Source organism: Pseudobacter sp., from assembly GCF_051955275.1.
Taxonomy (GTDB): domain Bacteria; phylum Bacteroidota; class Bacteroidia; order Chitinophagales; family Chitinophagaceae; genus Pseudobacter.
The window spans coordinates 1-57671 of record NZ_JBQCGW010000171.1; the positions used below are offsets into that span (position 1 = coordinate 1).

The following is a 57671-nucleotide window of genomic DNA, read 5'->3' on the forward strand; positions in this document are numbered from 1 at the left end:
TCGGCCGGGTACCGGGTTTGAACGTGCAGCAAACATCAGGTAATTCTGCTGCGCCCATGCGGGTTACTATCAGGGGGATAAATACCATCAATCCCAATGCCATTACTGATCCCTTGTATGTGATAGATGGCATTCCCTTTACTACCCTCAATGCTTCACCTACAACAGGAACGCTGCCCATCTCAATGGGAGCTGTACAGGGGGGATTACCCAATGTACGTGGAGAAAATCCTTTGTTAAGCATAAACCCGAGGGATGTTGAAAGTATCAGCGTACTGAAAGATGCAGATGCCACAGCTATCTACGGTTCAAGAGGCGCCAACGGCGTGATATTGATCACCACTAAAAGACCCAAATCCGGTCCAACCAGCTTCAATTTCTCGATCAGCCAGGGTACTACGATGAACACCAGGTATCCAAAATTACTGAACACCCAGGAGTACCTGGCAATGAGGAGAGAAGCATTCCGTAACGACGGGATCATTCCGGACCAGGGAAATGCACCTGACCTGATGCGCTGGGATACCACAAAATATACTGACTGGCAACGATTGTTCGTTGGCACCGGATCTGAGACTACCGTGAATGCCCGGGTTACCGGCGGCATCAATCAAACCAATTATTCCATTTCAGCCAGTTATACCACCATTAAAGAACTCATGAACAATGGTGCAAAAAATCACCGGGGCACTTTATTTTCCAGTTTCAATCATGCCAGCAGTAATCAGAAATTCGGATTCAGTCTCGGCAACAGTATCTCATTTACCGAAGTGAACGCCGCCCTACTGGGAGACCTTGGCGATACCGAACCCAATGCACCGGATATTTACAATGAAAAAGGCGAATTCAATTTTGAACCATATAGAACTCAGAATGGAAGCACTTACCCATTCTCGAACCTGAAAAAGCCCAGCGAAAGCAACACGTTTGTCCTCAACAATAATATGAACGTAAGATACGAGATCATAAGAGGATTGACCATTTCAACAAATGCCGGCTACTCATTCACTCACAATACGAATGCAAATTATTCACCCGAAGCCGCCAATGACCCGGTTTTTGTTGGCTTCTCATCGGCAGTATTTGGAGAGTCTGCCAGCAAGAGCTGGACGGTTGAACCTCAGCTCAGGTACAATACTCTGATCGGCAAAGGAAACCTTACCCTTCAACTGATCGGCAATATGCAATACATAAATACAAGGGGTGAAACTATCCAGTCTCAGCGCTTCCCCAATGATGCATTGATGAAAAGCTATAACAATGCCTTACAGAATATATTCACGGAAGGGGTCCGCGAGCGTAAAACCGTTTCAGGAGTTGCCATCATCAGGTATGCATGGGACAATAAATATGTGCTCAACATCAACGCAAGAAGAGATGGATCTTCTCAGTTTGGACCTGGCAAGCAATTCGGGAACTTTGCATCAGCGGGGCTTGCATGGATCGCTTCTGATGAAAAATGGCTCCGGAAAATTATGCCAGGCTGGTTCAGTTTTCTGAAATTCAGAGGCAGTTATGGTACTACAGGTTCGGATCAGGTTGGCGATTATGAATATCTGAGTCGCTGGTCCAAATCAGTTTCCATCCGTGACACAAGATCCCTGTATAAATACAATGGACTTGAAGCCTTTCATGTGATAAGACCACTTAACCAGCAATTTCAGTGGGAGTCTACCATCCAGTCTGAGTTGGGCATGTCTGTGGCCTTTCTTGAAAACAGGATATCGCTGGAGATGGCTGTTTACCGCAAGGTCACCGATAATCAGCTGACTGACCTGCCAACGCCTGTTCTGACTGGCTTTCCTGATGTAACTGCCAATTCAGAGGCAAAGGTGGCTAATACCGGTTTCGAAGTCAGTCTGTCTGCCATGCTTATCAACAGTAAGGATTGGGGGCTGAGTGCCAGTTTCCAGATGAGCAGGAACACCAATAAGCTGATCGCATTTCCTAACCTCGAAAGATCTTCTTCCCGTGAAAGGCTGAGGGTAGGAGAATCGCTCACCACCCAATATGTGTTGAAATATACAGGAATCGATCCCCTTACCGGAAATGCCACCTATGAAGACAGGAATAAAGATGGGGTAATTACTACGGGTAGTGGAAACTTTCCATCATCGGATATTGATGACCGCTATATTTCAATCGATGCCAGTGTTCCGGGATTCACCGGTGGATTTAATATCAATTTCAATTACAAAAGCCTGTCAGTATCCTCCAGTTTCATGGTAGTTAATACGCGCATGTCTAATCCATACCTGACGGTTGTTCCGGGAGGGCCTGTGAATATCAGTATTCCGGATGAAATAAAGTATAACCACTGGCAAAAGCCCGGAGATCAGGCAAAATATCCTAGGTACTCCACAAGTTCATCCAATGTACTCAAAGCTTCCGATGCCAGCTATGTGAATGCATCCTATGTAAGGATGACCAACCTGGCTGTCGAATATAAATTCCCAGCAAAATGGATCAGTAAGATCAGGATGAAGGATGCGAGTTTTTCGATCCAGACCCAGAATCTGTTCACCATCACGTCATCCAGTTGGCTCAACCCGGATCTTTCGTCAGGCATTTTTGTGACGCCAATCCCCAGAACGATCAACACTTCACTCTCCATTAATTTCTAATACCAGGAATATGCGATATACAATTTTTTCCCCCATCATATATGCTTCCATCTGCATACTCTCCCTTACCGGGTGCAGTAAACTACTGGAGATAGGCCCACCGATCAATTCCATCACCACCGAGGAGCTTTTTGTTACCAATAAGCAGGCTGAATGGGCCATTGCAGGGATCTATTCAAAAATGATCAATGGAACTGAATACTCGGCCAGCGCAGTTACGCAGATCGGCAACAATAATTTTGCAGCAGGGCTCTCAACAATTCTCGGCAGCCTTTCTGCAGATGATCTGTTCATGGCCGGTGGCCAGGTTATAGGCACTGACTTTTTTGCCTCACAGAATAATCTGTCTCTTACAAACAGTTCAAAAGCTGATAATCTGTGGAAATCGGCATATCGAACGATCTATGATGCCAATGCTGTAATAGAAGGGATCGGGGCATCCACTTCGTCATCGCTTTCTGACAGCGTAAGAAAACAATTGACTGCAGAAGCGCTGGTGCTTCGCGCCTTCAGCTATTTCTACCTGGTTAACTTTTATGGAGATGTACCCCTGGCACTCAGTGCAGCATTTCAGCAAACGGCCAGCCTTCCCAGGTCCCCGGTTGCGAAAGTATATGATCAGATCAAATCAGACCTGGTGAAAGCAAAAGCTGCACTCACAGCGGATTTTGCAATCGGCAATAATGAAAGGGTGAGAGTGAATAAATGGTTTGCAGAAGCCTTGCTGGCGCGGGTGTACCTTTATACCGGAGATTACCAGGCTGCCATCAGCAGCGCCAGCGCAGTGATCGGTCACACTGCTCTATTTGGTGTGGAAACTGACATCAGTAAAGTTTTTCTTCCCAATAGCAAGGAAGCGATCTTTCAATTGAAACCCACCACGGAAGAGGCCCGCATCCTGAACCAAACACCTGAAAGCAGGCAGCTGTATAATGTGCCCGCTGCCAATGGATCCTACTTTCCCACTTACGGGATCACTCCCCAATTAGCCAACGCATTTGAAGCCAATGACCAGCGGAAGAATATATGGATGTTGGCAGTGCCTTCAGGTTTTATTCCCGTAAAATACAGGAACGGCGCACCAGGACAGTACTATACAGTAATGAGAATGGCTGAACTCCATCTCATCAGGGCAGAGGCCACCATGTTGTTGACACCGGCTGCAAAGAGCACGGCCATCGAAGACCTGAACATATTGAGAAGAAGGGCAGGGGTAGATGAGCTGAACGATCAGTTGTCGGCCGGACAGGTGATCGAAGCCATTGCGCATGAAAGGAGGACTGAATTATTCACAGAATGGGGGCACCGCTGGTTTGATCTGAAAAGGACAGGAAAAGCAGAAGAGATATTGAGCGCAATTCCCTACAAACAACCCTGGCAGGGAAACTACCAGCTGCTGTATCCTATTCCTGCCGGAGAAATAATCAACAACAACAACCTGGTCCAAAACCCGGAATATAATTCCCGCTAAACCGCATAAAACTACTTTATGAACATCATCAATACCGGAGCAATCCGTAATATAAATTTCCGAAGCAGGCTATTGTCCGCTATTACAATATTTTTGTTGCTGATAGTTTTAAATGCCTGCGATAAAGCTAAACTGTATGATGCAAACCCGGCCACGGTACAGCCATTCAATTTGCTGAATGATGGCGTGGTACTGCGTGCAAACCTGTCCGGAAAACATCCGATCCAGTACAGCACGGCACTCACTCTGTATAACAAATCATTCAACCTGCGCAGTAATATATTCCTGAAAATATTTCCGCAAAAGATCGATCTGTATGCACAGCCTGACACCATGCCGCATGACCGGCCGGTGGTCAGCGCGGATCTACAGCTTGAAACAGGAAAGATCTACTCCATGTTCATTTATGAGGAAAAATCAGCAGCAGCGTACACTGTCAACGAGGATAAATTCCCTGACATTGGAATGAACGACAGCCTTACACTTATCCGGTTCGCCAACTTCAGTGAAGGCCAGGCTCTCAGTGTGAACATTAAAGGGCAGGCTCCCGGATCTTATATCCAGTTATTACCTTTCAAATCTGTCACTGAATTTGCAGCGCTGAAAGTAGGGCGTTCGGTTGCAGATTATCAATTTGAAATAAGAGACTACGCAAGCGGGGACCTGCTTACTACCTATACCACCACTAATATTGGGACTACAAATATTTCCTTATGGATGTATATCCCTAATACCCTTGTTTTTACGGGCCGTCCTTCAGGCACAGGTACCAATCAACAAAAAATAGTGCTGATGAAACACAGGTAGGGAAAGGGTTCCTTGCATTCAATAAAACATTTACTGTATACATATGACTAACGTCTTAAAAGTGGAGAATCTCTCCCACAGGTATTCTAATGCCTGGGCTATCCGTGATATCAATTTCGAGATCAACCAACCCGGGGTCATTGGGTTGCTCGGCTCCAACGGAGCAGGCAAATCAACCACCATGAATATCATTTGTGGAGTATTGAATCAAACGGAAGGAAAAGTGATCATCAATGGCATCGATAAAAGCGAAAATCCCAGGCTGGCAAAAAAGCAACTGGGTTTCTTACCACAAGCACCTCCATTGTACACAGACTTCACCGTGGATGAATATCTGACCTATACTGCAGAGCTGCGCTTTATTGAAAAAGATAAAATTAAGAGATCGGTGGCTGAAGTGATGGACAGAACAGGGATCAGCCATTTCAGTTCACGGCTTATTAAAAACCTGTCAGGTGGTTACAAACAGCGCGTTGGCATTGCGCAGGCCATCATACATAAACCCAGCATTGTGATCCTGGATGAACCAACCAATGGATTAGATCCCAACCAGATCATCGAAGCCAGAAAACTGATCAAAGAAATTGCACAGGACCATACGATACTGTTGTCATCTCACGTACTGTCCGAGATCAATCTGTTGTGCCGCGATATCATTATGATAGAAGCTGGAAGGATGGTGTTCTCTGATTCCATGGAGAGTTTCAATAACTATATCCAGCCAGCTTCCCTGCTTGTAAAAATGGATAATCCACCGCAGGCAACTGAATTAATGAAGGTCCCCGGTGTTACAAAAGTGGAATTCATCACAGATAAGCAGTGCAGGATCTTTTTCAGCAGGGAAACCGGCATCAGCGAAGCCATCATCGCAGCCAGTATGCAACACAACTGGAAGCTGCAGGAGATCAACCTTGAAAAGTCTGTACTGGACGATGTATTCAAACAATTGTCTCAACAATCTTAATCCTGCCAAATAATATGAAAATCATTTTCAAGATAGCCCGTGCGGAACTGAGAACATTGTTCTATTCGCCTATTGCCTGGCTGGTGCTCATCCTGTTCTTTACAGCAGGCTCAGGGATCTTCGCATTTGTGATGGAGAAGTTTGCAGTTGTGCAGGATGTGTCGATAGAGGCGAACCCTTCGTGGAACGGATTTGAATCAGGCATTGGAACGATCGTATCCACGGGCATCCTGAGCGTGCTGAAATTATATCTCTACCTGTTCATTCCCTTACTTACTATGGGAGTGATCAGCCGGGAAGTGAACAATGGCACCATCAGGTTATTGTATTCTTCTCCTATCAATACCAGGGAGATCGTGATCGGCAAATACCTGGGGCTGATGCTTTACAATTGTATCCTGTTATCGGTGATCGCCATTCAATTGTTGTCTGTCAGCCTGAGTGTAAAGCATCCCGAGATCAATGTGAATTTCTCCATCCTGCTGGGAATTTTTCTGATGATGGCCACGTATTCCGCCATCGGCTTGTTCATCTCCTGCCTTACCAATTACCAGATCGTTGCAGCGGTGATCACTTTTGCCGTTCTGTTTGTGCTGGAGAATGTTTCATCCCTCTGGCAACAGTACGATCTGATCCGGGATATCACTTTTGCTCTCTCCATCTCCGGAAAGACTGATCTGATGTTAGGCGGATTGATCACCAGCAGGGAAGTACTTTACTTCCTGTCACTTATCCTGCTGTTTGTTGGTGCTGCCATGATAAAATTGCGCAGCACGCAGGAATCAAAAAGATGGACCGTACCGGCTTCAAGGTATAGCCTGCTGGCGCTGCTTGTGATCACTATCGGTTATGTCAGCTCCAGGCCCCGTTATATAGCTTATGCTGATACAACAAGAGATAAGATCAATACACTGCACCCTGTGATCCGGGAGGTGTTGAAGGAGCTCGACGGATCACCGCTGACTGTTACGCTTTACACCAATCTCTTTGATGGAAGAGGCAGACACGGCCTTCCTCAGAACAGGAACAAATACATGAAAGACCTCTGGGAGCCGTTTATCAGGTTCTACCCCAATATCCGGTTCGAATATGAATATTATTACGATGTGCGTGAAGGGGATAGTTCTCTTTTACGCAGTTTCCCCGGCAAATCGCTGGAAGAAATTGCAGAGATCCAGGCAGAGATCTTAGGTATCCGCTCCTCTCTTTTCATGGGACCGGAGGAGATCAGGAAAAAGATCGACCTCAGTGCGGAAGACAAGATCCTGGTAATGCAATTGGAATATAATGGGAAGAAGACTTTTCTGAGAACTTTCAGCAGTCCATTATGGCCTCCACCCAATGTTGTAGCTGCTTCCATCAACAGGCTGACCCGGAATAAAGAGGAACGCGTGTCATTTGTAACAGGACACTATGAAAGGAGTCCGGTCAATCATACAGAAAGGGAATTCATGTTCCATACAAATCTGAAGAAAACCAAACGTTCACTGATCAACAACGGTGTGGATACGGATACTATTTCACTGGCAACAGGAGAAGTGCCAAAGAACATCGACCTGCTTGTAGTGGCTGACCCCAAATCTGCTTACAGCCCAACTGAACAGCAGGCACTCATCAATTATCTGGATAAAGGTGGTAACGCGCTCATCTTTACTGAACCTGGTAAGCAGCATATCCTGGCTCCTGTGTTGAAAGAAATTGGCGTTTACCCGGATGATGGCATCATTGTTCGTCCCAATAAAAATGAAATGCCACATATCTTCATCAATGGCCTGAACCGGGCTGGTAATTTTCTTGCGAAGGAGCCGCAAATGGAGATGTACCAGATCCATGGTACCGGCGGTGGCAGGGTGCACAACGAGGGTATGTTGAATCTCAGTTACAGGGAAATAAATGGCTTCAGGGCAGAGCCGGTGATCACCAAACGGGGTGATGCAAATACCTGGATAGAAACAGGTGTGATGAAAGTGGATTCCGCCCCTCCCGTGTACACTACTGCTGATGGAGATGTACAGAAAGCAGAATATGTAATAGCACTGAAGCTCACCAGGAAGATCAATAACAAGGAACAACGGATCATCGTTGCAGGCGATGCTGATTTCATGAGCGAATACAGAATGCGCCGCATTTCTATCGACCTCGCTTTTTACAGCTGGACGTTGTACAATAAGTATCCATATTATGCAAACTTCCCGGTGCCGGAAGACAGGTTCCTGAAATTGACACCTGCCTCAGCAGCGTTGCTGTTCAAGATATATGTTTACCTGGTACCGTCACTACTGCTGCTGACAGCTATTGTACTGCTCGTTCGCAGAAAAAGAAAATAATAAAATCATAAACTGTTCAAACAATGTTCCTCCAAACGGATGACCAGACAATAGAAGATCTCAGGCTGTTTGCCAAAAGAGAACGCAATGGGATCTATGATATCTACAATAATGCTGCAACAAGGGGAGGAGAATTGCTGTTAGAAAAAATGTTCAGGCAACCCTTGTCCGATCAGGATGCCATTACAAAAAGAGCGGCAGTGATTGCAGCATTCGCGAAAGCGGGAACTGGTTTCCCTTTTGAATCATCCCAGCTTGACAGTGTTGAAAAATACATGAGTTATGATGAAGATGCCGGCAAAGGGCAAAAACCGGTAATGGGAGAGAAAGAGGTGAGCAGTGGTGTAACTGCCTTTATCGGGTTGTTCCATTCTGTAAGATCCTTTGTAGAACAGGGTGCCATCCTGCACATAGAAGAGTTGGAAAAGGAGCGGTCTGAAATGCTGGTACTGCTGCAGCATCCTGCGCTGGAACCGGTGCTCAGAGAACAGTCCGGGAACCGCCTTTCTTATGGCGCGGTAACAGCTTTCGATATTCTCATCCGTGTAAAGGAAAGAGAGAAAGTAATGGCTGTACTGAGTTTCATATACCTGATGGATGTATACATTTCAGTAGCGCGGGTTGCCACCAACAGAAATTTCGTTTTTCCGGTGGCGCATCCCAGGGCCAGCAATATCCTGAAAGTGCAGGGTGTGTACCATCCGGAATTGAAAAAACCAGTGGCCAATGACCTGTTCATGCATGCAGACCGATCAGTGGTATTTCTTACAGGGGCCAATATGGCGGGAAAGTCCACTTTTCTGCGCGCCTTCAGCACGGCAGTTTACATCGCACATATGGGATTTCCTGTGGCGGCCAGGTCGCTGGAGTTTTCGGTGATGGATGGGATCTACACCACCATCAACCTGCCGGATAATTTAGGGATCGGCGCCAGTCATTTCTATGCTGAAGTATTGCGTGTAAAAAAGATGGCTACTGAATTGGGTGCCGGTAAATCTTTATTTGTACTCTTTGATGAATTGTTCAGGGGAACCAATGTAAAGGATGCGCATGAAGGTACTGTGGCTGTCACGCATGCCTTTGCCGGTAAGAAAACCAGCCTCTTCCTCATCTCATCCCATATTGTAGAAGCAGGCGATGAATTAAAACAAAAAACCAATATTGGATTTTACTACCTGCCTACCCGCATGAATGGCACTTCGCCCGAATATCCTTATACGCTCGAAGAAGGAATTACCGATGATCGTCATGGTATGATCATCATCCGCAATGAAGGTATTCTGGAAACTTTGAAAAACGGGAAGAAAGTATAAACCGCAGGGTGTAACAGTCGCTCGCGTCCCCGCGAGTGACTTCTATTGCGTCGCCTCCGGCGACACGGTATTCGCCAGAGGCGAACAAATATAAGTAACTCGCCAGAGGCGGGCACACTCTGATAAAAAAATAAACTATGAGTTTCATTATAGACAGGCAGTCCCAGGAAGAGCTGAACCTGATGGGTAAGTTCAGGCAGGGCTCCGTTTATTCGCTCTTCAACCTGGTAAAAACAAGATCCGGAGAACAGTTGCTGGACCAGCTTTTCAAGATGCCGCTGATGGACGAAAAGCTGATCAACCAGCGCGCTGCCGTTTTTCAGTTTTTCCAGCAGCAGAAACTGCAATTCCCATTTGATCCGCAGCAAGTGCAGTTAATGCAGGAATACGTGGATGCTGCCGGAGATAAAGGACCATTGTATACCCTGATAAATATCCTGGTGAAAAAAACTTTATCAGGTCTCACCCGCGATGAACGGTACAAGGCCCTCATTCAGGGATTGCAGGCGAGCATCGTTTGCCTTCAAAAATGCCAGGGCATTGTTGAATTGCTGTACCAGCAGCAAGGGCCCTACAGGCAACGCGCAGCTGAAATAAAATCGATCCTCGATAATCCGAAGATGAAGGCATTGACAGATACGGATATCTATTCTGGCATCTCTGTAAAAAAAATTGCCGGGTCCGATCATCTGCTGAAAAATAAATTCATTCAGCAGGTCAGAACCGTATTGCAATTCATAGCGGAACTGGATGTGAACATTTGCGTGGGAAATGTGGCGGCTTCCGGCCAATTCACCTGGGCTACAGCATTGCCCAGGCAATCCAATATGTTGAAGGCAACAGATCTCAGGCACCCGTGCATCAGTGGAGCTATCGGCAATGATATTTCCATGCAACAGCACAGCAACGTGATCTTCCTGACCGGAGCCAATATGGCCGGAAAGTCTACCTGGATGAAAACGATCGGTATCTCCATGTACCTCGCGCACATCGGTTTTCCCATAGCAGCGGCCAGCATGGAATTTTCTGTCAGGGAAGGCATTTATTCCAGTATCAACGTGGCGGATAATATTGCGCTGGGGTATAGTCATTTCTATGCAGAAGTGGTGCGCGTAAAGAATGCTGCGGATGCTACAGCCACTGGCAGGCATCTGTTGCTGATGTTTGATGAGTTGTTCAAAGGAACGAATGTGAAAGATGCTTATGATGGCACCCTGGCCGTGACTGAAGCATTTGCTGAATACCAGAACTGCCTGTTCATCGTGTCTACGCATATCATTGAAGTAGGAGAGGCGTTGAAGAGCAGAAAGAATATCAGTTTCCACTTTATGCCAACTGTTTTGGTGCAGGGGGGTCCCAGGTATACTTACCGCCTGAAGGAAGGCATCACGGAAGACAGGCAGGGCATGATGATCATCAGGAATGAAGGTATCCTTGAATTGATAGGACATTGAGCCATCACTGCCTGGAGCATACACAACAATCTTTCTAATTATCGTTAACAAGATCTGTAATGAGAATAATTTTCAAAATAGCGGGAGCAGAGCTGAAAACCCTGTTCTACGCTCCGATAGCCTGGATAACACTTGTAGTGTACTTTGTTATTGCCGCCACAAGGTTCATGACGGAACTTGTAGACAGGGCCAGGGGGCAGGAATTATTTTTGAAGAACAGTAATGTGATCATTGATTCTGAATCATCGCTCACCTATCTCATGGTGCAGGGATCCCTGACAAATGCCATGCTTTACATTTTCATATTTGTACCGTTGCTTACCATGGGTACTATCAACCGGGAAGAGCAGTCGGGAACTATGAAACTGCTGAGGTCATCACCCGTGCGCATCACGGAAATTGTGCTGGGAAAATATCTTGGCCTGATCCTGTTCAATCTTGTGCTGATGTCTTCTTTGGCACTGATCTTTTTCACAAGTTATTTCACCGTTGATAATGCTGAACTTTATTGGTATTTCTCCATGCTGTTCGGGTTGATACTTTATTCAAGCTGTCTGATGGCAATAGGCTTTTTCGTTTCAAGCCTCACCAACTACCAGGTAGTGGCAGGGATCGCAACTTTTCTGCTTTTCAGTTTCCTGAATCTGATGGGAAACATCGGGCAACAATATGACTTTATCAGGGATATCACCTGGTTCCTTTCCCCGGGAGGCAGAACAGGCAGCATTATACAGGGACTTATCACTACCAGGGATGTATGTTATTTCCTGCTCATCATCCTCCTCTTCCTCGGGCTTACTGCCATCAGGCTGAAAAGCAAGCAGGAATCAAGATCCTGGAAGGTGACCTTTTACAGGAACTCAATGCTGATTGTGGTGATACTGACACTCGGTTATCTAACTTCCAGACCGGGATATATTGGTTACCTGGATGTAACGAAGGATAAAATAAATACCCTTGACAGCGCAACACAGTCTGCGCTCAAAGAACTGGATGGGTCGCCTGTGACAGCCACCCTGTATACAAATCTGCTGGGAAACAAAGCGGAATATGGGTTTCCCAGATCAAGAAATCAATACATATGGGATTTTTGGGACCGGTATGTACGCTTCTATCCGAACATCAAATGGAAATATGTGTACTATTACGATATCAGGGAAGGCGATAGTTCACTGTACAGGTCGTACCCAAACAGAGACATACATTACATCGCCCGGCAAACGGCAAAACTGAACAATGTTGATCTGAATGATTTTCTGAAGCCCGGAGAAGTAAATAAACTGGCAGACCTTTCCGGTGAGCAAGATCTGCGTACCGTGATAGAGCTGGAATACAAAGGCAAGAAAACGCTCGCACGATTTACGGATGGCGGTCAGGATCCCTGGCCAAAGCAACCGCCGATGTCCGGAAGTTTCAGAAGACTGACGAGGAGCAACACGCCAAAGGTATTTTTCACTACAGGGCATTACGAACGCAGTCCCTGGAGATTTGGTGAAAGAGAGTTTGGTGCACATGCCAACGCACAGACATCAGCCGCATCCATTGTGAATAATGGCATGGATGCTGATACCCTCTCTTTGCTGCACCGGGATATTCCTGCACACACCAGTGTTCTTGTTGTAGCAGACCCCAGATCAAAACTTGATACCACTGAACAGCAAAAGATACTCCGTTACCTGGAGAACGGAGGAAATGCATTCTTCTATGCAGAACCAGGCAAACAACAAATGCTGAACCCGGTGCTGAATAAACTGGGAGTGAACCTGAACAATGGGATCCTCGTAAGTCCGGGACCACACCGGGAAGCCCATAAGTATGATCTCCCGTTAAATGATACAGGAAATTATATGGCCAGGGAGAAACGCATGCAAAAGTTTCAAAAAACAGGCAGAGATCGGGCTGGTGCTTCGTTTTCGGGTATAACTACTATCAGCTCACAGGAAACGGGTGGCTTTAAGATCGAGCCCATCCTGACCATGACAGGCAATCCTGAAACCTGGATAGAGAACGGCGTGTATGTGGCAGATTCTGCAGCACCCATCAACTTGCCGGCGGAAGGGGACATACAGCAGCAGGAATACGTCCTGGGTGTAAGGCTTTCCCGGAATTTCAATAATAAAGTTCAACGGATCGTGATCATGGGCGATGCCGATTTCATGTCGCCCAGATATTTAACAGGGGGAGCTGTCGGACTGGGCCTTTACAGTTGGCTCGTGAATAATGAATACCCTGTTTATACGGAGTGGATAAAAGTGAATGACAATAAACTGACGATTGGAAAAGATACTGCGAAAGTATTGAACTATGTTTATTTGTATGGCATTCCAGGTTTGTTGTTACTGGCCGGTACAATCATTCTGATACGAAGAAAGAGAAAGTAAGCCCGGAAAACTTAAATAGTAAAAGGTGTCCCTGTAATTCAGAGACACCTTTTACTATTTGTTTTGTTGCCTGTCAGTTGAAGATATACCTCAGACCAATCTGCAGTCCCCATGTGCTGGTAGTGGTCATATTAGCTTTGTAAGCGGCAGCGGGTGCGGCCGGATCGAAAGTGAATTTCGGAGTGGCCGGGTTGTAACCTTCGTTGCCGGTATTGTTCGAAGGCGTGCTTCCATTGATCCTGGTTGGAATGCCCACAATACCCATGTCCTGGAAGGTACCGAATGTATACTGGTAACGGTATCCCCAGTTGCTGTTGATCAGGTTCAGCGCATTGAGGATATCAAAACTCAGCTGAAGGGTATGCTTTTTAGTACCGCTTCTCACAATGAAATCCTGCAGGATGCGTACATCCAGTGAATGGTACCATGGCAGCAGGGCTCCGTATTTCTCGATCACCTGTCCTTTGTGCTTGCGCAGGTATTTATCATTTTCTATGAAGGCGAAGAACGCATCGCTCTGCTGTTTGGCAGTATAGGTTTTACCCCCTGCAATGAATCCTTCCACGAATGTGATCTCAGAAGGGCTTTTAGGAATATAGAGCATGTCGTTCGTCTGACCATCGCCGTTGATATCGGCGCCATAACGGAAGCTGTAACGCTCCTGTGGCTGACCAGAATAGAAGAAACCAAAAGTGGTGGCGGTAGGCGCACCGAAAAGATAGTATTCAGCCCTGTAAGAACCGTGTGCTACGATGCGGTGTGGTACTGCATAGTTGCTCTGACCAAGCTCAGGGATGTTGGGGTTGATAGAGATATTGTTGGTTGCCCATCCGCTGCCTGACTGGTCGGAGCTGCCGATGGCCACTTCCTGTGCCAGTGTGTAGGTATAAGCCAGACCTGCTTCCCAGTGTTTGCTGAAGGTTTTATTCACTCCTGCAGTGAGCGTAAGGCTGTAGCCTTTATTGGTATTATCGAGCACGATCATCTGGTTGACCTGTGAGTTGAGTCTTGATGCAAAGAACGGACGTGGAACCGCCATTGCCACTGTATTTGTTTGCTCTCCCAGGTTGGCGTTGCGGAAATACACGTTGTTCACGAATTTAGTGAACAACCCTTCCAGTGTGAACGTGTAATTGTTGGCAAACTTCTTGTCGATCGCCAGGTTCGTTCTCCATACCTGTGGCATTTTGAAATCCTTCGCAACGGCTGTGTAAGAAGAACCGTTTGGAATGGTTGCGCCTACAGCAGGAGGATTTGCCGGAATGTATTTTGTTCTGTCGGTATTATAAGTAATACCGGGAAGATCACTGCTGGTTGCCTGGTAGATAGCGCGGATCACACCATTATCACCCACCTGGTTAACCAGCCAGATGAAAGGTATGCGGCCGGTGAACAATCCGGTACCACCACGAACGATGGTCTGCTTGTCGCCATCCACATCATAATTGAATCCAACACGGGGTGAGATCAGCATTTTAGCGTCAGGCCATTTGCTTACGTCGAATGATTCGGGCGAGCGGGAATTGTCTTTGAAAACAACTGATTCCAGCGCGGGGTTCCGTGGAGGATCATATGGATAAGAAGGCAGATCGAAACGAACGCCGTAAGTGAGTTTGAACCTGTTTGAAACGGTCCACTGATCCTGTGCATAAAAGCCCCACTGGGCAAAGGTTGCTTCAGGTACCTTGATCCCTAAACGGTTATTGGGATCATAAGCCACTGCAAACACAACAGGGGCGGCCTTTGCCATAAAATCAGCCAGTGAAGCGTAGCGGTAGTAAGAAGGCCCACCCGCACTGGTGAAAGAGTTGGCAAATTTCAGGTACTCATAGCTTACACCTGCCGTAACAGTGTGCTTGCCGAGGTTGAAAGTAACGTTGTCCGCGATATTGAGCGCCTTATCGGAGATCTCGTTCCTGTAAGAGAAGAGGTCTGTACCGAATGAAATATACACGTTGTTCTGGTCACCTGCACGCATGATATCCACGAAGGAAGCCGTGGAATTAGGCACACGTTTCAGTTGGTTATCTGTATAGGAAGCGATCAGCTGGTTTGACACTACGTTGCTGAAATTGGAGTTCAGTTCCATTACACCGGACCATATTTTCACATTGTTCTTGAAATTGGATCCGTTGTAAGCCATACCGCCGGTGGTGCCACCTCTGCGGCTGTTATTGATACGCTGAGCGGAAACGCCGGTAACGCTGGAGGAGTTGATCTGGTCATCATCATCCGTATTGGACTGAGAATAACGCAGGCTGAGACGATGTTTATTGGTGATGTTCCAGTCGATACGCGCCAGGAGTTTCTTGTTCTCTGTTTTGAAGTCGTAACCCTGGTAAATACCTGGATCATAACCATATTCCTTGCCCAGGAATTCTCTGAGTGTTTTCAGGTCTGATTCCAGTACTGAATTCACGTTGGGACCTGCATCTGTGGTAGATGTTTTAGCCACGAATGTTTGACCAGGCTGCGTTCTGTCTTCCATTTCATAGTTAACGAAGAAGAACAGTTTGTCTTTGATGATCGGGCCGCCGATACTTGCTCCGAATGTTTTATTGGTGCGATCAGGGTTGTCAACCTTCTGGTCCAGCACTTTTCTGCCGGTGAAGTTCTGGTTGCGGTAATAGCCATAAACTGTTCCGTACCAGTTGTTAGTACCTCTTCTGGTAACGGCGTTGATGCCTGAACCGATGAAGCCGGCCTGGCGAACGTCGAAGGGGGCGATATTCACCTGCACCTGGTCAACGGCATCGATGGAGATGGCTGATACGGCGCCGCCGGGGATCATACCGTCTCCGCTTCTTCCGAAGTTGTTATTGAAGAGGGAGCCGTCGATGGTGATATTGTTGTACCGTTTGTTCATCCCTGCAAATCCGTTGTCGTTCGACTGTGGCGTAATGCGGGTGAGGTTGGTAAGGTTGCGCGAAATATTCGGCAGGTTCTGTACTGCCCGGTTGCTGATATTGGTGGAAGCGCCTGTTTTTTCAGTAGCGCCTCTTCTTGCAGCCGACACGGTCACTACCTGCAGTTCTGAATTGCCGGCCTGGAGAGTGGTCTGCAGATCGAATTTTTCACCCAGCGGGATATTGATATCATCGCGGGTGAAATCAGCATAACCGATATAAGAAACTTTTACATTGTAAGGGCCTCCGGGAGGGATATTGTTGATGTCGAACCTGCCACCGGTACGGGTAGCTACATTGAATACGGCGCCACTGGGAACGTGCCGCAGGGTGATGGTGGCGCCAACAAGCGCTTCACCTTTTTCATTCTTTACTGAGCCGGACATACTACTGGTTGTAACCTGGGCCATCGTTTCAAGGCCCGCTGACAATAGTAACAGGGTTAAAAGAAAGAGCGTAATTCTTCTCATACTATATCGTGTTTAATAGTTGGCAACAAAGAAACTATTCTGGCATTACCATTTTGGTAAGCAATACGTTATCTTATGATTAATTCAGGCTATATGTACATCGGACTGTACATGAATGAACATAGAATTGCTGCTACTGAACAGATTGGCAAACCGTGTTAGTTCCTTAACCATTTCGCCAGTTCAAGGCCGGGGCAGGATCGGGGTACTTTATGGAAATCTGAATGAAAACAAATGTAACAGATATAAACCTCAAGTGTTAAAAAGGCATTAACATATTACTCACACTCTGAAATGGGCAATTCAAACTACCCAAACACCGCTTTACACGGGAAAACTGTCTTTCCCGCCGGAGGAAACTTTATCGTTTCCCCTTGCGTATCAATAGACAGGCGCGGTCCGTTCGATGCTGCTTGGTAACCCCTGCTTAATAGGAAACAGTGATTCTCGATACGCATTGAACCTTCTTCACCGGAGGGTGTTTTATTAGTAACTTTGCAAAAATTTGCGGTATGCTTGATTCTATAGAAAGTGCTATTGAAGATATCAGGAATGGTAAACTGATCATTGTGGTGGATGACGAAGACCGTGAGAATGAAGGCGATTTCCTGACTGCCGCTCACAATATCACTCCGGAACTGATCAATTTCATGGCTACCCACGGTAGAGGTCTCATCTGTGCCCCACTGGAAGAGGACCGCTGTACTGAACTGGAACTCGGCCTGATGGTCAATAATAATACAGCCCTCCATGAAACGGCTTTCACCGTGTCCGTTGACCTGCTGGGCAATGGCTGTACCACCGGAATTTCGGCTCATGACAGGGCCAAAACCTTCCAGGCACTGGTAGATCCCAACACAAAGCCCTCCGACCTGGCCCGTCCCGGACATATTTTCCCCCTTCGCTCCAAGAATGGCGGCGTACTGAGAAGGGCAGGCCATACGGAAGCCACCACAGACCTTACCCGTCTGGCCGGTTTTCCCCCTCCTTACGGCGGCGCCCTGGTGGAGATCATGAATGAGGATGGCTCCATGGCCCGTCTCCCCGAACTGAAGGAGATCGCCAAAAAATTCAACCTGAAGCTTATCTCCATAAAAGACCTGATCGAATACCGCCTGAAAACAGACACCCTCATCGAAGAAGTGGTGCGTGTTGACATGCCTACCAAGTATGGTCATTTTAAACTGGTGGCGTTCCGCGACAAGAGCAACAATGCCGAGCACCTGGCCCTGATCAAGGGTACGTGGGAAAAGGATGAACCCATCCTGGTGCGCGTACATTCCAGCTGTTTCACCGGTGATATCCTGGGCTCATTCCGATGCGATTGCGGGGACCAGCTCCATGCTGCCATGGCCATGGTGGAAAAAGAAGGAAAAGGTGTTGTATTGTACATGAACCAGGAGGGCAGGGGTATCGGCCTGATGAATAAACTGAAAGCTTACAAGCTCCAGGAAAATGGAATGGACACTGTTGAAGCCAACCTGCACCTGGGCTTCCCGATGGATAAACGTGATTATGGTATCGGTGCACAGATGTTACGTGCACTGGGCATCACCAAACTGCGCCTGATGAGCAATAATCCCAAAAAACGCGCAGGATTGCTGGGGTATGGGCTGGAGATCGTTGAAGCTGTACCGATCGAGATCGCACCCAATGAGCACAATGAAAAATACCTGCAGACAAAGCGGGATAAATTAGGACACGAAATTCTGAAAGGATAGATCAGCAGTATTTAATCGGGGAGCTGGCAGTCACTCGCCAGAGGCGAGCTACTGGCAGCACTCTGATTATTTTCCGCACGCTACTTATTAATAACACTATCTGATTTTTTAGGAGCCGGAGGCGGAGAAGCCTTCGGCTTTTTCTTTTTCTCTCCTCTCAGCAATTCCCCGATATTGTCGAAGTCACGGCGGTAACTGATACTGGCCCCGGAACGGTTCTGCCTGGCGCCAACGCCGGTGCCGGTGAGGTAGTTGTAGGAATCGCGGTAGAAGAAGGTGAGCACCAGTTTACCATCCGGTCGGATCTTCCATTCAGCCGTGATATCCGGCAGAAACTGGAGGTTCTTGGTGGCCTGCACCTGCTCACTGCTCAATCCAAAATCAAGCGCACTGCCGAATGTGAAGGTCAGCCGCTCATTCAGGAAGCTCTTACCGATATTGAGGTTGAGGTTGCTCCGGTCATAGTTGATCCGGTTACGGTCTGTATTGTCAACCAGGTTGTAACCACTGTACAACTGGGCATTGAAATTCACCTTGATGCTCTTGTCGTTGAAGATCTTCTGGAAGATATTGGAGCTCCATTTACTCAATGCGCCTGATACCATCCCGGAGATGCTTCCGATCACCACACCTTCGAAGGCGATATTGCCGAGCCCGCTCTGGCTGCCGGTTTGAAGCGGACCAAAGCTGTTGAACACGATGAGGAATGCCACCTGTTTGTTGAGCTCGTTCTCATCGTTCTGGATACGTTGCAGGATGGCGAGCGCATCCGGATCATTCTTGAGGGCGCTTCCCTGCGGCAGTTCAATAGCGAACTTGATCTTTGGGCGCATGAGCTTTTCCGTCAGGTTTGCCACCACTACCACTTCGCCCCGGTATTTGCGTACGGCATTATTCACCCCTCCTGAGGAACCGGCCTGAATGGAGAACTGATCGAGACCGAGATCACTGAATCGTACGTTCTCTGCATGATATTCCGCATCCACCTTGATGTCTGCGTCATAGGGATCACCCTTCCATTGGATATAATTGCCCACTCCCTCGCGCAAAGTGAACGGTTTGCGGAGGAAACTCTGGAAACTGAAATTGTAGTTCCCCCGGTCTATATCGTAGCGGCCGATGATGGTGAAGTCCCCATCCGTGCCGGCTTTGATCTTCAGGTTACCATGACCGTTAGCCTTGATGATATCGCCAGTGAGCTCATCCAGGATCACGTACATATTGGCGTAGTTATTGGCGCTGATATCCAGGCTCACAGTCAGGTTGCTTTCCTGGAACTGTTTCGGAGGCTGCATTTCACGGCCATATACTTTCCATACTATGAAGTCTGCCTGGCCGCTTTCGCGGGAGGGACCGGAACGGATATAGAGTTTGGAGCTGTCTGCCGGCTCCCCCTTGATGTCCATCCGCATATCTGCCAATGGTCCTTTCAGGGTCATATTCGCTTTAGCGAAAACAGTCCCGAAATACGCATCCTTACCGGTTCCATTGGTGGAAAGCACCAGCAGTTTGTTGGTGTTCATGGCAAAGTCGAATTCGAGATTATCCCATGCCTCATGCCTGAGGATGCCTTTTGAAATGGTACCGGTATTACCGAACTCATCCCGGATAGGGAAGGCCCCGAAGTCCACGAAACCATCTCTGAAATCGAAGGAGGCCGATGGGATCTTGTAGAGCACGTTGGTATAATTCACACGCAGCTGTCCGTCTTTCAGGTTTACGCGGCCGGTGTAGGTAAGATTGTCTGTAGGGCCCGCCACACGCAGGTCGCCGGTGGCAAAGCCATCCAGGTCGCTGAATACGCCGGAGAGATATTGCTGCAGCAGCCTGATGCGCATATTGGTGAACTCGCCATTGATGTCGAGCGGCAGCCTGTTCAGCACACTGTCCGTTTTGGTATTGTAAATACCGGTGACATCGAAATTGTAGTTGTCGTTCTTACTGATGGCCCCGAAGTTGATCACCCCGTTGCGCATATTGTAATTGCTGCGGAGCGTCACCTTTCCGATACTGTCGTCATCCAGTCTGAACTGTTCCGCTTCGCCGGTGAAATCCGCCTGCATCTTTTTGAAAGGATCCATGATATCGATGGTGCCGGTGAGCAGCCCTTCGACCCTGTTCTTTTTTACCACATAAGGCGTGAAGTCGCCGATATTGATCTTTTTAAGCGATACCCGCACATCATTTGTATTGCCGATATCGGAAGGGTGGGTAGTCACCAGGATCTCCTGGTCCCCGCTGTAGATCCGCACGCCATCGGCAGAGATCAACTCTTCACTGAATACCAGTTCTCCATCTTTTTCAATGAACCAGTTCTTACCGTTCACGTCAAAGTTGGACCTGTCGAATGTAACACGCACACCACGTGGCATGGTCTGTACCCTGGCCGCGATGCTGGCTGCATTGATGGTCTGGCTGGCACTGGTCTTTACCGTGATATGCGACAGGTCATTGGCTGATCCCACTTTGATGGTGGTGCCGGGGAAATGCAGACTGTCGTTGATGTACACATCAGCTATGGAACTTTCCACCGAAAGGCTGTCGCGGTTCCCGACACCTTTCAGGCTGACATTGTAAACGGAAATATTCTTGTAATTGAACTGCGGTACTTCCGCATTGAGGTCAAGCAGGTTTTCCTTGCTGTTGATCCTGCCGGCCACCGTACTGAAGTTGAATCCTCCCAGGTTCTTGTCGATGAAATCCAGGTAGTCTTCCACTTTTTTGGTGGTGATCACAAAACTGAAGTTCTCGTTCTTGATGGTGGTGGCGGGTTTTATATAGCTGGGGAAGTATTTGTTGAGGAAGCTGCGGAAAGCGGCGGGTAATTCCATAATGGAGAAATCACCTACCAGTGCTGCATCGAATTCATTGCTGAGCAGGGTGATCACTTTGTTATTGCCCATCACTTTCGATTCTACATAAAGAGAGTCGAAGGATATCCTGCGGCTGTTCTTGAATACAGAAGCATCGTATACCCGTGCTGTTCCCAGGAAGTTGTCGATATTGTTACCGGTGAAATCGAAATCGAATTTGCCATAACCGTTGATGCTGTCTTTCGTCAGGTTGAGGTTCTTCAGGTTGGCTTTGGAAATATCCGCATCGAAGTTGAACTCCGGCACTTGTTTGCTGAAATCCACCAGACCATTGAGCCTGGCCACCAGGTTGGAATCGTTCACCATCAGCTCCCCGTTGAAGAGACGTTTGGCAACAGTGCCTTTCACTACTATGTCTTTGTATTCGTATCCATTGGCTTCAATGGAGTAGATATCCCCATCGAGTTTGGCATTGAGGTTCCCGGTTTTCAGGCCACGGCCATTGATATTTCCTTTGAAAGAAATACGGCCCAGCTGTGGTACATCCAGGAACTTGCCCAGATCGAAGCCATTGGTACGGAGGTTACCATTGTAGTTGGTGTGACCGGCATCGGGGAATTTCATGTTCACATCCGTTACCAGGGTACCCAGATTGGTTTCAATGGTGCCGTAGGTAACAAAGTCTTTCACAAAGCCGGTGAAGTTGCCGCGGAAACGCAGGTATTCCACATGATCAAGCCTGGGTTGAGAGATGGTGCGCAATTGCGGAATGATCCTGATGGCATCTGCATACGTGGTGCGGAAATCGGTGGCTTCAAAGTCGATGAATGTCTTGTTGATATCCGGCAGTCCACGAAGGCTGATATTCCCTTTCAGGTATGCATTCTGTCCGGATTCGATGGTGATATTCTTAGCGGAGAGATTGTCTATCGACCCGCGAACTTTTCCATTTATCCTGACCTTTTTTTTCCATTCTTTCAGTTCGGGAGCAAAATAGGCGATATCGTCACTGTCGAGATCGGCTTCATTGAAATCTCCTTCCATACGCACTTTGGTGATGAAGTCAGCCATATCATCAAAAGTATTGTACCGCATGGCAAAGTAGCGGTGGAGATGGCTGCGGTTGGTCTGGAGATCGAGGTTGTTGAACTCCATCGCTTCGGGATGCCATCTCAGGTCGGCATTGAGGTGCTTCACCACCAGGCCGCTGCGTTCGATGGTGCTGAGTTTTATCTTACCCAGAATGGAATCCTGTTTGAAGCGCACATCTTTGAAGTCGCCCTGGATATCACTGAACTGAATATGCGCGCCATCGAAATAATCGTATGGCTTGCGTTTATTGTCAACATCGGATTTGAAAGTGCCGTCTTTCAGTTGTAAACTGGCGATCCGGATGTCCCAGTCGCCAGTATTCCAGCGCAGGTTTTTCGGATCGTTCACATAGATGGTGTCCTTGCTTTTGGGACGAAGGGAGTCCGGTCTGTTGCCATCATAGTTGAAGATGGCAAAGAGCGGCTTATCGATGATCAGGGTATTCAGGTAAAGCTGTTTGTTCACCAGGCTCACCTGTTGTGCATCGATATCCAGGTTGCTGAACCTGAGTGCCATGTCTTCTCCGCGCCAGGCGTCTTTCTGGAGCAGGGCTACATTGTCCAGATCGATGGTCTTAAGGTCCAGGTTGATGGAGCCTTTGCTGCCCGATGTTTCTTTGGGACCTGCAAAATAATCTGTGATGAAGCGGTAGTTCCAGATGGAGTCTATGCGGGTAAGGTTGATCTGAGCATCCTGCAGGCCCAGGTATTTGAGCTCAATCCTGTCTTTGAAGAAAAACCAGTCGGTAATGTTCACCTTGAGGGCACCGGCATAGAGCAGGGTATCCTCCAGCCTGTCCTTGATAAGGGTGCCTTCCAGGCTCATCTTGTTGAAGAGGGCAAAGTCAACATGTTTGATGGAAACGGTGGTATGGAGGTCGCGACTAAGCCGGTTGGTCACTTTTTTGACCAGCCAGTTCTGTACCGGAGTGGTTTGCAGCGCAAGCCATACCAGTACTATCAGTGCAATAAGGACCAGTAAAATGGTCCGGGATATTTTCCAAAACTTTCTCAGGTTCTGAGTATTGGGTGCAAAATTAGGCGATCAGGGTTCATGAGCAAATTCGATACCAATGAATAATAGAAATTCCCTGTTTTCAGGTGCCTTCACGGCACAAAAAACATACATTGCAGTACCAGCCTAAACGAAATTCGCATGAAACTTATTCTTCCTTTTTTTATGGTGATGCTATTTAACAGTGCCTTAGCACAAAACGATTCTGTCCGCGCCACGGTGAAGCCTGTACTGGTGATCCATGGAGGCGCCGGTACCATCCTGAAAAAGAATATGACCCCTGAAAAGGAGCGTGCCTACCAGGATGGCTTACTCGCGGCGCTGGACAAGGGGTATGCCATCCTGAAACGTGGGGGATCGGCTCTGGACGCCGTTGAGGCTGCCGTTCGCAGCATGGAGGATAACCCCTTATTCAATGCCGGAAAGGGCGCCGTATTTACGCATGAAGGAAAGAATGAAATGGATGCGGCCATCATGAATGGACGGACGCTCGCCGCCGGATCAGTGGCCGGTGTTACCACCATCCGCAATCCCATCACAGCCGCCAGGGCAGTAATGGAAAAAAGCCAGCATGTGATGATGACCGGTAAAGGAGCTGAAGCGTTTGCCCGGTTACAGGGCCTCGAAATAGTGGACCCTTCCTATTTCTACACGGAAGAAAGATGGAAAGGACTGGAGCGTGTGAAGAAAGAGGATTCTGCGAAAACTGAACTGGACCATGGCAGCAAACCCACGTCAGGACTCAAACAGCCAGAGAACAAAGATTCAAAATACGGTACCGTAGGGGCGGTGGCTCTGGACATTCAGGGTAATCTGGCAGCGGCTACCAGCACCGGTGGTATGACCAACAAACGCTACAACAGGGTGGGGGATGCGCCCATTATCGGGGCCGGCACCTATGCCAGTAATGCTACCTGCGCCATCAGTTGTACCGGATGGGGTGAATTTTTCATCAGGCTGGTAATGGCCAAGACCGTGAGCGATATGATGGAATTCGGTAACCGGAGCCTGGAAGAGTCTGCCTTGGAGATGATCCAAAAGAGATTGCCTGCCCTGGGCGGCGATGGTGGTCTCATAGCCGTTGACAAAGCAGGCAATTTCACAATGCCTTTCAATACGGAAGGAATGTACCGCGGTTCGGTTGACCGTGAGGGTAAGGTTACTGTTAAGATCTATAAAGATTAAAACTGCTTGGCCGGATCTTTTATGCCGGGTGCGTTGTTGTACGCCTCCGATTTTCCTTTTTCGATGGACAGACTGTTCCATTCATCCTGCCTGATCAACTTACCGAGATAAACGATCTGGCCCACATGCGTGGGATAATGCGCCATCTGGCGAATGATGGCATCGCAAACGGTCAGCGGTTCCTTGCGGATATAAGTGTTTTTAAGTAGGTCTTCTTCCGTCAAATCCGCCAGTGTATTGAATAATACGCTCCATCCTTCTTCCCATAGCTGCAACAGTTTTTCCCTGCCGTACCCCTGGTCTTCAAATTCCTCATCACGGTTGCGCCAGGGTTTCTCCCCGTCTTCTGTGAGGATATTCGTCCAGCGGCTCTTCATATTACCTGCCATATGCTGCACTATAATGGCGATATTATTGCAGGAGCCATTCGGTTGAAAATGGAAATCTGCATCTGTCAGCTGCTCAAATGTTTTATCCGCCAGCTGCTTGTAGGTTTTGAAACGCTTGATGCTGCTCTGGATAAATTCATTGCCCAATGTATTGCTCATAGAAAAACAATTTGCAATAAAGGTACTGAATGCGGAAACGGGGTTTTGTTAAAAGCTCCTTAGAACCCGGCTGCATGATCATCGCCGCGTGAATCGCCCACTGCTTCTATCTTTCCGTCTGCATTGATGCGGATCACTTCTGTTCTGCCGATATTGCCCCGCTGCCGGATCTTGTATCCCATCTTTATCAGTTCATCGCGCACGCTTTGCGGGAAAGCGGCTTCCACATCGATCAGGTCAGGCAGCCACTGGTGATGGAACTTGGGTTTGTTCACGGCATCTTCCACACTCATATCAAACTCCAGGAGGTTGATCAGTGTCTGAAAAACTGAAGTGGTGATAGTGGTGCCACCCGGTGTTCCTGCAATGATATATGGCCTGTTGTCTTTGAGTACAATGGTAGGCGTCATACTGCTGAGCATCCGTTTGCCGGGTGCTATGGCATTGGCGGCAGCGCCGATAGCGCCATACATATTGGGCACGCCGGGTTTTACACTGAAATCATCCATTTCATTGTTCAGAATAAAACCGGCGCCGGCAACTACGGTCTTGCTTCCGTAACTATCATTGAGGGTGGTGGTCACAGCCACTGCATTTCCTTCTTTATCATACACGCTGAGGTGGGTGGTTTGTTCGCTCTCGGGAATATCACCGGCATGTATTGCAGTGCTGACACCGGCTTTGGAAGGATCATAATCCTGCATCCTTTTCTTTATGTATGCATCGCTGGTAAGTGTGGCAACAGGTACTTTATTGAAATCCGGATCACCCAGGAACTTCGCCCGGTCTGCATAGGCCCGCCTTTCGATCTCCGTCATAAGTTGTACGGACGCGGCCGTCTGAAAGCCCAAGGCTTTTACATTCCTGTCTTCGATCATCTTCATCATCTGCGGCAGCAATACACCGCCGCTGGCAGGGAGGGGCATGGTGAGGATAGTGTACCCTTTATAAGGAAAGCTGACGATCTCTCTTTCTTTTGCCTGGTAACTGCGCAGGTCATCATAACTGATGATGCCTTTTCCTTTTTTCATTTCTTCCACTATCAGCCTGGCCGTCTGTCCTTCGTAAAAACCTTTCTGTCCTTCTTCCCGTATGCGTTTGAGCGTATTGGCGAGGTCGGTCTGGATGAGGGTGTCGCCGGCTTTCCATTCCTGCGCCCTTACAAATACGGGCCTGCTGGAATTGTTGCTGATGAAGGATTCCCGGTTGCGGTTGAGGCCACGTGCTTCGGCTCCTGTGATGGTATATCCTTTCTCTGCCAGATCGATGGCGGGTTGGATCAGGTCTTTGAAAGGCAGTTTTCCATACCTGGCGGTCTGGAAGAGCCCGGCTACAGTACCCGGTACACCAGCTGCCAGTGGTCCGTTCAGGCTCAGTGCTGTGATGGCATTGCCGTTTGCATCCAGGTACAGGTCCTTGTGCGCATCGGCCGGGGCCTTCTCCCGGTAATCGATGGCCAGGGCTTTGCCGCCATTCATGGAAGCCACCAGGAAGCCGCCGCCGCCCAGATTACCTGCCTCGGGATATACCACGGCCAGTACCAGTTGCGTGGCAATAGCAGCATCAAATGCATTGCCTCCCTTGCGGAGGACCTGCAGTCCTGCTTCGCTCGCCAACGGATGCGCACTCACTACTGCGCCATTGCTGCAGACCACCTTTTTCTGAATTGAATAGTGGTAAGGTCCGAAGCCTGCAACGGTATTTCTGCGGTTGCCCGCACAGGCGCAAAGCAAGATGGAGAAGGCGATCACAGCACTGAAGTAGCGTATCATATCATTCAGGTTTTATGGTATATGTAAACACTTATACATATGTAGTTGCCTACCTAAAATTATTAAAGAAAACGTTCAAATGGAGTAGGGGTACATGGTAATTTGATATTCTTTTCATACTTTCAGTACATACAAGTAATTCCTGGTTAGACATCCATGAACTACAAACACATGAGAAAAAGAATATCCCCGCCATGAGCGGGGATGTTCTTTTTCAGGAAGTTCTTTTTATTTTCACGGATCATACCGATTTCAATATGAAGAAGATCTACGCCACCTGGCTGCTTTTGTTGGTAACATCCATGCTCTTTGCACAGGTTCAATCCCCTGAACAATTCCTGGGTTACAAGATCGGAAGCCGCTACACGCCTCATTTCAATGTAGTAAATTATGTAAAGTACCTGTCAACTGCCGCCCCCCAGATGGTGAAAGTGGAACAGTACGGTAAAACCAACGAAGGCAGGCCCCTGCTGCTGGCCTTTGTGACCTCTCCCGAAAACGGAGCCAGGCTGGAGCAGATCCGTCTGAACAACCTTCGTCTCGCAGGCGCCACCGCTGATAAAGCCGCTCCGGATGAAAAAGCACCCGTGATCGTTTGGCTCAGCTACAATGTGCATGGCAACGAGACCTCTTCCTCCGAAGCGGCCATGCTCACCCTCTATGAACTGGTGAACCCTGCCAATAACAAAACAAAAGAATACCTGAAGAATACCGTTGTGGTGATCGATCCCTGTATCAATCCGGATGGCCGCGACCGTTATGTGAACTGGTACAACAGTGTGGTAGGCAGACATGCCAACCCGCTTCCTTTTACCAGGGAACATATCGAGCCATGGCCAGGCGGAAGACCGAACCACTATTATTTTGACCTGAACCGCGACTGGGCCTGGCAAACACAGGTGGAATCACAACAGCGCATGGCCGCCTACAACAAATGGCTGCCGCAGGTGCATGTGGATTATCACGAGCAGGGATATAATGAACCCTATTATTTTGCTCCCGCAGCAGAGCCATTCCATGAAGTGATCACCCCCTGGCAACGCGAATTCCAGGTGATGATCGGTCGCAACAATGCACGTTACTTCGATCAGAACGGCTGGCTCTTCTTTACCAAGGAACGCTTTGATCTTTTCTACCCCAGTTATGGCGATACCTATCCTATTTATAAAGGAGCAATCGGTATGACCTATGAACAGGGTGGCCTGGGCCGCGCCGGTGCAGCCGTGATCAATGAAGATGACGATACACTCACACTGCACGACAGGCTTATCCATCACTATACCACCGGTATGGCCACCATTGAAACCAGCTCAGAGAACAGTGAGCGGCTGGTGCAGGAGTTCAAAAAGTATTACGATAAAGCCCGCAGTAATCCTCCCGGTGAATTCAAAGCCTGGCTGCTGAAAGCAGATGAAGGAGACCGCCTCAGCAGGCTTAAAGAACTACTGGATAAGAACCAGATAGAGTATGGTTATGTGAGCAGCGGCTCTTACACAGGGCTCAACTATTACACCAATAAGAATGATATTGCCAAAGCAGAACCCGGCGATATTGTGATCAATGCCAATCAGAGCAATGCCAACCTCATCAAGGTATTGTTTGAAAGGACTTCCAAACTTTCCGATTCAGCCACCTATGATATCACCGCCTGGAGTCTTCCTTTTGTATATGGTGTGAATACCTACGGACTTAATTTTTACGTAAAAGGAGGCAGCAGTAAACCTGCCAGCACACCAGTTGCAGCCAATCTCAATACCAATCCCGTTGCCTACGCCATCAAATGGAATGGTATCAGCAGCGTGAAAGTGCTCACTTCGCTGATGAAGCAGAAGGTGAAAGTGCGTTATGCAGAACAACCATTCATGTCGGCCGGCGAGTCCTTTGAAAAAGGAACCTTGCTGGTCACCAGAACTAGCAATGCCAGTGTTGGCAACAACCTGGAAGCGATCATCAAAGAAGCTGCAAACGCGGCCGGACAAACCTACTATCCTGTAGGATCAGGGTATGTTGACAAAGGATTTGATCTGGGATCAGACCGTGTCCGCATCCTTAAAGCCCCTAAAGTAACGCTGCTGGCTGGTGATGGCATTTCATCACTCGGCTTTGGGGAGATCTATCATTTCTTTGACCAGGTGATAGACTACCCCGTGAATATCGTGTGGCTGAAAGACCTGGATAAAGAAGTGTTGAAAGAAACCGATGTACTCATCATGCCTGATGGTGGCTACAGGTCCTGGGACAAGGCTGTGCACGAAAGCCTGAAAGACTGGGTGAGCGCGGGCGGTAAGCTGCTGGCCATTGAAGGTGCGGTGGCAACGCTGGCACGCAACGACTGGGGCATCAAACAAAAGGACAGCGACAAGAAGGACGAGGATAAGAAAGATGATAAAAAGGATGAGTATGCGTCACTGCGCAAGTATGAGAACCGGGAGCGTGACTATCTTCCGAACTTCAACCCGGGCGCTATATTCAAGGTAGAGATGGACAACAGCCATCCGCTGGCCTTCGGATACGACTCCATTTATTACACCCTCAAACAGGACGATAATATTTATGATTTCTTTAAGGAAGGTCTCGGCTGGAATGTGGGCGTAATTAAAAAAAGTGCGCAGGTATCCGGCTTCGTTGGCTTCAAACTCAGGGACAGACTGAAAGACGGTCTGCTCTTTGGAGTTCAGGATAATGGCCGTGGTGCTGTGATCTATTTTGCAGACAACCCCGTTTTCCGCAGTTTCTGGGAAAATGGTAAGCTGTTACTTGCCAATGCTGTATTTATGGTAGCACAATAGGCCGGACCCCATTATCTTTGGCCCTGATTTACGCTCTCCTAAAAAATCATAAACTGAATGAGATCATTTAGACCCCTTCAGCTGGTCCTCTGTTTGATTGTATGTGCGCAGGCAACCACTGCTCTGGCGCAGACGCCCGCTTCCTATACCAGTGCAGATCTTCAGCAGCAATTCAAAAAACTGAATGTGCTCGGCTCCGTTCTTTATGTGGCCGCACACCCCGATGATGAGAATACCAGGCTGCTGGCATACCTCGCTAAAGAACGGCAGTACCGCACCGGTTATCTCTCTCTCACTCGCGGGGACGGCGGGCAGAACCTCATTGGAGATGAGCAGGGCATCGAGTTGGGCCTTATCCGCACGCAGGAACTGCTGGCGGCAAGAAGGGTGGATGGTGCAGAACAATTCTTCAGCCGAGCCTATGATTTCGGATTCAGCAAAAGCACTGAAGAAGCCCTCAGCATGTGGGACCGTGAAAAAGTACTGGCCGATGCCGTATGGGTGATCCGCCAGTTCCAGCCCGATGTGATCATCACTCGCTTTCCTCCAGACAGCCGCGCAGGTCATGGTCATCATTCAGCATCAGCCGTTATTGCTGCGGAAGCATTTGTGGCTGCTGCCGATCCCAAAAGATTCCCCGAACAATTCGCCTTTGGTGTAAAACCCTGGAAGGCCAAACGCATACTCTGGAACACTTTCAACTTCGGTGGTAACAATACTACCAGTAATGATCAGCTGAAAGTGGACGTAGGCGGATACAATCCTGCCCTCGGAAAAAGTTACGGAGAGATCTCCGCTGAAAGCCGCAGCCAGCACAAGAGCCAGGGTTTCGGTGTGCCTGCTGCAAGAGGCGCCAGCACGGAGTTCTTTTCATTTACGGCCGGTGATCCAGCGAAGGAGGATATTATGGAGGGGGTGAATACCGGCTGGAGCAGGCTCATTGAAAATGGAACGGAAACAGACAGGGCAGCAGTCAAAGCCAACAACGAGATATTCGCTCAGTTGCTCGAAATGGGTTGGCCAACTGAACGCCCGGAATCCATGATCAGATTCCTGTCAGCACTGCATATCAATACTTCAAAAATGTCTGACAGCTACTGGAAAACCCAAAAGCTGAAAGAGATCCGGGACCTCATGGCCCGCTGCGCCGGTCTCTGGCTGGAAGCCACTGCCAACACTGAGTTTGCTGTACAGGGCGATTCCATCCGCCTCAGCATCGTGGCCAATAACAGGCAGGGTGCCGATATCACTTTAAAGAGCATCAAAGTGGATGTGCTGGATTCTGCGGTGAACCAGAAACTGGAACGCAATAAGAACCTCATCATCAACAGGCCCCTCTATGTATTTGCCAATAAGCCTTTATCTCAACCTTATTGGCTGGAAAAGAAAATGACCACCGGCAGCTTCGTGGTATCCGATCAGAACCTGATCGGCAGACCCGAGAGCCTGCCTGCCTATACCGTTACCTTCAATGTCAGCATCGAAGGCACCGATCTCACTTTCACACGTCCCGTGCAATACAAATTCACTGATCCGGTGAAAGGAGAGTTGTACCGCCCGCTCACTATCGTTCCGCCTGCCACTGTTACTACCGGTCCGGACATCATCGTGTTCCGCCAGCAGCAGAAACAGAATGCAGAGCTCTCCGTACGAGTAACGGCCAATAAGGATTTCAACGGCTACAAGGCGGGCATCACCAACAGGGTGAAGAACAATTCCGAATCGAAATCGGATTCCGCTTTCAATGTGCTGAAGGGCCTGAGCAAAAATTACAGCTTCACTGTGTCAAACGCAGGCATGAAGGACCTTGTGCAGGACAATGCACAGGTTTTCGTTGACCTGAAGAACGGCAAGGCGGAACAGCCGGCCTGGCTGCACCTGGTGAGCATCAGTTACGATCATATTCCTCCGATCCATTATTTCTACCAGGACAATACCAAACTGCTCAACCTCGACCTGAAAACGGCCGGTAAAAAGATCGGTTATATCGAAGGTGCAGGAGATAAAGTGGCCTTCGCCCTGGAACAGATGGGCTATGAAGTAACGGTCCTGAAAGAGAAGGATCTCTTCACCGCCAATCTCACCCAGTTCGATGCCATCATAACGGGGATCCGCGCCTATAACGTGCATGATTACCTGAAAACGAAATACGATGTGCTGATGGAATACGTGAAGAATGGAGGCAACCTCATAGTTCAGTACAATACCAACAATAACCTGAGCACGCTGAAAGGTGGTGGGATCAGTCCTTATCCCTTCACTATTTCGCGTAACCGGGTAACGGATGAAACGGCAAAGGTGAGCTTCCTGCTGCCTTCTCATCCGGTGCTGAACTTCCCGAACAAGATCACGGAAAAGGATTTCGATGGCTGGATCCAGGAGCGCGGGATCTACTTTGCAGAGCAGCCTGATGCAGCCTTCCAGAGCCCGATTTCCATGGCGGATCCCAATGAGCAGGACCAGAATGGTAGCCTGATCATTGCTGATTACGGTAAAGGAAAATTCGTGTATACAGGACTGGTATTCTTCCGCGAACTGCCTGCCGGCGTTCCTGGTGCCTACCGTCTGATGGCCAATATCATCGCGCTCAATAAAACCAACAATAAGAAATGAGCACTTCCACCTCAGGAATTGATAAAACAAGGATCTACTTCATCATTGCCATGATCATCGGCTTCATCATCGGGAAGCTGATCAAGAAGATGGGAGTAGGATTGATGATCGGACTGGTGCTTGGTCTGATCCTGATGATGGCCTTTTCGAGAAAAAGATAGATTAGTCAGTCAGCACATAAGATACTTGAACAAGATGCAAATACAACAAGATAATCAGGCAAAAGAGAAAGTGCCCGTTTTCCCCAAATGGAAATACTGGTACTGGCTGGTGATAGGATTTTTAGGCCTGCAGATCCTGTTGTTCTATTTCTTTACCAAACATTTCTCATGAATTTTTCGGGGCTCGACTGGATGGTGTTGGTAACAACACTGGTGTGCATCATTCTTTATGGGATCTATAAGGGACGGAGCTCGAGGAACCTGGAAGGGTATTTCCTGGGTAACCGCCAGATGCCATGGTGGGTGGTACTGCTCAGTATCATGGGCACGCAGGCCAGTGCCGTTACTTTCCTTACTGCACCCGGACAGGCGTACACGGATGGGATGCGGTTTGTGCAGTACTATTTCGGTCTGCCCATTGCCATGGTGATTGTAGCCATCGCCTTTGTACCTGTATTCAGAAGGCTGAACATCTTTACGGCCTACGAGTACCTGGAACAACGTTTCGATATTAAGACCCGCCTTCTTACTTCCTTTCTATTCATGCTTTCCCGCGGCCTCAGCACAGGAATCAGTATCCTGGCACCTTCGCTGGTACTGCATAGCATGATGGGATGGGATATCACCATTACCAACCTGGTGATGGGCGGTGTGCTGATGATCTACACCGCCAGCGGTGGCGCCAAAGCCGTAGGGTATACCCAGCAATTGCAATTCATCATTATTTATATCGCCATGTTTGTGGCAGCCTGGTGGGCAGTGAAAATGCTGCCCGAAGGAGTAGGCTTTACAGACGCACTGCATATCGGTGGTAAATCCGGCAAGCTGAATGTGATCACTACGGGCATGACGGAGAACGGGTTCGACTGGAAGGACCGCTTCAATATCTGGAGCGGCATCATCGGCGGCCTCTTCCTCGCCCTCAGTTATTTTGGAACCGACCAAAGCCAGGTGGGCCGCTATCTTACAGCCCGCACGGAAGGGGAGAGCAAACTGGGCCTGCTGATGAACGGCCTGGTGAAAGTGCCGCTTCAATTCTTCATCCTGCTGATCGGAGTACTGGTATTCTCATTTTACCAGTTCTATAAAGCTCCCGCTTTTTTCAACCTGGCACTGGAGAAAAGGGTGCAGCAAACCGGATACGCTCCTGAATACAATGCGGCCGTAGCGAAATATGAAGTGCTGCAGGAAGAAAAGAAACAGAGCACCATCGCCCTGGCACAGGCCCTGCATAACGATGACGAACAAACGATCAGCAGGTTGCAGGAGAAGATCCAGCTGCAGGAAAAAACAGCGCATGATTCAAGAGGACAGATACAGAAGATCGTGGAGAAGGCAGTGCCGGGTGCAGACAGCAACGATACCAATTATGTATTCGTGCGATTTGTAGGGGATTTCTTCCCGGATGGACTGGTAGGTCTGATCATCGCCATTATCTTCCTGGCTGCCTGGGGTAGTGTGGCTGCTGCGTTGAATTCCCTGGCTTCCTGCACCATGGTGGATTTTCATAAAAGATTATCGAAGAAAGAGCTCAGTCCTGAAAAGGAGTTCAAATGGAGCCGTTATTACACTTTATTGTGGGGCGTGTTCTGCATTATCGTGGCGCAGTTTGCCTACAGCCTGGGCAATAGCCTGATCGAGGCGGTGAATATCCTCGGCTCCTGGTTCTATGGAGCCATCCTCGGGATCTTCCTGGTAGCGTTTTACTTCAAACAGGTGAAGGGGCATGCCGTGTTCTATGCGGCCCTGCTTACAGAAGTGATTGTGATCAGTATCTACAAAATGGACCTGTTTTCCTGGCTCTGGCTGAATGTGATCGGCGCCGTGTCTGTAGTGCTGCTGAGTCTGATCATACAGGCCATGCTGCCAATGTTTGCGAAGAAAAGTCAGTAAGAGTTACTCAGGGTGCGCCCAGTCGCTCGCGTCCCCGTGAGTGACTTTTATTCCGTCGCCTCCGGCGACACGGTGTTCGCCAGAGGCGACCAATAGAAGTAACTCGCCAGAGGCGAGCTACCGGGCACTTCACAATCTGCCGGGCACTTCACAATCTACACACCACTTTACCACCTACCGACCAGTCCAAAACTAAGAAGGGCTGATCCTAAGACCAGCCCCTTACTATCATTTTTGCATCAGTTCAGACTTTATTTCAAAGTCTTCAGGAGTTTCTCGTTCAAAGCAACATAATCAGGATTCTTTGCTTCTGTAGCCAGTTGCATTGATTTGGTGGCAGACGCAATAGCCTCCTGCTTCATTCCCAGTTTGGCTTCTGCATTAGCGCGTTGATGCCAGATCCAGAAAAAATTAGGGCTTGCTTCTGTAGCTTTCACCAGCCACTGATGGGCTTGTTTCAGATCTTTACCGGCTTCCATGTAGTACATAGCAGCATTGAAGTAAGGAGGTTTCTCAGACTTCATAGCGGTTTCGATCTGAGCCATGATCTTTCCATCGATATCAGTTTTGATGGGAAGGGCAACGGCTGATTTGTCCCACAGGATCCAGAGATTGCACTCTGTGCCTTTGATCTCATCGAACTGGATCATGAAGTTCTCGATCTTCTCTTTCATGGCAACGGGTTTCACTTTCACGCGCACTACGTCCTGGTCTTCCTTATAAGCGGAAGGAGAAGTCACATCCAGTTGTTTGGTGATGATCAGGGTCCATTCTTTGGCATCAGGGATGCTTACCAGACCGTATTTGCCGGCAGGAATGGTTTTGCCTCCGATAATCACTTCGTCGCTGAATGTAAGGGTAGTTGCTGAATTTGCACCGGTACGCCATACTTTACCATAAGGAACCAGATCTCCGAAGATCTTACGGCCTTTCGTAGCGGGGCGGGAGTAAGACAGTTCAATATTTCCCAGACCGAAATCCTGTTTAACAGTTTGAGCAGGAGAGGGAGCTGGAACTTTCAAGCCCTGGGCCTGGAGCGTACCACAGTACAATGTGATACCACAGGCAATAGCGATTGCTGTTTTGATCATTGCAAACAAGTTTAATGCTGGCAAAGGTAGGCGAATAAGGGAATCAAAAGCGCACGATTACAGTAGCGGTTGCTTTACGGCCACGCTTGATCTTCCAGCCGGGGCCCTCCTTTACCAGGCGGATGGCTTCGTTGCGGGCAGCTTGCGGCAGATCGCCGGAGACATTAAAATCTGATAATACACCACTGCGGTTAACAATAAAGGTTACCACGGCTTCGCCTTTCACATTGGAGGAGTCTTGAGACATCCTGTTGCTCTCGCGGAGGTATTTTTCGTATCCAACCCAACCGTACGCGGGCTCGGCGTTTTGCTGCAGGAGATCGATATCCCTGGAGGCTTTGCCGGAAACTGCCTTTTTGTGGGGGCCATAACCTCTCACCATTATCTCATTCAGCGCCTGGTTGGCAGGCTCCAGTTGCAGGGTGTTGAGCTGGTTGGTGGCCACATTGCGGTTAAGCTGGAAACTTTGGGTATTGTAACCTGCGGCGGCTACGGAGATATTAAGCGCCGAAGTGTCGTACTGTTTGGATGGAATGTTGAAAAAACCTTCCCTGTCCGTGAAGTAGGATTCCCCCATGCTCTGAAAGCCCTGATTCGATTGAAGGTTGAGATTGGCGTTGGGGATCGGCCTGGCGAAATTATCGGTTACCCGTCCCCGTATCACGTTGCTGAGCTTCGCATTGTTATTATTGGCCTGGGCAATAGTAACGCCTGGCACCTTGCTTTGTAATACCCCTACTACTTCCGTATTACTGGTATCGGAAAGGTTCCACTGGTTGCGGAGATTTTCCGCTCTTTTAGCCAGGTCCTTTTCATCGATGCGGGCCGGGGCTACTTTGGCCGGAACATTGGTGTCAAGCGGAATGGTCTTGCCATCTGCCAGCGTCTGGTTATGTTGTTCGGCAGAGAAAAGACGGTTAGCAGAAGGGTTTACAGATTTCTGGGCCTGCCTGGCACTTTGGTTGGCAAATTGTTCAGCTTCTGCCACCTGTTTTGCAGATAATTCTTTTTTCTTCGACAGTTTTGCATTACCGGCAATTGCATCACTGTCTGCTGTATTGAATTCGGCGGGGAATCCTTCATCGGTCACCACCGGTTGCAGCCTGGCCGGTGTATCAGCCTTTGTCTGTGTCTGAACGGTAGCTATCTGGTTGGCGGATTCATGCTCTTTATTCAGGAAACTGTTCCATACAAAGATACCCGCGGCAATCAGCACAACTGCAGCGGCACTGAACCTCCACCAGGTAATGGCCCTGACCTTGCGGCCCGGTCTGGTCCTTTCAGCAATGGTTGCATGCAACTCATCCAGGTTGGTATTTACCGGGGTTTCTCCATGGGCCTGCATGGCAGTTTCCATTCCTTCGATGGCATCGGCCAGGAACGGATCTTCCAGTGCTGCTTTTTCCATGGCATGCATTTCGGATGCCGTCATGCTGCCACCGAGATACCGTTGGATATCCGCAGCTGTATAATGGGTGATATGTTGTGAATGATCACTCATGATGGTGAATGCTCAACTTATATTTCTCTGGTTTCAATAGCTGCCTGTTTTTCCATGCACAGTTTCAGGTTCCTTCTTCCATTCTGGATATGGCTCCTTACTTTATTCCATTCAATGCCTGTTTCAGTAGCTATCTCTTTATAACATTTGTTTTGTAAATAGAACAGTTCAACGGTTGCTTTCTGCTCACCCGAAAGGGTTTGCAAACAATGTTCCAGTCTTTGCAGGTTTTCTTCCTTCTGCATCATGCCATTCAGATGCGTTTCGCTTTCCGATTGCATAATCTCAGGATTGAATTCCGTGGTGCGGAAATTCCTGGGAGAGCGGAGTTGCATGAGACAGTGGTTCTTAGCGAGTGTGTACAACCAACTTTTAACGTTTTCTACCTGGTGATGGCTTAGTTTACGGCTCAGTTCTTCAAACAATTGCATCACGGCATCTTTGGCTGTTTCGGGGTCTTTGAGGTACTTCAGGCAAACACCATACATCAGGTCCATATACCGTTGAAACAGAAGGCCTAACACTTGCATGTCGCCTGTTTCACGGTACTCGTCGGCCAGCTCTTTGTCTGTCCGCCCGGGCTGTTGTATGTTCTTGAGGAAACCCACGAAGGATAAAATTAGCAAAAGATCAGGTAAGCAACGAATTATGGTTTGAGACTAGAGGGTGCCACCTTCGGGCCAGTTACTCCAATGGGTATTGGCCGGCCGGGTGGGTTTGAATAGTTTTTTGTCGCCCGTTTCAAGGGCATCCGCCAGCATGATGAAGGTTTCGTTTTCACTGGGCCTTTCCCGCATGGCAACATCAGGATGGTACCAATCATCCAGCCGGATGAACAGTTCAAGGGCTTGCGGAATCCGGGTACGCAATTCTTCTTCTGTTGCCAGTAACTGCTCCCTGTATTCAGGCAGCAGGCCGCGCAGCATTTCCTGGATCATGATCTTTCCGGGCTCTTCCAGCCGGATGCCTTTGGCCTCGTAGAAAGCCGGGTCCTTCGAGAGCCGGATCAGCTGTCCGCGCAGTAACATACTGTTGACGGCAGGATTGAGAAAACTGCTGGTTTCAGGATCGAATGTTTCCCCTTCATCACTGTTGCTGGTGATGTACAGCAAATTTTCATTTTCCAGTCCTGGCTCATGTGTGAGGTTATTACCGAACAGGTAAAGGTTATTGGTGATACCGTTGTGACTGCCGCCGCGGTAATTGAACCCTACCACTTCTATGGCAATGTTCCAGGCCGTATTGTTGCGCCAGGCAGTCAACCTGCAGGTGACCGGATAATGATAACCATTGTCCAGCATAGGGAAAACAAAATCCCTGGCTGCTTCATCAAATTGCTGCAGGATGTCCTTTGCTATGAACTCTTCTTTTTGTTGTTGCGTGGCCATTGCAGGGTTTTATACTGCAATGTTAGGCATTAGCGACTGCACTTCCGCGTTATGATCCCGATTTTATTGTCCTTTTATAAGCCCAGTAAAACACTACGGGAAATACGAACAGCTTGAAGATGGTATCAGTGACCAGGCCGCCGATCACCACGCGGGCCAGTGGCCTGGCGGTTTCCGACCCGATACCCGTGCTGATGGCCGCAGGCAGCAGGCCGATAGCCGCCATCAGCGCCGTCATCAATACCGGTCTGATCCTTGATTCAACACCATTCCGGATAGCAGCCACCAGGTCATGTTCCGTACTCACTTTCATGCTCCGCATATTGGATTTGAAAGTGGATAACAGGATCACCCCGTTCTGGATACAGATCCCGAACAATGCAATGAAGCCAATACCCGCAGAGATACTGAAGTTGATACCGGTGAAAAGCATGGAGAAGATCCCGCCCACAATGGCGAACAGCACCGTATGCAATACCAGCAGCGAGTCTTTGATATTTCCAAAGAGGATGAATAATATAAAGAAGATGAGCAGCAGGCTGATGGGTACAACCGTGGTCAGTCTTTGCGTGGCGCGCTGCTGATTCTCGAAATCACCGGACCATTGCAGGTTATACCCTTCGGGGATAGTGATGGCCGCAGCCACTTTCTGCTGTGCTTCCGCAATGGTGCTTCCCATATCCCGTCCCCGAACGGAGAATTTGATAGCCCCATAACGGGTATGATCATCCCGGTATATGATGCTGGGACCGGTGATCCGTTTGATATCTGCAATTTCCTTGATGGGGATCTTGGTGCCGCGGATACTGGGCACCAGCAGGTTGCCGATCTCCTGCTCATGCTGCCGGAAATCTTCCGGGTAACGGATCCGCAGATCGAAGATCTTTTCACCTTCATAGATGCTGGTGGCAGCCTTTCCGCCGATGGCCATTTCTATCACGGCATTGGCATTGTCTGTGGTGATGCCATAGAGCGCCATCTTCTGCTGGTTCAGGTTGATCTGCAGTTCAGGCTGGCCAAGGTTCCGGAGGATCGCCAGGTCTTCAATACCATTCACCGTTTTCAGTACATTGAAAATGGAGTCTTCTGTTTTTTCGATCACCTGGTAATTGTTCCCATACATCTTCACCACCAGTGATCCTTTAACTCCGGAAACGGCTTCCTCCACATTGTCCATAATGGGTTGGGAGAAATTGAGACTGATACCCGGAATGGATTCCAGTTGCTCGTTCATCTTCGCGATCAGTTGCTCCCTGTTCAGTTTGCTCTTCCATTCTTTTTCCGGGTAGATATCTATATGACATTCCACATTGTAAAATCCGGTGGCATCCGTACCGTCGTTGGGGCGGCCGGTCTGGCTCATCACCTGACGTACTTCAGGGAAGGTCAGGAAGATCTTACGCATATCATTTGCCACACGTACAGACTGATCCAGTGAGGCGGAGAGGGGGCCTGTAGCACGTACTTAAATGGAGCCTTCATTCAGTTGCGGTAAGAATTCTGTTCCTACAAAACGGAAGCTGAGAAAACCCACTACCAGCATCACGATAGCAATTGTGAAACTCACCATCTTCTTTCCGAACGACAGGCGGAAAACGCGCATCACATTGCGGTTCACCCAGTCCAGGAAGAAATTATGCTTCTCTTTTACATTCTTCTTCAGCAGTACTCCTGCCAGTACAGGCACCAGTGTGAAGGTGAGGATCAGGGCGCCCAGCAGGGCAAAGCCGAGTGTCCAGGCCAGTGGTGAGAACATTTTCCCTTCCACTTTTTCAAAAGTGAAAATGGGCAGCAGGCCGGCAATGATGATGAGTTTTGCAAAGAAGATGCTCTTGCCGCTTTCCATACAGGCTTTGCGGATCAGGCTCAGCTTGCTTTGCTTGTTGAAGCGGTCCATGCCCACGGCATGCGCCCGCCTGTCGAGCATCACAAAGATGCCTTCCACTATCACCACGGCGCCGTCAATGATGATCCCGAAATCAACTGCTCCCATGCTCAGCAGGTTGGCCGACATGCCTTTCAGTTTCAGACACACGAATGCAAAGAGCAGTGATAACGGGATAACTACAGAAACGATCAACGTGGTGCGCCAGTCGGCCATGAATATGAACACAACCACGGTAACCAGGATAATGCCCTCCATCATATTGTGTAGCACAGTGCCGGTGGCAAAGTCTACAAGGGTCTGGCGGTTATAGAAGGGCTTTATCTGAACATCAGCAGGGAGCACATTTTTATTGAGATGATCTATTTTCTGTTGCAGGGCAGCGATCACTTCCGTGGCATTCTCTCCCTTTCGCATCACTACAATTCCTTCCACTACATCCGGGTCACGGTCGCGGCCCACCTGTCCCAGGCGGGGCAATGCAGCAATGGTTACATCGGCAATATGGCTGACCAGTACAGGCGTACCATCGATATTGTCCACAATGATATTCCTGATCTCATCCACATCATTCAGGATGCCGATACCTCGTACCACATAGGCCTGGCCATTCTCTACTATGATATCGCCACCCACATTGATATTGCTGCGGTTCACGGCATTGTACAGTTCAACCGGCGTGATGCCGTATTGCGCAGCCTTGCCAGGGTCCACCGTTATCTCATAGGTCTTCACTTCGCCCCCGAAACTTACAATATCCGCCACACCGGGCACCGAGAGAATATTCTTTTCGATGGTCCAGTCCTGGATGGTCTTCAGTTCGCGAACGGATCTGGTGTCGCTTTCCAGTGTATAGCGATAGATCTCTCCGGTAGGGCCATAGGGAGGCTGGATATCCGGCTCAACGCCTTCCGGCAGTCTTGCCTTACCGATATTGTTGTTCACCTGTACCCGTGCAAAAGCATCATCCACCTTATCCTCGAAGATGATCTTCACAACAGACAGTCCGAAGAGGGAAGAAGAACGGATGGCTGTTTTCTTTTGCGCCGTATTCATGGAAATTTCCAGGGGGCGCGTCACAAATCTTTCCACTTCCTCGGCACTGCGACCGGGCCACTGGGTGATGATGGTGACGTTGGTATTGGTTACATCCGGGAATGCTTCAATGCCAATGCTCCTGAAACTGAGATAGCCTGCAACGGCCAGCAGGGAGGTGGCAAAGAAGATGAAGAATTTATTTTTGAGGGAGAAGCTTACAACCCTCCTGATGATCTTATTCATGGAACGTCATTAAGGGTTATTATTTGAGGGCTTCGTAGAAATAGAGCTGGCGGGAGGAGATCACCACATCGTGCTCGTTCAGGCCTTCACTGATATAAGCCCGGCCACCCATTTTTTCAGCAACGGTAACCGGCTGTATATGCGCCTTGTTGCCTTCTTTCACTACTACATAATACCGGTTATTGTCGAATATGAGTGAACGGGTGGGGATGCTTACCCGGCTGTGTTGCTGAACCACACTCACTTTTGCAGAAACGAACATTTCCGGTTTCAGCAGAAGGTCCGGGTTGCGGATATTGATGCGCGCCCGCATGGTTTTGGTTTCCGGGTCCAGCACCTGGTAGATCTTTTCGATATCACCCCTGAAAACCTTGCCAGGGTAGGAGAGGGAAGTGAGATGCACGCTGTCACCCTGATGGATATACGAGATATCCGATTCATAGATATTCACCATAGCCCATACATTGCTGATATCCGCTATCACGAATACAGGATCGTTATTATCAGGCCGGAGATGCGAATGTTCGGTCACTTTCTTTTCAATCACAAAGCCATTGATGGGCGTAGTGATCCGGTAACCCGCTTCGCGGTCGCCGCCATTGATGCGTAATACCTGTTCTGCCTTGTGCACTTCACTGCCCGCACGTTTATATTCGCTTTTAGCTTCTTCCACATCCTTTTCCGAAGCCAGGCCCGAGGCAAAGAGGTCCTGCTTCAGTTGCAGGTCCCGTTTGGCATTGGCAAGACTGGCTTCCGCAGTAGCCAGCTCATTGCTGTAGCTGGCCATCTCTCCGCTGACGAGCTCGGCCAGCACCTGTCCTGATTTCACATACCATCCCGAATGCACGTTCACCTTGCGCACGATACCGCTCACCATGGGATAGATCTTTATCTGGCTGTCTTCATCCGGAACGATCTTGCCTGTTACCAGGATCTCGTCTTTCACTGCATTGGTTGTAGCCGTATCTGTAACCACCCTGGTAAGCAGCTGTTCCATTTCTTTGGCGGGATCCGTTGCTGGAGCGGTCTGCGTCTGCTGTGAGCAGGCTGCAAACAGCAATGATGTAAGGCTGAGACTGAAAATGTATATGATGTTCATGGAAGAAGTTTAGAGTTGAATAAGCTGAACGCCGCTGACGAAATTGATCTGTTCCAGCGCCCGGTAGCGGTTGTACCGGATCTTGTGCAGGCTGATGATGGTTTCTTTATAGGAATCATAGAAGTCGATGAACTCCAGGAGGCTGATATTCCTGCGGACGAAATTTTTCTGCACTTCTTCTATCAGGTGCTGGAACTGTGCATCGAATTCCTGGTCTACACCCTCGTACAGGGATTCTGCATTGAGGGCGTCCGTATAGCGTTGCATCACTTCATGCGATAATGTGTTCTCCGATTGCTGCAACAGTGTTTTGCCCTGCTGAACGCGGATTTCCGCCTGCTTTATATTTCCCTGATTGCGGTTGAATAATGGAATGGGAAGGCCCACCGATACACCGGTGTAATTCCTGATATAACTTCCCTGTTTGTCGTAGCTAAGGCCCACAGTGAGATCCGGAACGGCCATGGCTTTCTGTAATTTCTGATTCAGCTCCTGGCTGCGCAGGTTTTCTTTTGCCGCCAGCAGATCATGCCGGTGTGCGCGTGCGGAATCCAGGATCTGCGTGTAATTCAGGTCCTGCAAAGGATGGTAGGAGAAAGAAGGCTCGGACCATACAGGAGTTATGGGGGTAGCCGGATCGATGCGTGTAAGCAGTTTCAGATCTGTGCTGATGGCATTCACTTCCTGCTGCATTTCTTTTTTTGTGGCCTGGAGGCTGTAGAGCAAGCTCTGGATGCGGAGCAGTTCTTTCTGCGCAATGTTCCCTTTCTGCAATTGCTCCCTGAAACCCGTGAGGATCCTGTTAAGGGAAGCGATCTGTGCATCATACAATCCAAGTGAGCGTTGCAGGAAATTGAGGTGATAGAAATTATCTCTCAGGGTAAAACTGAGGGTACGGATCAGGTCATAAAACTCATGCCCGCTGAGCTTTGCCTGGCTTTGCGCCAGCTGCACGGCTTTATTGCGTTTGCCTGCCAGGGTGATCACCTGCGATACCTGCAAAGTGTTGGTGCCGGTGTAACCGAAATCCATCCAGCGTTTGCTGTCTGGATCATAGAGCACATTCTCGTAACTGATCTCGGGATTGTTGTAAAGGCCTGCTGTGATCACTTCCGCTTTGGCGATATCGATATCATAACGGGCAGCCAGCAGGCTGAGGTTACTGTCGATGAACCGCTGTTCGGCGTCTTTCAGGGTAAGCCGCAGGGTGTCTGCGGGTTGCTGTGCAAATAGCGATGACATGCTGCAGCAGCATAATAAAAACAGGAATATTTTTTTCATCTTATGCGTTCCGGATTTACCGGAGCACAAAATTTGAAAATGATCATTAGACCGTTCTTACACGATTATTAGAGCAGGATTAGAACTGGGTGCTTATTGGTAAATTAATGTGAAAACGGGCGCCTTTGCCGGGCTCCGACTCTGCATCCACTGTTCCCTGGTGCATCTGAACGATCTTTTCCGTAATGCTCAGTCCCACGCCACTGCCGGGGAAACTGCGGGCATTGCTGCCACGGAAGAATGGCTGGAACAGGGTAGCCCTTTCCGCAGCTTCAAAGCCGATGCCTTCATCCGAGATACTGATCTGCACCTGGTTTTTAGAAGTTGATAATTGGATGCCCACCGGTTTGTTACCGGAGAACTTGAAGGCGTTTTTGATCAGGTTGTTGATGGCCGTTTCCAGCAATACCTTATTGCCATTGATATAAACGGGTTTGGTGAAACTGCTTTCATGCCTGAACTGGAATTGTTCGCCCTGGTGCTGCCAGTACTGCCTGATCTCCTGCATCAGTCCGGTGATCTCCACGGGTTCAAAATGCTGAAGGGGGCGGGCTGCATCATAATTGCTTAGCTCAAATAAGCGGTTGATGATCACCGTTAGTTTCTCCGATTCCGCCAGCACCGATTTCATGGTGCTGATATATTCTTCCTGGCTGCGTGGTTTGTTGAGCATCACTTCCAGTTCCCCGATGATGGCGGTGAGCGGGGTCCTCAGTTCGTGGGAAGCATTGCTGACAAAGGACCGCTGCATATCAAAGGCATGCTCCAGGTGGGTGAGCAGTTCATTGAAGTTATTGGCCAGTTCATTGATCTCATCTTTGTTCTGGGGAACCAGCACCCGCTCGTGCAGGGTGCCGCTCCTGATCCGCCTGATGGCATTGTTCACGTGAACGATCGGTCCGAGTGCCTTGCCTGCAAAACGTTTGCTCAGCAGGAAGAGGATCACCAGGCCGATCACCCAGGAGATGCAAAGCAGCATCAGCAGGTTATTCAGGTATTGCTTGCCGCTGAGATTCTGCGCCGTTACAATGATCACGAAGTCTCCCTGGTTGTCTTTGTAACTGATACCTGCCGCCTGTTTATTGTCGAGTTGAAAGAACAGCTCATTGTTCTGGCTTTTCCGGATCCTGTTGATCAGGTCGGGGGTAACGGTAGCGGAAGAATCGCTGATGAAAGATTGTGTATTCTCTTCGTTGTAGATATAGTTCTTTTCTTCGGTGAGGTTGCGCATGTATTTCTGCTGGATCTCGAGGAAGCTCTTTTTGGTGAGCTCATCTTTCTCCAGGAAAACCTGGGCGGTTATCAGTGCCCTGTCGCGCAGGCGATGGAAGAACACCTGTTTCACATAATCCGCAAACAGCAGGTAGATGATGATCATCACCAGCAGCAATATGCCGGCGCTGAGCAGGGTGAATTCCATCGAAAGCCTGTTGCGGATCTTCATCAGTGCGGTTTATTTGAGTACGTAGCCCATGCCGGTAAGGGTATGGATCAGTTTATTGCCGGGAAAAGGTTTTTCTATTTTATTACGAAGGTAGTTGACGTATACATCCACCACGTTGGCATTGGATTGGCGATCGATCCCCCAGACGGCATCGGAGATGAAAGCACGGGATAATACTTTGTTGGGATGTTTCATGAAGAGCTCCAGCAGCTTGTATTCGCGGGCTGTAAGTGTGATGGGGCTGCCGTTTCTGCTGGCAGTTTTGGAGCCGGTATCAAGGGTGAGGTCCATGAACTGCAATGTTTCCTGTCCGATACTGTCCTGGTGATGCCTGCGGTGCAATGCCTGGATACGGGCAAGCAGCTCCCTGAAATGAAAGGGTTTGGTGAGGTAGTCATCGGCGCCCTGGTCCAGGCCGGTAACGATATCGTCTGTTGTCTGCAGGGCAGATAGCATGATGATGGGCGTCCATACCTGTGCCTGGCGGAGCTTGCGGCAGATCTCGCGGCCGTTGATGCCAGGCAGGAGAATGTCCAGGATGATGATATCGTAATCTTTGTCCAGTGCGGCTTTGAGACCGGCCTGGCCATCTGATTCCACCTCAACGGTGAACTGTTGTTCTTCCAGTCCTTTTTTGATGAAGGAGGCAACTTTCTGTTCGTCTTCTATGATGAGGATGGTCATAGTGTACGGTTTTATTTGTGTGTGCCCAGTTGCTCGCGTCCCCGCGAGTGTCTGCGGCACCCTAAGTGGGCAAAGATTATGATTTATGAATTAAGAGGAGGTTAAAAAGCCTTACGGAAAGCCGGATGGAAGGTCTGTAATGTGTCTTTCAGGTAATTGTTATCCAGGTGGGTATAGATCTCTGTTGTAGTGATGCTGGCATGGCCTAGCATCTGCTGAACCGCCCTGAGATTGGCGCCCCGCTCTACCAGGTGGGTGGCGAAAGAATGACGGAAGGTATGCGGTGAGATATTCTTCCTGATACCGGCAAAGGCGGCCAGCTCTTTCAGAATAAGGAATACCATCACACGGCTCAGCGGTTTGCCTCTCCGGTTGAGGAAGAGAAAATCCTCTGCGCCTTTGGCAGCCTGCTGGCGGTTACGGAATCCTTCGCGGTACATACCGATCTGCTCTATCGCGGCACTGCCGATGGGCACCAGTCTTTCTTTATTACCCTTGCCCACCACGCGGATGAACTCTTCCTGCAGGTACAGTTGAGAAAGTTTAAGGTTCACTATTTCGCTCACGCGGAGACCACAACTGTACATGGTTTCAAGCATGGCCCTGTTGCGGTGGCCCTCGGGCTTGCTGAGGTCAATTTGTGCAATGATGGCTTCGATCTCTTCATAGGCCAGTACTTCAGGCAGGGCTTTTCTCAGCCGTGGAGCTTCCAGCAGTACGGCCGGATCGCTCTTCACGATATCTTCTATGGAACAGTAGCGGAAAAATTGCCTGATACCAGCCACCATGCGGGCCTGTGAAGCGGTGGTCATGCCCAGCTCACTCACCCATACAAGAAATTGCTGAAGGTCTTTGAGCGTGATCTCTGCAGGGCTTTTGGAAATGTCTGCGGACTGGAGGTATTGCGTGAGCTTTTCAACGTCGTGCAGATAGGCTTCCACCGAGTTGCCGGATAAAGACTTCTCGGAAGTTAAATAACGTTGGAATCCTTTTTTGCTGTCAAGCCACATGTGTATTATATTCGCCCTTCAAATGTACATAACAGATGGAACCATTCAATCTAAAGTCTTTCAAGAAAAAAATGATGCTGAACCGCTCCACCCTTCGGCGCTTTCTCACCCGTGTGGAAACCAAGGAGCCCAAGGGGATCGATAAGGTACAACACCAGGAGGATGTGGAAGTATGGAAAGACATGGATTGCCTGGCCTGCGCCAACTGTTGTAAAACGATGTCGCCCACTTTCACCAACGACGACATCAAGCGAATCTCAAAGCATGTGGGCATGAGCGCCCAGGCTTTCCGTGATAAATACCTCTACTTCGAGCGCGGGGATAAAGACTGGATGAACAAGCAGCAGCCCTGCCAGTTTCTTAACCTGGTAGACAACAAGTGCAGCATCTATGAAGTTCGTCCGCGCGACTGCTCCGGTTTCCCGCACCATACCAAGAAAAAAGTGCTTGATTACACGCATGTGTACAAGCAGAACGTGGAGTATTGTCCTGCCACTTACAAACTGGTGGAAAGGATGATGTACCGCCTGGAAGGGGAGAAGCTCAAATAATTTCAGCAGTAAATGTCTTCGATCAGAAAATAATCGGCATGGCCATCCCGGTGGAGGGTGATGCTGAGAATATCATACTGGATGCGTTTCCACTGCGGAGCCAGCAGTTGGTACTGCTCTGCGCATTTCATCATATTCTCCATTTTCTTTCCTGAAACGGCTTCTTCAGGATAGCCAAAACTGTGGCTGGTCCTGGTTTTGACCTCAATGAAATGCAGGGTGTTGTTGCGGCTGGCAATGATATCGATCTCATATTTGCGGTAACTCCAGTTCCGGTGCAGGATTACATATCCTTTTTCCACAAACCACTTCACGGCCTGATCTTCTCCTATTTTACCGGTCTCATTGTGTTGAGCCATGCCTTTGATTTTGTATTATTGTAACCCGAAAACCAGCATATGCAAAATAATACAAAAATATTCAGGCTCGAAGGAAAGGTGCAGCACTACGCATGGGGTGGAAATAGTTATATCCCTGCGTTGTTATCTCAGAATAACCAGGAAGGAAAACCGTTTGCGGAATACTGGATGGGAGCGCACGACAATGCGCCATCACTGGTAGTGACCAGCGAAGGAAAGATCCCCCTCAATGAATTCATCGCCAAAGATCCGGCTGGATTGCTCGGCAGCCCGGTGAATAAAACTTTCGGCCGCCTGCCATACCTGCTGAAGGTACTTGATGTGAATGATATGCTCAGTATCCAGGTGCATCCCACCAAATCCGCTGCTGTAGCGGAGTTTGAGGCGGAGAACAAAAAAGGCACTCCGCTGAATGCCGCCAACCGGAATTATAAAGACGACAATCATAAACCTGAGCTGATGGTGGCCCTCTCTGATTTCTGGCTGTTGCACGGCTTCAGGAAAACAGAAGAAACGGCAGAGATCATCGGGAGGATCCCGGAACTGAACTTCCTGAAACCTTTCCATGATCAGAACAATCATTCACGCATATACAGGCACGTGATGACCATGCCTCAGGAGGAAGTTAACCAGGCCTTGCAGCCTTTGCTGGACCGTATCATTCCCCTTTACCAGGAGAATAAGCTGGATAAGAACGACCCGGACTTCTGGGCTGCCCGTGCTGCCCTCACATTCAATGAGCCGGGCCGTATTGATCGTGGCATTTTCTCCATTTACCTGTTCAACCTGGTGAGGATGGAACCTGATTTTGCCATCTTCCAGGATGCCGGTGTGCCGCATGCTTACCTTTTCGGGCAGAACATGGAGATCATGGCCAACTCAGACAATGTGCTTCGAGGCGGCCTTACCAATAAACATGTGGATGTGGATGAGTTGATGAAGCATGTGAGGTTCACGCCGGTGGAGCCCCAACTGATAGCAGGTTCTGTGGAAATGGAGAGCGCGGATGGACAGGTAGCCGAAACCCGGTTCAAAACACCAGCCCCGGATTTTGAACTGCGCCAGATCTGGTTGCCGGAAGGGGAGAGCCTGACGCTGCCTGTGAATACAACTGATATCTTCTTTGTTTTATCCGGAAATGCAGCCGTGAATAGCGGAAATACCAGCCTTGCACTGAAACGCGGAGAAGCCATGCTGGCCATTCCGGGAGCTGATGTGAATATCAAAGCAGTGGGTGATGAAGTGGTGATTTTCAGGGCCACAGCCGGATTGTAATTAATTTTTGATACGATGTTTGGGGCTGACTTCAAAAGGTCAGCCCCATTTATTTTTGCAGTGCCCAGTCGCTCGCGTCCCCCGCGAGTGACTTCTATTTGCTTGCCACCGGCGAGGTGGCTTCAAAAGATGGATCAATACATTCGAAGTGGCAGGCACTATTTTGCGATGAACATTTCAGCCATCATGGTAGTCTGTTCTGCATCTATGCTTGAAACCTGGAATAATCCGGTTACCTTATTGTCTGTGGTGCGGAAGAGCCAGATCTCGCCTTCATGCGGATGTGTGAGTACGGATTTGGGATTTACTCCTTTATGCCAGGCACCGATCAGTTCACCGGCCGGTAATTTCTGGTTATTTTTCTGCAATATGCTTCCCAGTTCATCCAGCGTAAGGGTGGATTTTTTGAAGATCACAGACTGGTGGTGGAGCCAGTTCTCCTGCCCGTATTCAACAGGGAAAACTTCCGGGCTGTACAATCCGTAATCGGGTCCGTTCTTGTAAAAACCAAAGAGGATGGTTTTCTGCAGAGCGGCATCGATGCTGATCTGGGGCATCATTTTGGCGGTAAGGTCATCCATCGAGAGCCAGTTCTGAGTATAAATACCCAGTTCCTTTTTGTACTGAATGCCGATTGGTGAATACTCCACGGATGTGGGAACAGGCTCAGCTTTGTCTTTTTTGCAGGCAATGAGGCTTGTTACGATAAGCGTCATTGCAATCAGTCTTTTCATTTTCCAGAGTTTTTATGATTGAGATAATTGTTCTCTGGCACAAAACTGCAAATAGCCTGGCGTGATAAAAGACCCGTTTAACGGAAGAGGAGGATGACTTAATGAATAAATAAAGAACGGGCGCCTCCAGGGAGACGCCCGTTGAAATATCTGTTGCCTGTAAACTTATGCAAGAACGGTGATCAGTCCTTTGATCACTGCACCCAGCTTAACAGCTTCCAGCACTTTGCCTTCGCTGCTGCCATGTTGCAGTACAGATTGCTCATGTGAAGTAACACACATTTCGCAACCATTGATGGAAGAGATCACCAGGCTTGCCAGTTCAAAGAACTCCTTGCCCAGCACGGGATTCATCATAATGCTCATCTTGATGCCGGCAGGAGTGGCCGTGTAATATTCTTTCTGCATGAAATGACGGAACCTGTAGAACACATTGTTGGTAGCCATCAGTGAAGTGCAGGCGATCATTTCCGCGATCTCCGCTTCAGTGGCGCCGGCATCTTTTGCAAGGCCGGTGAAGGCTTCCTGCAGGAAGATGACCTTGTCGTTCACTGCCACGCCCAGCGCCAGCAATAATGCTTCCTTGCGTGTGAGGTACTGCGTATTGCTCAGTACATTACTGGTATTGATCTTCAGATCCTTGATATACCGTGCATTCACCTGCAGTAAAGCCTGTGCGTTGGCTGAAGGAACATAGTTGGGGATATTGAGCTCCGCCAGCAGGTTCTGAAAAGTCTCGTTCTGAATTATTGATTCAACACTCATGGTTCCGGGTTTAGATTAGTTCATGTTCAGCTGGGTAGTCAGCGTTTCCTGACCTTTATTCCAGTTGCATGGGCAGAGCTCATCTGTTTGCAGTGCGTCCAGTACACGGATAACCTCCTGTACGTTACGGCCTACGCTCAGATCGTTCACACTAACCCAACGGATGATACCCTGAGGGTCGATGATGAAAGTAGCGCGGTAAGCGATCTTCTCTTCACTGTCCAGGATGCCCAGCTCTTCAGCGAGTGATTTTGACGTGTCAGCCAGCATGGGGAACTTCAGGTCTTTCAGATCAGCATGGTCTTTTCTCCAGGCCAGGTGAACGAATTCAGAATCGGTAGAAGCACCGATCAGTACTGTATCGCGGTCAGAAAAATCGGAAGCTTTCTTGTTGAATTCAGCGATCTCTGTAGGGCATACGAAAGTGAAATCCTTAGGCCACCAGAACATCACCATCCACTGACCCTGGCTGCTTGCATGGTCCTGAGTAAGGTCTGCAAACTCTTTTCCTTTTTCTGTTGATACTACTGCCTTTTTCTTAAATGCAGGGAACTGGTTCCCAATAGACAAAATTCTGTTGGACATATAATGATTATTAAAGTTTTTGCTGATTTTCTCTGTGGGGCAATCGTAAGGTGGCGCAAAAGTAAGCTTGTAAGTAATAGATAATCATAAACATTATCTATTGATCAATAGATACTATCTATAATCATGGCTCAGACTGCATCTTTTAGCAGGTAAACGAAAAAAACGTACTTTTGGGGCCTATTACTTTCCAATATGAAATCAAATAAGAAACTGATCTGGAGCCTTATAGTGATGGTTGTGGTGGCCGCCATTTACCGTGTTATCCCTGACAGGCCGTTGGGATTTGCTCCCCAGCTGGCTATCGCACTTTTCAGCGGCGCTATGATCCAGGACAAAAAACTGGCCTTCCTGTTCCCGATCGTGTCCATGTTGTTATCAGATGTGCTCTATGAAGGATTGTTTGCAGCAGGCTGGGCGCCATACGGCGGATTCTACGGCGGAATGTGGATCAATTACCTGCTTTTTGCTTCAGTGACCGTGTTCGGTATGCTGATCAGAAAGATCAATGTAAAGAATGTAGTGGCCATTTCACTGGCTGGTCCTACTTATTTCTTCCTGGTATCTAACTTCCTGACATGGGCCGGAGTAGGTGACTGGATCGAATACCCGAAAACCTGGGAAGGGCTGATGGCCTGTTATGCAGCCGGTCTTCCTTTTTATAAAGGCAGCCTGATCGCTACCCTCGGATTCAGCGCCCTGTTCTTCGGAACATGGTACCTGGTAGGTAAGAAAGAAACTAAAACAGTAGTGGCAGCCTAAGCTGTTGCAATATATTTTTCGGAGGGGCTGACCAAAAAAGGTCAGCCCTGTTTATTTTTCGCCGTGCCCGGTCGCTCGCGTCCCCGCGAGTGACTGCTCCCCATCTGTCAGGTTCTTCTATATTATGATATTCAAATAATAAACAGCCTTTATTTAAGATCCTGGTTTATGGAATATCGGGCATAGATTCCCATTATGTGGAATGGGTAAATTTGAAAAATCTCAGGGGTGATGGTGATTCGTCATTGTTTTTAAGTAATTAATTACTATAAATTTGCGGTTAGTTGCACCAGTGATGTGATGACCGTACTCAAAATATCGCCGGTGTTCAATTATTAAAACCCTAATACGCTATGACCCCGAATTGTACCCGGCAGAGAAACCCTCTGAGAGGTTTCCTGTGTATGCTTGTAAGTACGGCAGCTCTTTCATTGATTTTCTCCTCCCGATTGATGGCACAGGTAGCTACTACTACTGTGTTTGCGGGTGCTGGTGGCACCCCCGACTACTACGTTGACGAAAACAACGATGCACTTACTGCTAAATTCGCCTACCCTGGCGGTATTGCGATGGATGCCGATGGAAATCTGTATGTGTCAGATGGCAACAATCGTGTTATCCGCAAGATCACGCCTGACGGTAAAGTAATCCTGGTGGCAGGTGTTCCTAAACAGGCGCATTCAGGCAGCATACCACCAACTCCTTCCGGACCGGCACTTTCAACGCCCTTGCTCGGGCCTTTCGGACCGATCGCTGTTGCTGGTAACGGTATCGTGTATTTTGCCGGTACCGGGGACTATCATGGAAAGATCGTGAACGGAAATGTTTCTTATTTCCGTGCGAAGAGCATGACACCTAATACTACACTTGGTAATTCCAGGGCTTTTAAGATCTATGGCAATACCATGTACCGGGCCTCTGGAGGAATGGTGAGCGTGGTAAACCTGGCCACGGAAGAAGAATACAAACGGTTTACTATTCCAAACACCACGGCTGGTTCCAACCACGAAGTTCGTGCACTGGCCGTAGACCCAAGCGGTACCTGGCTGTATGCACTGTCCATCAACGGAACCCTGGCCAGGGTCAATCTTCAGACAGATGTGGTGACCGTTCTGGTCTCCATGGCCCAGAGTACGTCTGAAATGTGGATCATTACTGGTGACCTGGCTGCAGATGCATCAGGTAATGTATATCTGATGGGCACGCACGACAGAACCATCATCAAATGTGCAGCGGGTACATGGGCCAGGTCAACCGTAACTTCCACTGCTGTTAATGGCGGGGTGAGCGGAATGGTGATCGCGCCCAATGGCGACTTTTACATATCAGACTACAAACTTCACAGGATTTATCGAACAAGGTGGCTCCAGAATAATGCGAACCTGAGTGCACTGACCACCAGTACAGGAACCCTGAGCCCTGCATTCGTCAAAACCACCATCTCTTATACCATGTCAGTTCCCAATGACGTGGATAAGATCAGTGTAACACCCACCGTAGAGCAGGCGGATGCCACTATAAAGGCCGGGCTTTCCGGCTCACTGGCCAGCCTGGCCAGCGGTACTACCTCTCCGGAATATAATCTGGCAGTAGGTACGAATACGATCCAGGTAGCCGTAACGGCGCAGAACGGAGCAGTACGTACTTATAGTATAGTTGTCACCAGGATGGGTATACCGCCGCCAACCCCTATCAATTTTACTACAACAATGGCAAGGTTAGGCGTGAACCTTACCTGGGAGGCAGCTCCCGGTGCCAACCGGTATAAAATATACCGGGGAACCACCGCTGAAAACCTGACACTGCTGACTGCAACACCTGTTTCAGGCACCACCTATTCTGATAATACAGCACAGATCGGCACCACTTACTATTATGCTATTGTGGCCATGGAGGCTGCAGGTGCTGAAAGCCCGCAGGGAACTGCTGTTCCGGGCGCAAGGAATACGCCGCCGGTTGTTTCCAACCTGCAGACAACAGGCTTCTTCATGGTAGGAAAGCGACTTACAGCTGAATATGATTATTCCGATGTTGAAAACCACGGGAACGTGAGCACCTATCAGTGGTATCGCTCGAATACGGCCACAGGAACTGGCAAAGCTGCCATCAGCCAGGCTACCAGTAATAGCTATTCGATTACCGCAGCCGATCTTGGTAAATACCTGAGTGTGCGTGTTACACCCAATGATGGTATTTCTGCCGGTACTTTCAGGGAAAGCGGACTGATGTTGATACAGGAAGGCGCCCTGCCAGTGAAGCTCGCCGCTTTTACTGCAAAACAGGTGAATAGTGGCATCCAGCTGAACTGGCAGACGGCCACCGAGATCAATAGTTCATTCTTCTTGCTCCAGCGCAGCTCCGATGCCAGGAACTGGAAGGAGATCGCCAAACTAAATGCTGCTGGCGAAAGTAATTCGGTTATTCAATACGGTTATACTGACAGGACCCCTGCTTCCGGGCGCAATTTTTACAGGCTGATGATGGTGGACAGGGATGGTTATACAGAGTTCAGTGATATCGTCATCGCAGGCGCAAATGCCGTTCAGAAAGGTATTTCATTGTATCCCGTTCCTGCAGGGAGCTTTATCTTTGCAGAAGCCGGCAGCCAGGCAAAAGACCTGATCTTCGTTATTACCGATACTGACGGGAAAGAAGTGAAGAGAGGAAGGTTGATGAAACCTGTAGAGCAGATCAATATCAATGACCTGAAGAGCGGTGTATATTACTTTAAGGCAGCCAATAATAATGCGATCAAATTTGTAAAGCAATAAACGCATATACAACTAATGAGAAGGGCAGATACCACTGATGGTGTCTGCCCTTCTCATTTTCAGGTGAAAATATTATCTCATTTCGATTTTCAATTCAGCATGGATCTTGTTTTCCTTATTCTGCTTGTCGAAAAATGCTGTTTTCAGAATATAGGTAGCGCCCGTTTCCATGGGCTTGCCCGTATTCAGCGTGGCGGTCAGCCGCGTAGCTTCCTCCGGCTTGAACCCTTCCGTATTGCCGGCGAATGCATCGGCGATATTCAACATTTCTGTTCCTGCAGTATCTGTGAGCAAAATCTGGCAGCCGGGGTAAACCCTTCCATTTTTTTCTGTAAAGTTGGATACGCCCGAAGCTACCACCAGCAAGGTAGTGCCCATCGGAATTTTATTACTGGAGAGTTTGTTGCCGTTGCCATCCTCAAGCCATGCGTCTTCAACGCGGAAGCCATTGTATTGGGTGGTAAGCCCCGTGCTGAGGTCTTTTTTTACTCCTTTGCTGAAATTACAGGAACAACAGAAAACGAAAAGCATGGCAATGATGGATAAACGATTCATGTTGGTATTTTTTTGATTGAAGTTGTGTGGCGGGGAGGTGTATAAAAATAATGATTTTAGGGGTTGATTTTGTATTGTTTCTTAAATAAACAGGGGATTGCAGCGCCTGAAACTGCCTTTCAGCGCTTATTGCTTGGATTCACCAGTCTCATTTTGTAGTTTGTTCTCAAAATCCGGTATCTTGAAAAAACTACTCTCACTCCTGGGGCTATGCGCCTCTGTGTCCCTTGCCAGCGGTCAGACGCCGTCTGACACTTCCGGGAAGCTGATCCAGCAAAAAGAGAATATAATTACTGCCAGTACCATCATCAAGGTGGAGAACCTTGGCCTGAATATAAACAGCAATCTTGCGGAGCTGCGGCCCACCGTTTCTGCTGATGGAAAGCATCTTTTCTTCATCTGCCAGAACCATCCTGCCAATACAAAGTATGATGCCATTCCCAATTCACAGGATATCTGGTATGCGGAAAAGGACAGCACCGGCAAATGGAGCGAGGCCCGCCACCTGGGCCCACCTCTCAATACCATGCACTATAACGCTGTGTACTGGATCTCCCCTGACAATAACCGGATCCTGATCCGCGGCGCTTTCATGAATGGCGCTTACAATGGAAAAGGAGTGAGCCTTTGCAAGAGACAGGCAAATGGCAGATGGAGTGAACCACAGATGCTCTATATCCGCAATTACGAGAAATACGACAGAGGACCTCAATCCGGTGCTACCATGGCTCCTGACGGCAGAACCCTTCTCCTGTATATAGCCCCTGAAAAAGGAAATCCGAATAATGATATTTATGTGTGCTTTCTGCAGGATGATGGCAGCTGGAGCGAACCAAAGTCCCTGGGCAAAGTGATCAATCTGCCCGATTATGATGAGATGACGCCTTATGTTGCCGCAGATGGCATCACCATGTATTTCAGCAGTAACCGGCCCGGTGGGTTAGGAGACAATGATATCTGGATGAGTAAGCGCCTGGATAAGACCTGGCAGAAGTGGAGCGTTCCGGTAAATCTGGGAACTCCTATCAATACACCCGACTGGGATGCTTTCTTTACACTGGATGCCGGTGGTGAATATGCTTATCTCACTACCAGTCTTGAAACCTATGGTGAAACCGATATCGTGCAGGTAAAACTGCTGGAACGTGAGAAACCGGACCCCGTGGTACTGGTGAGCGGCAATGTATACAATGCTAAAACAAAGCAGCCCCTGAGTGCTTCGCTGCTGTATGAAACCCTGCCTGATGGCGCATTGGCCGGCAGTGGTGTTTCCGCGCCGGCAGATGGTGCGTTCAATATCGTATTGCCCTATGATAAGAACTACAGCATCCGCGCAACCGCCGATCATTTCTTTGCCATCTCGGAAAATCTGAACCTGGACTCTTTGGTGAAAGAAGGTTACAAAGTGATCCACAAAGATCTTTACCTGGTGCCTATCGAGATCGGGCAGGTAGTACGGTTGAACAATGTATTCTTCGATTTTGATAAATGGGACCTGAGACCGGAGTCCTATGTGGAGTTAAACCATGTAGTGAAATTATTGAAAGAGAATCCTGCTATAGAAATTGAAATGAGTGCGCATACAGACAGCAAAGGTTCGGATGAATATAATTACAAGCTGAGTGATAACCGTGCAAGATCAGTAAGGGAGTATATCATCTCTCAAGGTATTGCTGAAGCAAGGATCATCTCACAGGGTTATGGCGAAACCAAACCTGTTGCCACCAATGAAACAGATGATGGAAGGCAGTTGAACAGGAGGGTGGAATTCAAGATACTGAAGAACTGATCCGGGTCGATTAATTTTCACCACTTTCATATCCCATATCCGGCGGCAGTCCTTTCTGGTCTGCTGCTGTGGTAGCCAGAATATCGCACCGGTTATTGTAGGGATTATCCGCATGGCCTTTTACCCAGATGAATTTTATGTTATGAGGTCTGGCCAGTGCGTCGTAACGCATCCAGAGATCTTTGTTCTTTTTGCCGCCTTTGAAACCGGTGCGGATCCAGTTTCGGAGCCAGCCTTCCTGAACGGCTTTTACCACATATTGGGAGTCGGAGTAAATGGTGATGGTAAGGCCTGGTCTGTTGAGGGCTTCCAGTGCAGCGATCACGGCCATCAGTTCCATTCTGTTATTGGTGGTCTTTCTGAAGCCTGCAGATAATTCCTTTGCTTTCCCTCCCCACATGAGAATGGCGCCATAGCCACCGGGGCCTGGGTTTCCACGGGATGAGCCATCAGTATAAACGATCAGTTCTTTCGACATAATAATTACTTCCGTCAGTCTTTGAATAGCCGGATCTGCCGGTAAAATAATCAACAGATCCGGTT

39 protein-coding genes and 1 pseudogene are annotated in these 57671 nt (G+C 48.7%); 20 read left to right on the top strand and 20 right to left on the bottom strand.

Annotation, left to right across the window (positions count from 1 at the left end):
- From ACTHMC_RS14330 to ACTHMC_RS14365, 8 genes are all read left to right on the top strand, one after another.
- Nucleotides 1-2624 (top strand): SusC/RagA family TonB-linked outer membrane protein (locus ACTHMC_RS14330; RefSeq protein WP_440413990.1); only part of this gene is annotated, 2624 nt, incomplete at its 5' end.
- 10 nt (nucleotides 2625-2634) lie between these two features.
- Nucleotides 2635-4095: a RagB/SusD family nutrient uptake outer membrane protein gene (locus ACTHMC_RS14335; protein ID WP_440413992.1), complete on the top strand. Its 1461-nt coding sequence runs from the start codon at nucleotides 2635-2637 to the stop codon at nucleotides 4093-4095.
- Between the two features lie 18 nt (nucleotides 4096-4113).
- The gene (locus ACTHMC_RS14340) at nucleotides 4114-4902 is read left to right on the top strand and encodes a hypothetical protein (RefSeq protein ID WP_440413993.1); all 789 of its coding nucleotides are present in this window, start codon (nucleotides 4114-4116) and stop codon (nucleotides 4900-4902) included.
- A 43-nt stretch (nucleotides 4903-4945) separates the two neighbouring features.
- The gene (locus ACTHMC_RS14345) at nucleotides 4946-5866 is read left to right on the top strand and encodes an ABC transporter ATP-binding protein (RefSeq protein WP_440413995.1); all 921 of its coding nucleotides are present in this window, start codon (nucleotides 4946-4948) and stop codon (nucleotides 5864-5866) included.
- Between the two features lie 14 nt (nucleotides 5867-5880).
- Nucleotides 5881-8193 carry a Gldg family protein gene (locus ACTHMC_RS14350; RefSeq protein ID WP_440413996.1) on the top strand — a complete coding sequence of 771 codons (2313 nt, stop codon included), beginning with the start codon at nucleotides 5881-5883 and terminating at the stop codon, nucleotides 8191-8193.
- Nucleotides 8194-8216: 23 nt separating this feature from the next.
- Nucleotides 8217-9506 (top strand): MutS-related protein, encoded by a 1290-nt coding sequence (locus ACTHMC_RS14355; RefSeq protein ID WP_440413997.1) that lies wholly within the window; start codon nucleotides 8217-8219, stop codon nucleotides 9504-9506.
- Between the two features lie 137 nt (nucleotides 9507-9643).
- On the top strand, nucleotides 9644-10960 hold the full coding sequence (locus tag ACTHMC_RS14360; protein ID WP_440413998.1) for a MutS-related protein: 1317 nt from the start codon (nucleotides 9644-9646) through the stop codon (nucleotides 10958-10960).
- A gap of 59 nt (nucleotides 10961-11019) precedes the next feature.
- Complete coding sequence (locus tag ACTHMC_RS14365) at nucleotides 11020-13341, top strand: Gldg family protein (protein ID WP_440413999.1); 2322 nt, start codon at nucleotides 11020-11022, stop codon at nucleotides 13339-13341.
- A 73-nt stretch (nucleotides 13342-13414) separates the two neighbouring features.
- Here ACTHMC_RS14365 and ACTHMC_RS14370 read toward each other — a convergent pair whose 3' ends face one another.
- Nucleotides 13415-16717 (bottom strand): TonB-dependent receptor, encoded by a 3303-nt coding sequence (locus ACTHMC_RS14370; RefSeq protein WP_440414001.1) that lies wholly within the window; start codon nucleotides 16715-16717, stop codon nucleotides 13415-13417.
- Between the two features lie 512 nt (nucleotides 16718-17229).
- On the opposite strand from ACTHMC_RS14370, the gene ACTHMC_RS14375 reads away from it, so the two are divergent.
- Nucleotides 17230-18438, top strand: a complete 1209-nt coding sequence (locus ACTHMC_RS14375) for a bifunctional 3,4-dihydroxy-2-butanone-4-phosphate synthase/GTP cyclohydrolase II (protein ID WP_440414003.1) — start codon at nucleotides 17230-17232, stop codon at nucleotides 18436-18438.
- 80 nt (nucleotides 18439-18518) lie between these two features.
- Here the strand turns inward: ACTHMC_RS14375 and ACTHMC_RS14380 are convergent, their stop codons facing one another.
- The gene (locus tag ACTHMC_RS14380; protein WP_440414005.1) at nucleotides 18519-23243 is read right to left on the bottom strand and encodes a translocation/assembly module TamB domain-containing protein; all 4725 of its coding nucleotides are present in this window, start codon (nucleotides 23241-23243) and stop codon (nucleotides 18519-18521) included.
- A gap of 255 nt (nucleotides 23244-23498) precedes the next feature.
- Here ACTHMC_RS14380 and ACTHMC_RS14385 point away from each other — a divergent pair, with 255 nt between their 5' ends.
- Nucleotides 23499-24542 (top strand): isoaspartyl peptidase/L-asparaginase family protein, encoded by a 1044-nt coding sequence (locus tag ACTHMC_RS14385; RefSeq protein ID WP_440414007.1) that lies wholly within the window; start codon nucleotides 23499-23501, stop codon nucleotides 24540-24542.
- On the opposite strand, the gene ACTHMC_RS14390 is transcribed toward ACTHMC_RS14385, so the two are convergent.
- Together ACTHMC_RS14390 and ggt are read right to left on the bottom strand one after the other, a co-directional pair.
- Entirely contained in the window at nucleotides 24539-25090 is a 552-nt protein-coding gene (locus tag ACTHMC_RS14390; protein WP_440414009.1) for a DinB family protein, read from the bottom strand. The genes ACTHMC_RS14385 and ACTHMC_RS14390 overlap by 4 nt on opposite strands.
- A gap of 59 nt (nucleotides 25091-25149) precedes the next feature.
- The gene (gene ggt, locus ACTHMC_RS14395; RefSeq protein WP_440414010.1) at nucleotides 25150-26862 is read right to left on the bottom strand and encodes a gamma-glutamyltransferase; all 1713 of its coding nucleotides are present in this window, start codon (nucleotides 26860-26862) and stop codon (nucleotides 25150-25152) included.
- Nucleotides 26863-27119: 257 nt separating this feature from the next.
- On the opposite strand from ggt, the gene ACTHMC_RS14400 reads away from it, so the two are divergent.
- The 5 genes from ACTHMC_RS14400 to ACTHMC_RS14420 are packed head-to-tail and all read left to right on the top strand — an operon-like array spanning nucleotide 27120 to nucleotide 34318.
- Entirely contained in the window at nucleotides 27120-29651 is a 2532-nt protein-coding gene (locus tag ACTHMC_RS14400; protein WP_440414011.1) for a M14 metallopeptidase family protein, read from the top strand.
- Nucleotides 29652-29708: 57 nt separating this feature from the next.
- Nucleotides 29709-32264 (top strand): PIG-L family deacetylase, encoded by a 2556-nt coding sequence (locus ACTHMC_RS14405; RefSeq protein WP_440414012.1) that lies wholly within the window; start codon nucleotides 29709-29711, stop codon nucleotides 32262-32264.
- The gene (locus tag ACTHMC_RS14410; protein WP_440414014.1) at nucleotides 32261-32425 is read left to right on the top strand and encodes a hypothetical protein; all 165 of its coding nucleotides are present in this window, start codon (nucleotides 32261-32263) and stop codon (nucleotides 32423-32425) included. The genes ACTHMC_RS14405 and ACTHMC_RS14410 overlap by 4 nt, the downstream gene beginning before the upstream one ends.
- A 34-nt stretch (nucleotides 32426-32459) precedes the next feature.
- Entirely contained in the window at nucleotides 32460-32597 is a 138-nt protein-coding gene (locus ACTHMC_RS14415) for a hypothetical protein (RefSeq protein WP_440414015.1), read from the top strand.
- On the top strand, nucleotides 32594-34318 hold the full coding sequence (locus tag ACTHMC_RS14420; RefSeq protein ID WP_440414017.1) for a sodium:solute symporter: 1725 nt from the start codon (nucleotides 32594-32596) through the stop codon (nucleotides 34316-34318). Before ACTHMC_RS14415 ends, ACTHMC_RS14420 begins: the two co-directional genes overlap by 4 nt.
- Before the next feature lie 251 nt (nucleotides 34319-34569).
- On the opposite strand, the gene ACTHMC_RS14425 is transcribed toward ACTHMC_RS14420, so the two are convergent.
- The 10 genes and pseudogenes from ACTHMC_RS14425 to xerD all read right to left on the bottom strand — a co-directional run bounded on the left by ACTHMC_RS14425 (nucleotide 34570) and on the right by xerD (nucleotide 46982).
- Nucleotides 34570-35409 (bottom strand): DUF2911 domain-containing protein, encoded by an 840-nt coding sequence (locus tag ACTHMC_RS14425; protein WP_440414018.1) that lies wholly within the window; start codon nucleotides 35407-35409, stop codon nucleotides 34570-34572.
- Between the two features lie 43 nt (nucleotides 35410-35452).
- Nucleotides 35453-36910: a hypothetical protein gene (locus tag ACTHMC_RS14430; protein WP_440414020.1), complete on the bottom strand. Its 1458-nt coding sequence runs from the start codon at nucleotides 36908-36910 to the stop codon at nucleotides 35453-35455.
- A 17-nt stretch (nucleotides 36911-36927) separates the two neighbouring features.
- On the bottom strand, nucleotides 36928-37536 hold the full coding sequence (locus tag ACTHMC_RS14435) for an RNA polymerase sigma factor (RefSeq protein ID WP_440414021.1): 609 nt from the start codon (nucleotides 37534-37536) through the stop codon (nucleotides 36928-36930).
- A gap of 33 nt (nucleotides 37537-37569) precedes the next feature.
- Complete coding sequence (locus ACTHMC_RS14440) at nucleotides 37570-38298, bottom strand: DUF7003 family protein (RefSeq protein WP_440414022.1); 729 nt, start codon at nucleotides 38296-38298, stop codon at nucleotides 37570-37572.
- Between the two features lie 49 nt (nucleotides 38299-38347).
- Nucleotides 38348-41464, bottom strand: a pseudogene (locus ACTHMC_RS14445) (efflux RND transporter permease subunit).
- A gap of 19 nt (nucleotides 41465-41483) precedes the next feature.
- Nucleotides 41484-42563 carry an efflux RND transporter periplasmic adaptor subunit gene (locus ACTHMC_RS14450; protein WP_440414023.1) on the bottom strand — a complete coding sequence of 360 codons (1080 nt, stop codon included), beginning with the start codon at nucleotides 42561-42563 and terminating at the stop codon, nucleotides 41484-41486.
- A 9-nt stretch (nucleotides 42564-42572) separates the two neighbouring features.
- Nucleotides 42573-43805: a TolC family protein gene (locus ACTHMC_RS14455; RefSeq protein ID WP_440414025.1), complete on the bottom strand. Its 1233-nt coding sequence runs from the start codon at nucleotides 43803-43805 to the stop codon at nucleotides 42573-42575.
- Nucleotides 43806-43923: 118 nt separating this feature from the next.
- Nucleotides 43924-45288 (bottom strand): sensor histidine kinase, encoded by a 1365-nt coding sequence (locus tag ACTHMC_RS14460; RefSeq protein WP_440414027.1) that lies wholly within the window; start codon nucleotides 45286-45288, stop codon nucleotides 43924-43926.
- A 9-nt stretch (nucleotides 45289-45297) separates the two neighbouring features.
- The gene (locus tag ACTHMC_RS14465) at nucleotides 45298-45972 is read right to left on the bottom strand and encodes a response regulator transcription factor (protein WP_440414029.1); all 675 of its coding nucleotides are present in this window, start codon (nucleotides 45970-45972) and stop codon (nucleotides 45298-45300) included.
- Nucleotides 45973-46073: 101 nt separating this feature from the next.
- Nucleotides 46074-46982: a site-specific tyrosine recombinase XerD gene (gene xerD / locus ACTHMC_RS14470; protein ID WP_440414031.1), complete on the bottom strand. Its 909-nt coding sequence runs from the start codon at nucleotides 46980-46982 to the stop codon at nucleotides 46074-46076.
- Between the two features lie 35 nt (nucleotides 46983-47017).
- Between xerD and ACTHMC_RS14475 the strand changes: the two genes are divergently transcribed.
- The gene (locus ACTHMC_RS14475; protein ID WP_440414032.1) at nucleotides 47018-47533 is read left to right on the top strand and encodes a YkgJ family cysteine cluster protein; all 516 of its coding nucleotides are present in this window, start codon (nucleotides 47018-47020) and stop codon (nucleotides 47531-47533) included.
- 2 nt (nucleotides 47534-47535) lie between these two features.
- On the opposite strand, the gene ACTHMC_RS14480 is transcribed toward ACTHMC_RS14475, so the two are convergent.
- Entirely contained in the window at nucleotides 47536-47892 is a 357-nt protein-coding gene (locus tag ACTHMC_RS14480) for a YraN family protein (protein ID WP_440414034.1), read from the bottom strand.
- Nucleotides 47893-47931: 39 nt separating this feature from the next.
- On the opposite strand from ACTHMC_RS14480, the gene manA reads away from it, so the two are divergent.
- Complete coding sequence (gene manA, locus ACTHMC_RS14485) at nucleotides 47932-49167, top strand: mannose-6-phosphate isomerase, class I (protein ID WP_440414036.1); 1236 nt, start codon at nucleotides 47932-47934, stop codon at nucleotides 49165-49167.
- A gap of 158 nt (nucleotides 49168-49325) precedes the next feature.
- Here manA and ACTHMC_RS14490 read toward each other — a convergent pair whose 3' ends face one another.
- From ACTHMC_RS14490 to ACTHMC_RS14500, 3 genes are all read right to left on the bottom strand, one after another.
- Nucleotides 49326-49901, bottom strand: coding sequence for a hypothetical protein (locus tag ACTHMC_RS14490; protein WP_440414037.1), 576 nt, complete (start codon nucleotides 49899-49901; stop codon nucleotides 49326-49328).
- Nucleotides 49902-50066: 165 nt separating this feature from the next.
- Nucleotides 50067-50666 (bottom strand): carboxymuconolactone decarboxylase family protein, encoded by a 600-nt coding sequence (locus ACTHMC_RS14495; RefSeq protein WP_440414038.1) that lies wholly within the window; start codon nucleotides 50664-50666, stop codon nucleotides 50067-50069.
- A 15-nt stretch (nucleotides 50667-50681) separates the two neighbouring features.
- On the bottom strand, nucleotides 50682-51251 hold the full coding sequence (locus ACTHMC_RS14500) for a peroxiredoxin (protein WP_440414039.1): 570 nt from the start codon (nucleotides 51249-51251) through the stop codon (nucleotides 50682-50684).
- A 195-nt stretch (nucleotides 51252-51446) separates the two neighbouring features.
- Here ACTHMC_RS14500 and ACTHMC_RS14505 point away from each other — a divergent pair, with 195 nt between their 5' ends.
- Nucleotides 51447-52013: a DUF6580 family putative transport protein gene (locus tag ACTHMC_RS14505; RefSeq protein WP_440414041.1), complete on the top strand. Its 567-nt coding sequence runs from the start codon at nucleotides 51447-51449 to the stop codon at nucleotides 52011-52013.
- A 452-nt stretch (nucleotides 52014-52465) separates the two neighbouring features.
- Entirely contained in the window at nucleotides 52466-54784 is a 2319-nt protein-coding gene (locus tag ACTHMC_RS14510; RefSeq protein ID WP_440414043.1) for a cadherin-like beta sandwich domain-containing protein, read from the top strand.
- A gap of 72 nt (nucleotides 54785-54856) precedes the next feature.
- Here the strand turns inward: ACTHMC_RS14510 and ACTHMC_RS14515 are convergent, their stop codons facing one another.
- Nucleotides 54857-55339, bottom strand: coding sequence for a hypothetical protein (locus ACTHMC_RS14515; RefSeq protein ID WP_440414045.1), 483 nt, complete (start codon nucleotides 55337-55339; stop codon nucleotides 54857-54859).
- Between the two features lie 181 nt (nucleotides 55340-55520).
- Between ACTHMC_RS14515 and ACTHMC_RS14520 the strand changes: the two genes are divergently transcribed.
- Entirely contained in the window at nucleotides 55521-57128 is a 1608-nt protein-coding gene (locus tag ACTHMC_RS14520) for an OmpA family protein (protein WP_440414046.1), read from the top strand.
- A 10-nt stretch (nucleotides 57129-57138) separates the two neighbouring features.
- On the opposite strand, the gene rnhA is transcribed toward ACTHMC_RS14520, so the two are convergent.
- Nucleotides 57139-57606 carry a ribonuclease HI gene (gene rnhA / locus ACTHMC_RS14525; RefSeq protein ID WP_440414048.1) on the bottom strand — a complete coding sequence of 156 codons (468 nt, stop codon included), beginning with the start codon at nucleotides 57604-57606 and terminating at the stop codon, nucleotides 57139-57141.
- Between the last annotated feature and the right edge of the window lie 65 nt (nucleotides 57607-57671).

Coding starts and splice junctions, on each gene's coding strand:
- ACTHMC_RS14500 (WP_440414039.1), bottom strand. CDS start 51,251: ATGTCCAACAGAATTTTGTCTATTGGGAACCAGTTCCCTGCATTTAAG.
- ACTHMC_RS14490 (WP_440414037.1), bottom strand. CDS start 49,901: ATGAAAAGACTGATTGCAATGACGCTTATCGTAACAAGCCTCATTGCC.
- ACTHMC_RS14505 (WP_440414041.1), top strand. CDS start 51,447: ATGAAATCAAATAAGAAACTGATCTGGAGCCTTATAGTGATGGTTGTG.
- ACTHMC_RS14365 (WP_440413999.1), top strand. CDS start 11,020: ATGAGAATAATTTTCAAAATAGCGGGAGCAGAGCTGAAAACCCTGTTC.
- ACTHMC_RS14345 (WP_440413995.1), top strand. CDS start 4,946: ATGACTAACGTCTTAAAAGTGGAGAATCTCTCCCACAGGTATTCTAAT.
- ACTHMC_RS14355 (WP_440413997.1), top strand. CDS start 8,217: ATGTTCCTCCAAACGGATGACCAGACAATAGAAGATCTCAGGCTGTTT.
- ACTHMC_RS14440 (WP_440414022.1), bottom strand. CDS start 38,298: ATGGCCACGCAACAACAAAAAGAAGAGTTCATAGCAAAGGACATCCTG.
- ACTHMC_RS14405 (WP_440414012.1), top strand. CDS start 29,709: ATGAGATCATTTAGACCCCTTCAGCTGGTCCTCTGTTTGATTGTATGT.
- ACTHMC_RS14495 (WP_440414038.1), bottom strand. CDS start 50,666: ATGAGTGTTGAATCAATAATTCAGAACGAGACTTTTCAGAACCTGCTG.
- ACTHMC_RS14460 (WP_440414027.1), bottom strand. CDS start 45,288: ATGAAGATCCGCAACAGGCTTTCGATGGAATTCACCCTGCTCAGCGCC.
- ACTHMC_RS14510 (WP_440414043.1), top strand. CDS start 52,466: ATGGCACAGGTAGCTACTACTACTGTGTTTGCGGGTGCTGGTGGCACC.
- ACTHMC_RS14465 (WP_440414029.1), bottom strand. CDS start 45,972: ATGACCATCCTCATCATAGAAGACGAACAGAAAGTTGCCTCCTTCATC.
- ACTHMC_RS14480 (WP_440414034.1), bottom strand. CDS start 47,892: ATGGCTCAACACAATGAGACCGGTAAAATAGGAGAAGATCAGGCCGTG.
- xerD (WP_440414031.1), bottom strand. CDS start 46,982: ATGTGGCTTGACAGCAAAAAAGGATTCCAACGTTATTTAACTTCCGAG.
- ACTHMC_RS14410 (WP_440414014.1), top strand. CDS start 32,261: ATGAGCACTTCCACCTCAGGAATTGATAAAACAAGGATCTACTTCATC.
- ACTHMC_RS14475 (WP_440414032.1), top strand. CDS start 47,018: ATGGAACCATTCAATCTAAAGTCTTTCAAGAAAAAAATGATGCTGAAC.
- ACTHMC_RS14400 (WP_440414011.1), top strand. CDS start 27,120: ATGAAGAAGATCTACGCCACCTGGCTGCTTTTGTTGGTAACATCCATG.
- ACTHMC_RS14450 (WP_440414023.1), bottom strand. CDS start 42,563: ATGAACATCATATACATTTTCAGTCTCAGCCTTACATCATTGCTGTTT.
- ACTHMC_RS14360 (WP_440413998.1), top strand. CDS start 9,644: ATGAGTTTCATTATAGACAGGCAGTCCCAGGAAGAGCTGAACCTGATG.
- ACTHMC_RS14420 (WP_440414017.1), top strand. CDS start 32,594: ATGAATTTTTCGGGGCTCGACTGGATGGTGTTGGTAACAACACTGGTG.
- ACTHMC_RS14335 (WP_440413992.1), top strand. CDS start 2,635: ATGCGATATACAATTTTTTCCCCCATCATATATGCTTCCATCTGCATA.
- ACTHMC_RS14340 (WP_440413993.1), top strand. CDS start 4,114: ATGAACATCATCAATACCGGAGCAATCCGTAATATAAATTTCCGAAGC.
- ggt (WP_440414010.1), bottom strand. CDS start 26,862: ATGATACGCTACTTCAGTGCTGTGATCGCCTTCTCCATCTTGCTTTGC.
- rnhA (WP_440414048.1), bottom strand. CDS start 57,606: ATGTCGAAAGAACTGATCGTTTATACTGATGGCTCATCCCGTGGAAAC.
- ACTHMC_RS14385 (WP_440414007.1), top strand. CDS start 23,499: ATGAAACTTATTCTTCCTTTTTTTATGGTGATGCTATTTAACAGTGCC.
- manA (WP_440414036.1), top strand. CDS start 47,932: ATGCAAAATAATACAAAAATATTCAGGCTCGAAGGAAAGGTGCAGCAC.
- ACTHMC_RS14455 (WP_440414025.1), bottom strand. CDS start 43,805: ATGTCATCGCTATTTGCACAGCAACCCGCAGACACCCTGCGGCTTACC.
- ACTHMC_RS14390 (WP_440414009.1), bottom strand. CDS start 25,090: ATGAGCAATACATTGGGCAATGAATTTATCCAGAGCAGCATCAAGCGT.
- ACTHMC_RS14375 (WP_440414003.1), top strand. CDS start 17,230: ATGCTTGATTCTATAGAAAGTGCTATTGAAGATATCAGGAATGGTAAA.
- ACTHMC_RS14350 (WP_440413996.1), top strand. CDS start 5,881: ATGAAAATCATTTTCAAGATAGCCCGTGCGGAACTGAGAACATTGTTC.
- ACTHMC_RS14515 (WP_440414045.1), bottom strand. CDS start 55,339: ATGAATCGTTTATCCATCATTGCCATGCTTTTCGTTTTCTGTTGTTCC.
- ACTHMC_RS14415 (WP_440414015.1), top strand. CDS start 32,460: ATGCAAATACAACAAGATAATCAGGCAAAAGAGAAAGTGCCCGTTTTC.
- ACTHMC_RS14430 (WP_440414020.1), bottom strand. CDS start 36,910: ATGAGTGATCATTCACAACATATCACCCATTATACAGCTGCGGATATC.
- ACTHMC_RS14425 (WP_440414018.1), bottom strand. CDS start 35,409: ATGATCAAAACAGCAATCGCTATTGCCTGTGGTATCACATTGTACTGT.
- ACTHMC_RS14370 (WP_440414001.1), bottom strand. CDS start 16,717: ATGAGAAGAATTACGCTCTTTCTTTTAACCCTGTTACTATTGTCAGCG.